This is a genomic window from Streptomyces sp. NPDC048603 (assembly GCF_043199475.1).
GTDB lineage: Bacteria > Actinomycetota > Actinomycetes > Streptomycetales > Streptomycetaceae > Streptomyces.
This window is the reverse complement of the sequence record NZ_JBICVY010000004.1, coordinates 115,343-172,658: the sequence shown is the minus strand read 5'-3', so window position 1 is coordinate 172,658 and position 57,316 is coordinate 115,343. Positions and strand designations below refer to the sequence as shown.

Sequence of the window (57,316 nt, the reverse complement as noted above, 5' to 3'; positions counted from 1 at the left end):
CCCAGCCGGTCTCCACCACCCAGCGCCGTGCCTACGACCTGCTCTCCGAGGGCTTCGGCCCGGGCTCCAACGGTCCGCTGATGCTGGTCGTCGACGGCGACAAGGCCGCCGCCGACAAGGCGAGCGAGCAGGTCAAGGCGCTCAACCTGGCAGCGGCGGTGGTCCCGCCGATGCCGAACAAGGAGAAGGGTGCCGACACCTGGATCATCACGGTGGTCTCCAAGGACCGTCCGTCCTCGGTCGAGACCGAGGACCTGGTCCACAAGATCCGTGAGGTCACCGGCGACGAGGTGCTGGTCACCGGCCAGACCGCGATGAACATCGACTTCTCGCAGAAGATGAACGACGCGCTGCTGCCCTACCTGGCGCTCGTGGTCGGCCTCGCCTTCCTGCTGCTGATGGTGGTGTTCCGCTCCGTCCTGGTCCCGCTCAAGGCGGCCCTCGGCTTCCTGCTCTCGGTGGTCGCCGCCCTCGGCGCGGTCGTCGCGGTCTTCCAGTGGGGCTGGCTGGGCGGCGTCTTCGGGGTCGAGCAGCCCGGTCCGATCATGAGCATGATGCCGATCTTCATGGTGGGCGTGGTGTTCGGTCTGGCCATGGACTACGAGGTGTTCCTGGTCACCCGGATGCGCGAGGCGTACGTCCACGGCGAGCGCCCGGGCCAGGCCGTGGTCACCGGCTTCCAGCACGGCGCCCGGGTGGTCACCGCCGCTGCCGTGATCATGATCGCGGTGTTCTCCGGCTTCATCGGCTCCAGCGAGCAGATGGTCAAGATGATCGGCTTCTCGCTGGCCATCGCCGTCCTGTTCGACGCGTTCGTCGTCCGCATGGCGATCGTCCCGGCGGTGCTGGCGCTGCTCGGCCACCGTGCCTGGTGGCTGCCGAAGTGGCTGGACCGGGTGCTGCCCAACGTGGACGTGGAGGGCGAGGGGCTGCGCAAGCACCTGGCCGACCCCGCGGGTCACCCGGACCAGGACCCGGACCAGGACCGGAAGCTGGTCAACGCATGAAGGTGATCGACGCCTGAAGCCGATCAAGGCCTGAAGCCGATCAAGGCGGCCTGACCGTGCCGTGACGACGACCGGCCCCGCACCTCGCCCGAGGTGCGGGGCCGGTCCCGTTTTTCCCGTCCGGCCGTCCTGCGCCTAACGGGTGACGGGCTGGTACGTACGGCGCAGGAAGCGGCGCAGCGCGGCGATGTCGAACTGGACCACGGCCACTCCCTCGGGGGAGTGGAACTCCACGACCGCCTGCACCCGTCCGCACGGCCACACGCGCACGTCCCCGCTGCCCGAGGGGGCCTGCAGCCCGGCCTCCAGCAGTGCCCGCGGGAAGACCCACTCGTTCTCGGTGCCTTCCGGTGACAGGCCGGCGGGGAACACGATCCGGACGGCGAGCGGCTCGGCCGGCACGAACCGCAGGGCGACCGGAATGGGGCGGTAGAGCGGATCGTCGGTGATCACTCGGGCGCGCACTCGCTCTTCGACGGCGGTGGTGGTGGTCGCAGACATCGGCCGGCTCCTCGCGTCAGAAGCGGAACAAAGCAGTCCGTATTGCTCTCCAGCCTCGCACATTCCCACGGAAGCGCGCGGGCCGTTTTGTGATGGCCTCGCTATTGCCAATCGTTTGCAGCTACCTGCATCCTTGAACAGATAAAGAACGTGTGAAGAAGGAAGCGGACACACCATGCATGTACCCGACGGATTCATCGACGCACCCGTCTCGGTGGCCGCCGGGGTGGTGGCAGCCGGAGCCGTGGCCGTCAGCCTCCGCGGCGCCCGCCGGGAGCTGGACGAGCGCACCGCCCCGCTGGCCGGCCTGGTCGCCGCCTTCATCTTCGCCGTGCAGATGCTGAACTTCCCCGTCGCCGCGGGTACCAGCGGCCACCTGCTCGGCGGCGCGCTCGCAGCGATACTCGTCGGCCCGTACACCGGTGTGCTCTGCATGGCCGTCGTGCTGCTGATGCAGGGCGTCCTCTTCGCCGACGGCGGCCTGACAGCCCTCGGAGTGAACGTCTCCGTCATGGGCGTGGTCACCGTCCTCGTCGCCTACGGACTGTTCCGCGGCCTGCTGAAGGTGCTGCCGCGCAACCGCGGCTCGGTCACCGTCGCCTCCTTCACCGCCGCCCTGGTCTCCGTGCCGGCTTCGGCCGCCGCCTTCACCGGCATCTACGCCATCGGCGGCACCACGGACATCGCGGTCGGCAAGGTGCTGACCGCCATGGTCGGCGTCCACGTCCTCATCGGCATCGGCGAGGCCCTGATCACCGCCGCCACCGTCGGCGCCGTGATCGCCGTACGCCCCGACCTGGTCTTCGGCGCCCGCGGCCTGACCGCCCCGCTCAAGCTCCGGGTGGGCGGCGAACTCGTCGACGCACCCGCCGCCCCGGCCGCCGAGCCCGCCGCGGCGGCGCCCGCCCGCTCCGCCCGCAAGGTGTGGGCCACCGGCCTGGTCACCGCCCTCGTCCTGGCCGGCTTCGTCTCCTTCTACGCCTCCGCCAGCCCCGACGGCCTGGAGAAGGTCGCCGCCGACAAGGGCATCGACGCCAAGCTCAAGGAAGACGAGGAGAAGCCCGAGGGCGAGCGCGAGTACGAGCACGCCTCCGCGAACTCCCCGCTCGCCGACTACGGCGTGAAGGACGTCGAGAACACGCGCCTCTCCGGCGGCCTCGCGGGCGTCATCGGCGTCGGCACCACCATCGCCGTCGGCAGCGGCGTGTTCTGGGCCGTCCGCAGCCGCCGCTCCTCGGCCGCAGACCGGCCGGCGGCCGAGGCCGCCCAGCCGACGGCGGTCTGACATGGGCGCGGGCCACGCCCACCGGCTCTACCGGCACGGCCACTCACCGGTGCACGGACTGCCGCCGCACTGCAAGCTCGCCGCGACCTTCGCCTTCGTCCTGGTCGTCGTGTCCACACCGCGCGAGGCGGTGTGGGCCTTCGGCCTGTACGCCGCCCTGCTCGCCGGGGTCACGGCGGCAGCCCGGATCCCGGCGCTCTTCCTGCTGCGGCGACTGCTGATCGAGATCCCGTTCGTCGCCTTCGCGGTGCTCATGCCGTTCGTCGCCGAGGGCGAACGGGTCGAGGTCCTGGGCATGTCCCTGTCCGTCTCCGGACTGTGGGGCGCTTGGAACGTGCTCGCCAAGGGCACGCTGGGGGTGGCCGCCTCCGTGCTGCTCGCCTCCACCACCGAACTCCGCGAGCTGCTGCTCGGACTGCAGCGGCTGCGCCTGCCCCCGCTGCTGGTGCAGATCGCCTCCTTCATGATCCGGTACGGGGACGTCATCACGGACGAGCTCCGCCGGATGTCGATCGCCCGGCGCTCGCGCGGCTTCGAGGCCCGCGGCATCCGGCACTGGGGAGTGCTGGCCAAGACCGCCGGCGCCCTGTTCATCCGCTCCTACGAGCGCGGCGAGCGGGTGCACCTGGCCATGGTCAGCCGGGGCTACACCGGCTCGATGCCGGTGATCGACGAGGTGACCGCGAGCCGCACGCAGTGGGCGCACGCGGCGGTACTCCCGGCGGCGGCGCTCGCCGTCTGTGTGATGGGCTGGACGCTATGACTTCTGCTGCTGTTCCCCCGGTGCCCGCGGTTCCCGAGACGCCTCAGGCTCCTTCGCTCGACGTCTCCGGGCTCGCCTTCGCCTACCCCGACGGGCACCAGGCCCTGTTCGGGGTGGACCTCACGGTCGGCCGGGGCGAGCGGGTGGCCCTGCTCGGACCGAACGGCGCCGGCAAGACCACCCTCGTCCTGCACCTCAACGGCATCCTCGCCGGCGGCGTCGGCACCGTGACGGTGGCCGGACTGCCGGTGGAGAAGCGCAACCTCGCCGAGATCCGCCGCCGGGTCGGCATCGTCTTCCAGGACCCCGACGACCAGCTCTTCATGCCCACCGTGCGCGAGGACGTGGCCTTCGGCCCGGCCGCGGCCGGGCTGCGCGGCGCGGAGCTGGAGGAGCGGGTGCGGACCGCGCTGGAGCGGGTCGGCATGACCGCCTTCGCGGACCGGCCGCCGCACCACCTGTCCTTCGGACAGCGCCGGCGCGTGGCCGTCGCCACCGTGCTGGCCATGGAGCCGGAGATCCTGGTGCTGGACGAGCCCTCCTCCAACCTGGACCCGGCCTCGCGGCGGGAGCTCGCCGAGATCCTGCGCTCCCTGGACGTGACCGTGCTGATGGTCACCCACGACCTGCCGTACGCCCTGGAGCTGTGTCCGCGCTCGGTGATCCTCAGCGAGGGCGTCATCGCGGCGGACGGCGTCACCCAGGAACTGCTGTGCGACGAGGAACTGATGCGGGCGCACCGGCTGGAGCTGCCCTTCGGCTTCGACCCGCGTTCGGTTTCGGTGGCATAACGCGCGTTGCGGTGACATAACGAAGGCGCCGGGGCGGCATAGCCACGGATGCGTTGGCGTTGTAGCGGCCGTGGACATCCAGGGTGTGGTGGCGGAGGGCTTCGAGCCCGTCCGCGATGCGTTCGTACGGAACTTCGAGCTCCTGGGCGACCGGGGCGCGGCGGTCGCCGTGTACCGGGACGGGCGCAAGGTCGTCGACCTGTGGGCCGGTACGAAGGACGCGGATGCGGACGCGGACGGGGCCGGTGACGGGTCCGGCGGTGCCGAACCCTGGGCCGAGGACACCGCGGTGGTCGTGCGCTCCGGCACCAAGGGCGTCGCGGCGGCGGTCCCCCTCCTGCTGTACCAGCGCGGACTGCTGGACCTGGCCGCGCCGGTGGGCTCGTACTGGCCGGAGTTCAAGGCGGGCGGCAAGGAACGCACCCTGGTCCGCGACCTGCTGTCGCACCGTGCGGGCATACCCGCCCTGGACCGTCCGCTGACCCCCGGAGAGGCCGTGGACGGCCTCTCCGGAGCGCGGGCGGTCGCCGCGCAGCAGGCCTTCTGGGAGCCGGGCAGCGCCCACGGCTACCACGCGCAGACCTACAGCTGGCTGCTGTCCGAGCTGGTCCTCCGCGTCACCGGCCGCTCCATCGGCACCTGGCTGGCCGAGGAGATCGCCGAGCCGCTGGGGCTCGACTTCTGGATCGGCGTCCCCGAGGACGAGGCCCACCGGGTGGGCCGGGTGGCGCCGGTGGCCCCGCCCGAGCACGCCGGCTCGCTGCGCACCCGGCCGCGCCGGAACGTCGCCGAGGCGTACGCGGACCCGTCCTCGCTGACCCGGCGGGCCTTCGCGGCGATCGACCCGCTGCCCGACGAGAACGCCCCGGAGTGGCGCACCGCCGAGCTCCCGGCGTCGGCGGGCGTCGGCACGGCACGCGGCCTGGCCCGCTTCTACGCGGCGACGGTCGGGACCGTCGAGGACGGCGGGCGCGTCTTCACCCCGGCGGTGACCGCGCTGGCCGGCACGGAACTCTCCGCCGGCCCGGACAAGGTCCTGGTGGTCAACACCCGCTTCGGCCCCGGCTTCATGCTGCACGGGCCGGCGTCCCCGCTGCTCTCCCCGGCCTCCTTCGGCCACCCGGGCCGCGGCGGCTCCCTGGGCTTCGCCGACCCGGATTCCGGCATCGGCTTCGGCTACGTCACCAACGCCCTGGCCAAGTCCGTCACGGCGGACCCCCGGGCCCAGTCCCTGGTCCGCGCCCTCCGCACGTCGCTGGACGCACAGGCGTAGCCCCGCCGGAACGCCGGTCCGCCGGGGCGTGACCCGGCCCCTGGGCGGGGCCGGGGCGCCGCGACACGCTGCCGCATGCGGACGCCCTCACCGGGAGGCGCGCCCGTACCGCACGGCGGCGGCGAAGCCCGCGGGAGCCTCAGCCCGCGCGGAGGACCTGGGCGACCAGCGGTCCCGCCGCGTCGGCGCCGTGGCCGCCGCCCTCGACCATCGCCGCGGCGGCCACGTCGTCGCTGTAGCCGGTGAACCAGCTGTCCGGGCTGCCCGCGCCGTCGACCTCCGCCGACCCGGTCTTCGCCCCCTTGTCCCCGCCGACCCCGGCCATCACCTGCGCCGCGGTCCCGCCCGTCGCCGTCAGCCGCATCATGGAGACCAGCTGCTGCCGCACCGCCGGCTTCATCCGGCGCTCCGCGGTCGCCAGCGGCCGGCCGTCCAGGGCGGCCGACACGATCACCGGCTGCCGGAAGACACCCGTCTTCGCGGTGGCCGTGATCGACGCGATGTTCAGCGGGTTCATCTGGATCTCGCCCTGGCCGATGTACGCGGCGGCCGCCCCCGGGCCCGTGCTCTCCGGCACCGTCCCGTCCCGGGACGGGATGCCCGTCTTCCAGTTGTCCAGGCCGATCCCGAAGACCTCGCGGGCCTCGCGGGGCAGCGCCCCGTCGTCGTCCACCTCGTCGATCTGCCCGATGAAGGCCGTGTTGCAGGACTTGGCGAAGCTGGTCGCGAAGGTCGCGCCGTCCAGCGAGAAGCCCTTCAGGTTGCGGAACTCCCGGCCGTACCAGGTGGCCGTGGGCTTGCACGGGGCGACCTTGTCCGCCGCCACCAGGCCCTTGTCCAGCAGCATCTCCGCCGTCACGATCTTCATGGTGGAGCCCGGTGCCCGGGCCCCCTGCATGGCCGCGTTGAAGCCGTCCTTGCGGTTGTTGGCCACCGCCAGGATGTCACCGGTGCTCGGCTTGACCGCGACCACCGAGGACTCCGGGTGCTTCGCGACGGCCTGCTCCGCCGCCGCCTGCACCGTCGCGTCCAGCCGGGTCTCGATCTTTCCCGGCTTGCCCGGAGCCAGCGTGAGCAGCGTCCGCTTCGGCGCGTCCGCCAGGGCCGGTTCGATCCACAGCTCCGCGCCGGCGCTCCCGCCGGCCTTCTCGCCGTAGGTCTTGCGCAGCTGGTCCAGCACCGGCCGCAGCGACGGGAACTTCTCCGGGCTCAGCTCCTTGCCGTTCCGGTCGACCAGGGTGACCGGCGGTGCCGCCGGGGTGCCCGCCCGCAGTTTCTCGTCCTTCTGCAGCTGTGGGTGGAGCACCGACGGCTGCCAGTCCACCAGCGCCTTGCCGCTGGACGCCCCGCGCACCACCGTCAGCTTCGACTCGTACGAGAGGGGCTTGGTCGTCCCCTCGTACGTGACCTCCGCCTCGACCTTGAACGGCACCGTCGCCCCCGCCGGCGTCCCCGGGGTGATCACCGCCTTGGAGACGTACGCCCTGGCCTTGAAGTCGGCCACCGCCGGCTGCGCGGCCGCCGCGTTGTCCGTCAGGTCGGCGGCGGCCCGCTCGTCCCCGGCGGCCCAGGCGGCCAGGAAGTCCTTCGCCGTGTGCTCGACCTCCTTCGAGGTCGGCGGCCCGCTCCCGACCGCCGCGGTCCCGCTCCCGCCGCTCCCGCCGCTCTCCGTCTCCGACCCGACCAGCGCGTACACGCCGTATCCCGCCCCGCCGACCATCAGCAGGAATACCCCGCCGATGACGACCCCTTTCGCTGCCCCGTTCATGACAGTCCCCTCCCCAGGTGTCACAACTGCCTGAACATGTTCAATGAATCCGCTCCGGGTGTCCACCCGCACATCCGACTTGATCGGGCACAGGATGTCGGGTCCGGCGGGGCGCCCGCTGCCTAGCGTGGTGATCACGAAAGAGGAAGGGGACCGGAAGTGCTGGAGCGTCTCAACCAGACCCTGGAGTACACCGAGCGCCATCTCGACGAGCAGGTCGACGTGGCCGAGCTGGCGCGTATCGCGGCCACCTCGGAGTACCACCTGCGCCGGATGTTCTCCGCACTCGCGGGCATGCCGCTGTCGGAGTACGTACGGCGCCGCCGGCTCACCGTCGCGGGTGCCGAGGTGCTCGAAGGGCGTGAGTCGCTGTTGGAGATCGCGGTGCGCTACGGCTACGGCTCGGGCGAGTCGTTCGCCCGGGCGTTCCGCGCCATGCACGGGGTCGGGCCGGGCGAGGCCCGGCGCACCGGCGCCGCGCTCGTCTCCCAGCCCCGGCTGACCTTCCGCCTCACCGTCGAAGGGAGCAGCAGCATGCGCTATCGCATAGTGGACAGGCCGGACTTCAACGTCGTCGGCCTCAAGGCCCGGGTGCCACTGGTACACGCGGGGCCGAACCAGGCGATCATCGACTTCGTCCGCGGGATCGACCCGCAGGTCGTGGAGCACCTGGAGAAGCTGTCGGACCAGGAGCCGCAGGGCATCGTCGCGGTCTGCGACGATCTGGACCCGAGCCGCGCCGAAGGCACCGAACTGGACTACTACCACGGGGTGATCACCTCCGCGGCCGCCCCCGAGGGCACCGCGGTCCTTCCCGTCCCGGCCGGCGCCTGGGCGGTCTTCACCACCTCAGGACCGGCTCCGCAGGCCATCCAGGAGCTGTGGCGGGACGTGTTCACCGAGTGGTTCCCGTCCAACCCGTACCGCAGCCGCCCCGGCCCCGAGATCCTGCGCACCCGCCTGTCCCCGGACAAGACCGAAGCCGACGCCGAACTGTGGCTCCCGGTGGAGCGGGACCGGGGCTGAACGAGGCCCTGAGCCGGTGACCACCCCACCGGCGGGCACCGGAAGGCCCCGGCGTCGTCCGACGCCGGGGCCTTCCGCCCGCCCTGCTAGACCCAGGTGTCCAGCCACATGCGGTTGCGCCAGGACTCCATGGGGAGGGTCTCGCCGGTGTAGATCGGCCAGAAGTAGATGAAGTTCCAGATGATCAGCAGGACCAGGACGCCCGCCGTGATGGCGCCCAGGGCGCGGCGGCGTTCCGTCGAGCCGGCCGGGCCCAGGAGGGCGCCGATCATCATCGCCACCGCCAGGCACAGGTACGGGACGAACACCACCGCGTAGAAGAAGAAGATGGTGCGCTCCTGGTAGTTGAACCAGGGCAGGTAGCCCGCGGCCACGCCGCAGGCGATGGCGCCGGCCCGCCAGTCGCGGCGGAACACCCACCGCCACAGCACGTACAGCAGGGCGAAGCAGGCCGTCCACCACAGCAGCGGGGTGCCCAGGGCCAGTACCTCGCGGGCGCACTTGGCCGTCTCGGTGGCCGGGCAGCCGTCGGTGCCGGGGGAGGGGGACTCGTAGAAGTACGAGACCGGGCGGCCCAGGACCAGCCAGCTCCACGGGTTCGACTCGTAGGTGTGGCCCTCGGTCAGCCCGACGTGGAACTTGTAGACCTCGGTCTCGTAGTGCCACAGGCTGGTCAGCCAGTCCGGCAGCCAGGCCGGCCCGCCCTGCTCGGCCGACCAGTTGCGGAAGTAGCCGCCCTTCCCGTTGTCCGGGCTGAGGATCCAGCCGGTCCAGGAGAGCACGTAGACGAGGACCGCCACCGGGACGGTGGAGAGGAACGCGGGCAGGGCGTCCCGGCGCAGCATGGCGGCGTAGGGGGTGCCGGCGCCCGCGACCCGGCGGGAGGCCGCGTCCCAGAGCACCGTCAGCACGCCGAAGAAGGCGAGCACGACCAGGCCGTTCCACTTGGTGCCGAAGGCCAGGCCGAGGGAGACACCGGCGGCGATCCGCCACGGGCGCAGACCGAGCCGGGTGGTCTCCGCGATCAGGGCGTCCGGGCGGGTCCGGCCCTCCTCGTCCACCGGGAGCGCCGCCGCCAGGCGGGCCCGCGCCCGGTCCCGGTCGATCAGCAGGCAGCCGAAGGCGGCCAGCACGAAGAACATCAGCACCAGGTCGAGCAGCGCCGTCCGGCTCATCACCAGGTGCAGGCCGTCCACCGCGAGCAGCGCGCCGGCCAGGCAGCCCAGGAAGGTGGAGCGGAACAGCCGCCGCCCGATCCGGCACAGCATCAGCACCGACAGGGTGCCGAGCACCGCCGTCATGAACCGCCAGCCGAACGGGGTGAAGCCGAACATCCACTCGCCCAGGCCGATCACCCACTTGCCTACCGGCGGGTGCACGACGTAGCCGGGGTCCAGCGGGAGCGCGATCCCGTCCGGATTGGCGATGACCGACTTGTCCACGTCCTTGGGCCAGCTCGCCTCGTAGCCCTGGCGGATGGTCGCCCACGCGTCCTTGGCGTAGTACGTCTCGTCGAATATCACCGCCTTGGGGCTGCCCAGGTGCCAGAAGCGCAGCACTCCCGCGACCAGCGCGACGAGCAGCGGACCGGCCCAGGCCAGCACCCGGCTCACCGCCCCGCCGGCGTCGGCCGGCACGCCGAGGGCCGCCCATAGCTGGCCGGACGGGCGGGCGTACGGCGGCACCAGGCGCGCGCGGACGTCGTCCCGCGGGGGCGGGGCGGGCGCATGGAGCTCGACGGGCGTCGGGGGCGCGGTACTGGTGGTCACCGGGTCATCGTAGGGAACGGATCTGTGCGCCCCCCAGCACCGGGCAGCCCGGGGGTGCGGACTTGAGAGGATGGAGCGGTGACAGACACGCAGCCCGCGCACACCTCCCAGCCCGGCCGGCCCGGCGTCCTCGTCCTGGCCGGCACCCCGATCGGGGACCTCGCCGACGCGCCGCCCCGGCTCGCCGCCGAACTCGAGCAGGCCGACGTCATCGCCGCCGAGGACACCCGGAGGCTGCGCCGGCTCACCCAGGGGCTCGGCGTGTACACCACCGGCCGGGTGCTCTCGTACTTCGAGGGCAACGAGTCCGCCCGTACCCCCGAGCTCGTCGAGGCGCTGCTCGGCGGCGCACGGGTGCTGCTGGTGACGGACGCGGGCATGCCGTCCGTGTCCGACCCCGGCTACCGGCTGGTCGCCGCGGCCGTGGAGAAGGACATCAAGGTCACCGCCGTGCCCGGGCCGTCCGCCGTGCTGACCGCGCTGGCGCTGTCCGGCCTCCCGGTGGACCGCTTCTGCTTCGAGGGCTTCCTGCCCCGCAAGGCCGGCGAGCGGCTGGGCCGGCTCCGCGAGGTCGCGGCCGAGCGGCGCACCCTCGTGTACTTCGAGGCCCCGCACCGGCTCGACGACACCCTGGCCGCCATGGCCGAGGTCTTCGGCACCGACCGGCGGGCCGCCGTCTGCCGCGAACTGACCAAGACCTACGAGGAGGTCAAGCGCGGCGGGCTGGGCGAACTGGCGGAGTGGGCGGCCGAGGGCGTGCGCGGCGAGATCACGATCGTGGTGGAGGGCGCCGCCGAGGCCGCGCCGGGCGATGTGGACGCCGAGGAGCTGGTGCGCCGGGTGCGGGTGCGCGAGGAGGCGGGGGAGCGGCGGAAGGAGGCCATCGCGGCGGTCGCGGCGGAGGCGGGCCTTCCCAAGCGGGAAGTATTCGATGCCGTCGTCGCGGCAAAGAACGCGGCACAAAAGGTGCCGTAGGTCGGTAAAGGGCTAATCTGAAAAGCAAAGATTAGGCCGCGCACCGGGTGTTCCGGGCATGAGTCGCCCAAAGACGGTCCAACAGTCGACATGGCCTGATGCGCTCTTGCCCGAAGTGGCGTCCACTGGCAGTGGACACCACCGCTCAAGAGGAGCCGGCATGAGTGAGATCGCTGACACCCCGGTCGCCGCCCCCAACCCCCGGCCGGCGCCCCCCGCCGGCGTGCAGATCGTGCACGAGGCGTACTCCTTCGCCTGCATGCGCTGCGGGTACGGCTGGGAGCAGGGCTACGAGATCGAGCACCACACCGACATCAACGGCCGGCCCTTCATCGTCTACACGGCGGACGGGCAGCGGGTGCCGTCACCGCTGTCCAACCCGACCTGCCACAACTGCGGCGGCCACGTGGTGCGGATCATGCGGTCCGGCCAGGTCGACACCGTGCTCGGCACGATCGACCGGCTCTACCACCACCGGATAGCCCCCGGGATCGCCGGGCCGGTGCCCGCCGGGGCGAATGTCCCGCGGCCGGCGCGGGCGCCGAAGAAGCGCCCGGCCCACGACTCACCGGGACCGGTGGCGGTCGACCCCGCGGAGGAGGAGCCGAGGCGCGGGACGCTCGCCCGCCTGCTGGCACTGTTCCGCCGGTCATAAGATCGGCGTATGAGCCCCAAGGACTCCAAGGACGAGATGCCGCCGCTGCCCGAGCCGCTCCGGGTGGCGGTGGCCGACTCGCACACCCATCTGGACATGCAGCGCGGCACGGTCGAGGAGGCCCTGGAGAAGGCCGCCTCCGTCGGCGTGACCACCGTCGTCCAGGTGGGCTGTGACGTGAAGGGCTCCCGGTGGGCGGCCGAGACCGCCGCGGCGTACGCCAACGTCCACGCCGCGGTCGCGCTCCACCCGAACGAGGCGCCCAGGATCGTGCTCGGCGATCCCGACGGATGGTCCCGCCAGGGAGCCCGGCCGGGCGGCGGGGACGCCGCCCTCGACGACGCCCTCGCCGAGATCGAGGCCCTCGCCGCGCTGCCGCACGTCAACGCCGTCGGCGAGACCGGACTCGACTACTTCCGCACCGGCCCCGAGGGCATGGCCGCGCAGGAGCGTTCCTTCCGGGCGCACATCGAGATCGCCAAGCGGCAGGGCAAGGCCCTGGTCATCCACGACCGCGAGGCGCACGCCGACGTCCTGCGGATCCTGCGGGATGAGGGCGCGCCCGAGCGCACCGTCTTCCACTGCTACTCCGGGGACGCCGACATGGCCCGCGCATGCGCCGCCGCCGGCTACTACATGTCCTTCGCCGGGACCGTCACCTTCAAGAACGCCCAGCCGCTCCGCGACGCCCTGGCCGTGGCCCCGTCGGAGCTGGTCCTCGTCGAGACCGACGCCCCGTACCTCACCCCGGCGCCGTACCGCGGGCGGCCCAACGCGCCGTACCTCATTCCGCTCACCGTGCGCGCGATGGCCGCGGTGCGCGGCATCGACGAGGACGCGATGTGCGCGGCCCTCGCCGCGAACACGGCTCGCGCGTTCGGCTATTAATCCCTGCGCACGCTGTGTAGCGGGTCGACTTTCCTCCGTAACCGCCGCTCCGCTAGTCTCCCCTGCCCGAACCAGGCCGGGCCGGACCAGTGGAGCGAGCGTCGTGAGCGATACCCAGCCGTACGCGGGCGGCGCGTACGCGCCCCCGGAGGCGCACCCCTTCCCCGGACCCGGCCCGTATCCGGACCCGGGCGCGGTCCCCGATCGGTACGCGGGGCCCGGCGCGGTCCCGGATCCGTACGCGGGGCCCGGCGCGGTCCCGGATCCGTACGCGGGCCAGGCCCCGGATCCGTACGAGGGCCGGGCCCCGGAGCCGTACGGGGGCCAGGCCCCGGATCCGTACGGGGACGCGTACGCGGACCCGTACGCCGGCTCCGCCGCTCCCTACGCGCAGGCCCCGGCCGATCCGTACGCCCCGTACGGCGGCCATCCGTACGGCGAGCCCTACGACGGCCCCGGCGCGTACGGCACGGCGCCCCACGGCGCCCCCGGGTACCCCGCGGCGGACCACCACGACGGCGGTCCCCGGCCGGGCGGCCCGGCCGGCGGGCCTACGGCCGGCCTCCCGGGCGGCCTCGACACCCTCGACACGCTCGGCGCGCTGGATTCCCTCGCTCCGGCCGTTCCCGCCGCTCCGGACGGGACGGGCGCGCCCGACGGCACCGACGGCACCGACGCCACCGGAGGGGGCGGCGGGAGCAGCGGCACCGGGGACGCCGGCGTCCCGGGCCCGCGCTCCGGCCGCCGCCGCAAGACCGCGGACGCCCCGCCGGGACGCCGCGCCCGCGCCCGCGGCCGGGCCGCAGCCCCGGAAGCGGCACCAGCCCCGGCCCCGGCCCCGGCATCCGCGCCGACCGTCCCCGCACCGACCCCCGCCCCCGGCGCGGACCCCGCCCCCCGCGCGGACCCGGCACCGGCCGGCGGCCGGTCCGCCGCCCGGGCCCGGCGCGGCCCCGCCGGAACCGACGGCCTGCGCAAACTCGTCCCGCAGGCCCTGGTCGTCGCCGTGCTGGCCGGCGGCACCTCCGCCTTCGTCGCCGCCGACAAGTCCGTCCGCCTCACCGTCGACGGCGTCCCCCGCACCCTCCACACCTTCGCCGACGACGTCGACGAACTCCTCCGCCGGGAAGGCGTCGGCCTCGGCGAGCACGACCTCGTCGCCCCCGCCCGCACCGCCGCCCTCGACGACGGCGACGAGATCGTCGTCCGCTACGGCCGCCCGCTGCGCCTCACCCTCGACGGCGAGCACCGCCAGGTGTGGACCACCGCCGACACCGTCGAGGCCGCGCTCCGCCAGCTCGGCGTACGCGTGGAGGGCGCCCATCTCTCCGCGCCCCGCACCGCCCCCGTGCCCCGCGGCGGCCTCGCCCTGAACGTCCGCACCGAACGCAGCGTCACCTTCATGGCGGACGGCCGCGAACGCACCATCCGCACCAACGCCGCCACCGTCCGGGAAGCCCTCGACCAGGCCGGCATCGGCCTCGGCGGCCAGGACACCACCTCCGTGCCCCCCGACTCCTTCCCCCGCGACGGCCAGACCGTCACCGTGCTGCGCATCACCGGCACCCGGGAGGTCCGCGACGAGCCGATCCCGTTCGGCACCAAGCGGGTCAAGGACCCCGGCCTGTTCGCCGGGACCGAGGTCGTCGAACGGGCCGGCCGGCCCGGCGCCCGCCGGGTCACCTACGCCCTCCGCACCGTCAACGGGGTCCGGCAGAAGCCCCGGAAGATCGCCGAGGAGACCGTGCGCGAGCCGGTCACCGCCCTGGTGAAGGTCGGCACGCGCCCGCTGCCCAGCTCCGTCGACGGGGCCGACGGACTCAACTGGGGCGCCCTGGCCCACTGCGAGTCCGGCGGGCGGCCCGGCGCCACCGACCCGTCCGGCACGTACGGCGGGCTCTACCAGTTCGACGAACGCACCTGGCAGGGCCTCGGCGGCAGCGGCCGGCCCCAGGACGCGGACGCCGACGAGCAGACGTACCGGGCCAAGAAGCTCTACGTGCAGCGGGGGGCGAGTCCGTGGCCGCACTGCGGCCGTAGGCTTTACCGGTGAGCACCGCAGAGCCGACCGAGCAGCAGCCCGAGCCGCAAGGCACCCCCGACGCCCTCCTGGGCCCCGCCGACATCCGCGAACTGGCCGCGGTCCTCGGCGTACGCCCCACGAAGCAGAAGGGGCAGAACTTCGTCATCGACGCCAACACCGTCCGCCGGATCGTCCGCACCGCCGAGGTGCGGCCCGACGACGTGGTCGTCGAGGTCGGCCCGGGACTGGGCTCGCTGACGCTGGCCCTCCTGGAGGCCGCCGACCACGTCACCGCTGTGGAGATCGACGACATCCTGGCCGCGGCCCTGCCCGCCACCATCGAGGCGCGGATGCCGGCGAAGAAGGACCGCTTCGCGCTGGTCCACTCCGACGCGATGCACGTGCAGGAACTCCCCGGCCCGGCGCCGACCGCGCTGGTCGCGAACCTGCCCTACAACGTCGCCGTCCCGGTGCTCCTGCACATGCTCGACCGGTTCCCGACCATCGAGCGGACCCTGGTGATGGTCCAGGCCGAGGTCGCCGACCGGCTGGCCGCCCGCCCCGGCAACAAGGTGTACGGCGTGCCCTCGGTCAAGGCGAACTGGTACGCCGAGGTCAAGCGGGCCGGTGCGATCGGCCGGAACGTCTTCTGGCCGGCCCCGAACGTCGACTCCGGCCTGGTGTCCCTGGTCCGCCGCACCGAGCCGGTGAAGACCACCGCGACCAAGTCCGAGGTCTTCGCGGTGATCGACGCGGCGTTCGCGCAGCGCCGCAAGACCCTCCGCGCCGCGCTCGCCGGCTGGGCGGGCTCGGCCGTCGCCGCCGAGACCGCGCTGACCGGCGCCGGGATCTCCCCGCAGGCCCGCGGCGAATCCCTCACCGTGGAGGAGTTCGCGGCGATCGCGGAACACAAGCCGGCGGCGGAAAGGCCCGCACTGTGAGCACCACCGCACCCGGTCCCGTCACCGTACGGGTCCCCGCCAAGGTCAACGTGCAGCTCGCGGTGGGCGCCGCCCGCCCCGACGGCTTCCACGACCTCGCCAACGTCTTCCTCGCCGTCTCCCTCCACGACGAGGTCACCGCCACCCCGGCCGCCGAACTCCGGGTCACCTGCGAGGGCCCGGACGCCGACCAGGTCCCGCTGGACCGCACCAACCTGGCCGCCCGGGCCGCCGAACTCCTCGCCGCCCGGCACGGCCTGGAGCCCGCGGTCCACCTGCACATCGCCAAGAACATCCCGGTCGCCGGCGGCATGGCCGGCGGCAGCGCCGACGGTGCCGCAGCCCTGCTGGCCTGCGACACCCTGTGGGGCCTGAACAGCCCCCGCGAGGACCTCCTCGACATCTGCGCCGAACTCGGCAGCGACGTCCCCTTCAGCCTGGTCGGCAACGCCGCGCTCGGCACCGGGCGCGGCGAGCACCTCACCCCCGTCGCGGCCGGCACCTTCCACTGGGTGTTCGCCGTCGCCGAGGGTGGCCTGTCCACCCCGGCGGTGTTCCGCGAGTTCGACCGGCTCACCGCGGGCACCGAGGTCCCGGTCCCGCAGGCCGACCCGGCCCTGCTGGCCGCGCTGCGCTCCGGCCACCCCGACGCGCTGGCCCCCGTACTGGCCAACGACCTCCAGGCCGCCGCGCTGTCCCTGCGCCCGCAGCTGGCCGACACCCTGGAGGCCGGCCTCGGCGCGGGCGCCCTGGCCGCCCTGGTCTCCGGCTCCGGCCCGACCACGGCCTTCCTGGTCCAGGACCCGGAAGCCGCCCTCAAGGTGGCCGCCGCCCTGGAAGCCTCCGGCACCTGCCGCACCACCCGCACGGCCTCGTCCCCGTCCCCGGGAGCCACGGTCCTCCCGGCCTGAACCCGGCCCGGCGAGGGTCGGGCGAGGCTAGGCTGATGGCATCCGACGCGGACCCGGGAGGCAGTGCGATGACCGAGCATGCGGTGGCCGACACGCCGCTGATCCCCATGCCTGCGCTGACCCCGGCCGCCTTGCGGGCGGCCGTGGCTCAGATCGCTCCCGCTCACCTGCCCGCGTTCGTGGAGCACCTGGACCGGGCGGCTGAGCAGAGTGCCGAACAGAGCACCATCGCGCCACTGCGCGCCTTCCTGCAATGGTGGGGTGAATTCGTTGCAATCCAGCGCATCCCCACCCGTGCACGCCGAATGCATGAGCTGGAGACCATCGCCGGCACCGCCTCGGACCGCGACAAGCTGGACGCAGCCGTAGCGGAGATCCAGGAGATTCTGGCCGCCGCCCGCCGCGAGGCCGCCGCGTGAGCGATGCCTGGACGTGGCATTACAACCCGGACGCGGAACACGTCGTCGGCGACCTGCCTGCCGAAGTCGTCGCCGAGGTGCAACGGCTGGCCGAGCAGCTGGCCATCCTGGGCAGGGACGCCGCTGAGGTGGGCCGCGGCCCGGTGGAGGGAGGCGGCTTGCGCACCCTCGACATCTTCGGCGGCCGGGGCTTCCTGATGTTCCTCGCGCCGGAGCGTCTACGGGAAATCTCCGTCGTACGCGTGGTCTGGCTGGGCTGAAGGCGGGCGTACTCAGGCCACGGATGAGTACCTGCGCGCTGACGGCGGGGGCCTGGGCGGCGGGACCGTGTCCCCATGGGACACACCGCCGCCGAACTCGCCGCCGCCACGCCCGCCGGGCGGGACCGGTACGTCGACCTGCTCAGGGCCGGATCGCTGGGCACCGTCGTGCTGGGGCACTGGCTCATGGCCGCCGTCACCGCGGACGGCCGGATGGGAAACCTGCTCGCCGTGGTGCCCGGCCTGCAGCTGCTCACCTGGGCGCTGCAGGTCATGCCGGTGTTCTTCTTCGTAGGCGGGTTCTCGCACGCCCTGTCCTACCGGTCGCTGGCCCGGCGGCTGGACGGGCAGCCCGTCTACACCGCCTTCGTACGGGCCAGGCTGCAGCGGCTGCTGCGGCCGACCCTGGTGTTCGTCGCGGTGTGGACGGTCCTCGCCGCCGCCATACAGCTCGCCGGCGCCGGCGGCGGGCTGACCGGGGCCGCGCTGCGGATCGTCACCCAGCCGCTCTGGTTCATCGGGATCTACCTCGCCATGGTCGCCCTCACCCCGCCGCTGCTGCGCCTCCACGAACGCCACGGCTGGGCCGTCTTCGCCGCGCTCGCCGGCGCGGCCGCCGCCGTCGACCTGCTCAGGTTCGCGGCCGGGGTCCCCTACCTGGAGTTCCTCAACTTCGCCTTCGTCTGGCTGGCCGTCCACCAGCTGGGCTTCCTGCGCGCCGACGGCCGCATCACCCGCCCCGGCCTCCTCGCCGCGGCCGGACTCGCCGGCGCCGTGGTGCTGGTGGCCCGCGGACCGTACCCGCTGTCCATGGTCGGGATGCCCGGGGAGAAGGTCTCCAACATGGCCCCGCCCACCCTCGCCCTGCTCTGCCACGCCCTGTGGCTGGTCGGCGCGGTGGAGCTGCTGCGCGCCCCGGCCGCCCGGCTGCTCGCCCGGCCCCGGGCATGGCGCGCGGTCGTCGCCGCGAACGGCATCGCCATGACGGCCTTCCTCTGGCACCTCACCGCCATGCTCGGCGTGTACGCCGCCCAGCTCGCCCTCGGACTGCCGCTGCCCGCACCCGCCTCCCCCGCCTGGTGGGCCCAGCTGCCCGTACGCGTCCTGCTCGCCGGCCTCGGCACCGCCGCGCTGGTCGCCCTCTTCCGCCGGTTCGAGACCCCGGCCGCACCCCGCCCCGCGGCCCCCGGCCCCGGTCCGCTCGCCGCCCTCGGGATCACCCTGTGCCTGTTCGGCGTCCTCGGACTGTCCATGACCGGACTGGGCGGACTGCTGGAAGGCCACAGCGCCGTCCTCGTCGCCGTACCCGTCACCGCGCCCGTCGCCATCGCGATGGTGATCGGCGGATGGGTGCTGGTCGAGCGCTCCCGGCCCGGCGGGAGCGTTAGGCTGAGGGGCTGATCCATCCCTTTCCCTGGAGCGCGTCTGATGGCCGTCAATCTGGTCAATGTCGAGGCAGTCAGCAAGGTGTACGGCACCCGTACCCTGCTCGACGGCATCTCCCTCGGCGTGTCCGAGGGGGACAGGATCGGTGTCGTGGGCCGCAACGGCGACGGCAAGACCACCCTCATCCGGATGCTCGCCCGGCTGGAGGAACCCGACACCGGGCGGGTCACCCACACCGGCGGCGCCCGCATCGGCATCCTCACCCAGCACGACTCCCTCGACCCGGCCGCCACCATCCGGCACGAGATCATCGGCGACATGGCCGACCACGAGTGGGCCGGCAACGCCCGCATCCGCGACGTGCTGACCGGCCTGTTCGGCGGACTCGACCTGCCCGGCTTCAACCAGGGCCTGGACACCGTCATCGGCCCGCTGTCCGGCGGCGAGCGCCGCCGCATCGCGCTGGCCAAGCTGCTCATCGCCGAGCAGGACCTGCTCGTCCTCGACGAGCCCACCAACCACCTCGACGTCGAGGGCATCTCCTGGCTGGCCCAGCACCTCCAGGAGCGCCGCTCCGCCCTGGTCTGCGTCACCCACGACCGCTGGTTCCTCGACCAGGTCTGCACCCGGATGTGGGACGTCCAGCGCGGTGCCGTCCACGAGTACGAAGGCGGCTACAGCGACTACGTGTTCGCCCGCGCCGAGCGCGAGCGGATCGCCGCCACCGAAGAGGTCAAGCGGCAGAACCTGGTCCGCAAGGAGCTCGCCTGGCTGCGCCGCGGCGCCCCCGCCCGCACCTCCAAGCCGCGCTTCCGGATCGAGGCCGCGAACGCCCTCATCGCCGACGTGCCGCCGCCCCGCGACCGCAGCGAGCTGATGCGCTTCGCCAACGCCCGCCTCGGCAAGACCGTGTTCGACCTGGAGAACGTCTCCGTCCAGGCCGGGCCGAAGGTGCTGCTCAAGCACCTGACCTGGCAGCTCGGGCCGGGCGACCGGATCGGCCTGGTCGGCGTCAACGGCGCCGGCAAGACCTCCCTGCTGCGCGCCCTCGCCGCGGCCGCCCGCACCCAGGGCGAACAGCAGCCCGCGTCCGGTGTGATCTCCGTCGGCAAGACCGTCCGGCTGGCCTACCTCTCCCAGGAGGTCGGCGAACTCGACCCGTCCCTGCGCGTCCTGGAAGCCGTACAGCGGGTCCGGGACCGGGTCGACCTGGGCAAGGGCCGGGAGATGACGGCGGGCCAGCTGTGCGAGCAGTTCGGCTTCACCAACGAGAAGCAGTGGACGCCGGTCGGCGACCTCTCCGGCGGCGAGCGGCGCCGGCTGCAGATCCTGCGGCTGCTGATGGACGAGCCGAACGTGCTGTTCCTCGACGAGCCCACCAACGACCTGGACATCGAGACGCTGACCCAGCTGGAGGACCTCCTCGACGGCTGGCCCGGTACGATGATCGTCATCTCCCACGACCGGTTCTTCATCGAGCGGACCACCGACACCGTGATGGCGCTGCTGGGCGACGCCACCCTGCGCATGCTGCCCCGCGGCCTCGACGAGTACCTCGAGCGCCGGCAGAAGATGATCCAGGCCGCTGCCGCCGCCGGGGCGCCCGCCGCCGCGGCCGCCCCGGCCAAGGAGAAGCCGTCGGGGGACACCCGGGCCGCGAAGAAGGAGCTGCAGAAGATCGAGCGGCAGCTCAACAAGCTCGCCGACCGCGAGTCCAACCTGCACGCGCAGATCGCCGAGAACGCCACCGACTACGACAAGGTGGCCAAGCTCGACGCCGAGCTCCGGGAACTGCTCTCCGAGCGCGACGAGTTGGAGATGCGCTGGCTGGAGCTCGCCGAGGAGGCGTGAGTTCCGGGAGAGTCCGGCGGCATAACGGCGGCGTCACGGGCCGGTCCTACCTCGGGAACAGGGGATGTGACCGGCCCGTTGCCTGTCCTCGGTCAGTGGTAGAAAGGTTCATCCCCCCACTACCCAGACTCGCCGAAGGTATGCGCTGATGACGAACCCGCCGCCCGTTCCTGAGGGTTACGGGCACCTGCCCGGTCCGCCGCAGCACGGGTACGGCGCCCCTCAGCAGGGCTCCAACCCGTACGCGCAGGCCCAACAGCCCCCACAACCACAGCAACCTCCACAGCCACAGCAGCCCCCGCAGCAGCCGCCACAGCCGCAGCAGCCCCCGCAGTTCGGGCAGCCGCCGCAACAGCCGCCGGCCGGCTACGCCTTCCCGCCGCCGGTGCCGCCCGGCCCGCCGCAGACCCAGCCCGGCCGCGGCGGCCTCCCCGGCGGCCGCAAGGGCATCGTGCTGATCGCCGCCGCCGCGGCCGCCGTCATCGCGCTCGGCGCCGGCGGGTACGCCCTCCTGGCCGGCGGGGACGACGACCCCAAGACCCCGCAGGCCAACGGCAGCCCGACCCCGGGCGGCGGCGGGGTGGGCGACGCCCCGTCCCCGACCGCCTCCGTGGACGACGGAGACGGCAAGGGAGGCGGCGGCAGCGAGCAGACGGACCTCAACGCCGGCCGCAAGCCCGGCGAGGACAAGGTCCTCTGGCTGCGCAACAACGACATCGAACTTCCCGGCGGAGGCGCCGAGGCACCCGCCCAGTGGATCGTCGGGGACATCGTCGTCAAGGCCGTCGCCAAGTCCGTCACCGGCTATTCGGTCAACGACGGGAAGCAGCGCTGGACCGTTTCCTTCCCCGCCGAGGTCTGCGGGGCCACCGGGCAGACCACGGCCGACGGCAAGACCGTCGTCATGTTCCAGAACGGCAACTCCAGCACCGCCGACTGCAACCAGATGAAGCTCGTCGACCTGAAGGCGGGCAAGGAGGGCTGGACCAAGGAGCTCCCCAAGGAGGGCCTCTTCGACGGCGGCGGCAAGCCCAGCCTGGCCATCACCGGTGACACCCTCACCGTCAGCCGGCTCGGCGGGGCCAGCGCCTTCAAGGTCAGCACCGGCGACAAGCTGTTCGGCAAGCCGGAGAGCGGCTGCAGGCCGGGCAGCTACGCGGGTGGAGCGAAGCTGATCGCCATCGCCGACTGCGGCGACCAGAGCGAGGAGCTCCAGGGCGTCGACCCGGTCACCGGCAAGCCCAAGTGGGCGTTCAAGATGCCCAAGGGCTGGAGCGTCAACAAGGTCTACGGAACCGACCCGGTCGTGGCCGAGGCCACCAACAAGGCCGAGAAGAAGCGATCCATCATGGTGGTCGGTCCCGACGGCAAGCTGCGCACCCAGCTCACCGGCGAGGGCAGCTTCGCCGCCCGCTGCGGCCTCTCCATCTTCTCCGGACCGCAGAGCTGCACCGGAGTGGTCGTGGACGGCCCCGGCAACACCGTCTACCTGCCCACCGAAGGCGACTCCAACGAGATCGCCGCCTTCGACCTGACCAGCGGGAAGATCAAGTGGCGGGCGCCGGCCGGCCAGGGCCGCAGCGCCGTCCCGCTGAAGGCGGAGAACGGACAGCTGATCGCCTACCTGGAGCCCGACTACGACAAGGGCGGCGAAGTGCTGTCCTTCCCGGCCGGCGGCGGCAAGCCGACCACCCTGCTGCGCAACCCGTCGGGCGCGGCCACCGTCGAGAGCGGCTTCTTCGAGCCGCAGATCGACTGGGCGGGCGGCAGGCTGTTCATCTCGCAGTCCCGCCTGAGCGGCCGCGGCGACGGGCCCGAGAAATTCCTGATGGCCTTCGGCAAGTGAACGACGAGAGGCAGTAAACCGCTATGACCACCCCACCCCCACCGCCGCCGAACCAGCCCCCGCCGCCGCCCGGCCAGCCGCCCGCGGGCGGCTTCGGAGCCCCGCAGGACCCCCGTGCCGGCGGCTTCGGCGCGCCCCAGGACCCCCGCGCCGGAGGCTTCGGCGCACCCCCGCCGGTGCCCCCGCAGCAGCCCGCACAGCCGCCGGCGCCGCCGGCCGCACCGCCGGCCCAGCCCCCGGCCGCCCCCGCGGCACCGGCGCAGCCGCCGGCCGGACAGCCCGGACAGCCCGGCTACGGCTACCCGCAGCAGGGTTACGGCTATCCGCAGACGCCCCCGCCCGCCCAGGGCTACGGCTTCCCGCAGCAGCAGCCCGGCTACCAGCCCCAGCCCCCGCACCAGGCGCCCGACCCGTACCAGACCCAGCCGATGGGCAGCACCGCCCCGGCCGGCCCGGGCGGCAACGCCAAGCGCAACCAGCTGCTCATCATCGGCGCGGCCGTGGTCGCCATCGCCGTCATCCTGGCGGGCGGCTTCTGGCTGGTCTCCGACGACGGCGGCGACGACGACACCCCGGCGGCGACCGGCAGCCCGACCCCGGGCGGCGGCCAGAACAAGGGCGGCGGGACCGGGGGCGGCGGATCCGAGAAGCCGCAGGGAAACACCAATGCCAAGACCCTGATCAACGTCGAGCAGCCCACCGTCCCGCCGGACAAGGACGGCGGCCTCAACACCATCGGCACCTACGGCTCCTGGCTCACCGACTCGGTCTACGCCAAGTCGGACGTCGCCAAGGTCATCGGCTACAGCCTCGACAACGGCAGCCAGAAGTGGTCGGTCCCGCTGCCCGGCCACATCTGCGGCGCCAGCCGGCACGTCTCGGGCGACAAGACCGCGGTGCTCTTCCAGTACAAGCTGCCGACGGCCGAGGAGAAGTCCCCGGCCTGCAGCAACGTCGGGGTCATCGACCTGAACACCGGCAAGCTGGTGTGGTCCGCCGAGGCGAAGTCCGCCAACACCGGCGACCGCAAGGTGTCCTTCGCCGAGGTCACCATCAGCGGCCAGACCGTCGCGGCCGGCGGACTCTCCGGCGGCGGAGCCTGGAACCTCAACGACGGCAAGGTGCTCTGGGAGCCCAAGACCGACAACGAGGGCTGCTACGACCTGGGCTACGGCGGCGGCGAGGCCCTCGCCGTGATCCGCAGGTGCGGCCGGGTCGGCAGCCAGACCGTGCAGGCCCAGGTGCTCGACCCGACCACCGGCGCGCCCAAGTACTCGTACCGGATGTCCCAGGGCATCGAGAACGCCCAGATCCTCGCCACCAAGCCGCTGGTGGTCTCCGCCAACGTCAACTGGACGGCCAAGAACGCCACCGGCGTCAGTGACGTCTTCGTGATCGACGAGGCCGGTGGGCTGAAGAGCACCATCTCGCTGACCAGCGGCAACTACCAGCCGGAGTGCGGCGCCACCGAGGTGGAGGACTGCACGAAGTACGTCGTCGGAAACGGCCGGCTCTACCTGCCGACCATCGAGCACCAGGGCAGCGGCAGCTCCGGCAGTTCCCGCACGAACGAGATCCTGTCCTTCGACCTGAACACCGGTAAGCAGACCACCGACCGGGCCGACGCGGGTGAGCGCTACACCATGTTGCCGCTGCGCATGGACGGTTCGAACATCATCGCCTACAAGCGGCCCCCCTACGACAAGGGCGGACAGGTCGTCAGCATCGACAGCGCGACGATGAAGGAGACCGTGCTCATGGTCAACCCGGACGACAAGGAAACCCGCAGGGCGGAGACCGGGTTCGTCGCGGAGAGCGCCGAGTTCCGCTACGCCGACGGCCGCCTGTTCATCGCGGACGACCTCATCAGCAGCTCGAGTTCCATCGACAAGAAGTACCTCTTCGCCTCCTTCAGCGTGCACTGAATGCGGCCGAGCGGTCCCTCCGCGGGAGAGGCAGGGCCTATGCTGCCACTGAACATCTCAAGATCATTTGAGTTCGCATGCCCGGAGGAGTGAGCGTGAAAGCCCTGAAGAAGCACTGGAAGTCCGCGGGGGTCATGGCCGGTGCGGCGGCGACGGTGCTGATGGTCGCCGGACCGGCTTCGGCGACGGCCGTCGTCGGTGCCGAGGTTCCCGGTGCGCGCGGCGAGATGGCGGTGGACTGGGTCAGCAACAAGACCGCCAACCCGATCGACCTGAAGGTGACGGACACCGAGGCGGACGGCAGGGTGGCGAAGATGCGCGTCGTCGCATCGACCGGAAGCGGGCAGAAGGCGTATGCCTGGCGGACGGCGTCCGGTCAGTGGGCCAACACCAAGGCCGTGACGCACCTGACCGACAGCTCGACCATCTACTGGCTCCGGATCGAGGTCTGCCGGGTGTCCAACGCCGGCCCGGAGCAGTGCTCCCTGTCGGGGAAGATCTCGAACCCGTACGCGTAACCCGCGGGCCCGGGCAACCGGGTCGCCGGAACGAGCCCCCGGAAGGTCCGTCCTTCCGGGGGCTTCTGCGCGGTATCCCGGACGTGCCCTCGAACAAGCGTGTAGCTTCCCGGGACATGGGCGTACGGGTGATGGTGGTCGACGAGCACCGGCTGCTGGCCGAGGCGCTCGCCTCTGCGCTGAAACTGCGCGGGCACCGGGTGCTGGCCGCGGCCGCGCCGGCCGCCGGGGCCGCCGAGCTGGTGATCAGCCGCGCCCCCGAGGTGTGCCTGCTGGGCACCGCATCGCCCGCCGAGCCGGGGGTCTTTGAACCGGTGGTGCGGATCAAGCGGGAGCGCCCGCAGATCGCCGTGGTGGTCCTGGGCCCGGTGCCCAGCCCGCGCGGGATCGCCGCGGCGTTCGCGGCCGGTGCCTCCGGGTACGTGCGCCAGGACGAGCGCATCGAGGGCGTGGAGCGGGCCCTGGCCAAGGCCAGGGCCGGTGAGGTCGCCATCTCCCCGCAACTGCTCCAGGGGGCCTTCGCGGAGCTGCTGAACCCGGCCGCGCAGCCCGACGACGAGGGCAGCCGGCTGCTGCGGCTGCTGACCCCGCGCGAGGTGGAGGTGCTGGTGCGGGTCGCGGAGGGCGAGGACACCCGGCTGATCGCGGCCGGCATGGCCATCGCCCCGAGCACCGCCCGCACCCACGTGCAGCGGGTGCTGATGAAGCTGGGCGTGGGCTCCCGGCTGGAGGCTGCCGCGCTGGCCGCCCGTACCGGACTGCTGGACCGGGCCACCGGGCCGTCCGCCTGACCGGACCGGGGCGGGGCCGTCCCCTGTCGGGCCACCCCCTGTCGGGCCGTCCCCTGTCGGGCCGCCCCCGTTCCGGGCCGCTCCCGGGTCCCGGCCGCACCCGTTCCGGAGGCCCCGATTTCCGCGCGGGCCGCCGGATCGGGTAAGCCAGAGTCGGACAGGCCGCGCGACGAAGCGCGGCCGGCGACTGCGAGAGGTAGCGAACGAGTGAGCAAGTACCTGGTCACCGGCGGCGCCGGTTACGTGGGCAGCGTGGTCGCCGCCCACCTCCTGGAAGCCGGCCACGAGGTCACCGTCCTCGACAACCTCTCCACGGGCTTCCGCGAGGGCGTCCCGGCGGGCGCCGCCTTCGTCGAGGCGGACATCCGCGACGCCGGGCGCCACCTGGACCCCTCCTACGAGGCCGTGCTGCACTTCGCCGCCTTCTCCCAGGTCGGCGAGTCCGTGGTGAACCCGGGCAAGTACTGGGAGAACAACGTCGGCGGCACCATGGCGCTGCTCGCCGCGATGCGCGGAGCGGGAGTGCGGAAGCTGGTGTTCTCCTCCACCGCGGCCACCTACGGCGAGCCGGCCGCCACGCCGATCACCGAGTCCATGCCGACCGCGCCGACCAACCCGTACGGCGCGTCCAAGCTGGCCGTGGACCACATGATCACCGGCGAGTGCGCGGCGCACGGCCTGGCCGCCGTATCGCTGCGCTACTTCAACGTGGCGGGCGCCTACGGGGAGTACGGCGAGCGGCACGACCCGGAGAGCCACCTCATCCCGCTGGTGCTGCAGGTGGCGCTGGGGCGGCGCGCGGCGATCTCGGTGTTCGGCGACGACTACCCGACCCCGGACGGCACCTGCATCCGCGACTACATCCACGTCGCCGACCTCGCCGAGGCCCACCTGGCGGCGCTGGACGGCGCGCGCGACGGCGAACACCTGATCTGCAACCTGGGCAACGGCAACGGCTTCTCGGTGCGCGAGGTCATCGAGACCGTCCGCAAGGTCACCGGCCACGAGATCCCCGAGGTGATCGCCGAGCGCCGGGCCGGGGACCCGGCCGTCCTGGTCGCCTCGGCACGCGCGGCGCACGAGAAGCTCGGGTGGACCCCGCGCCGTGCGGACCTCGCCGGGATCGTCTCGGACGCCTGGGAGTTCGCGCGGCGCCGCGAGACCGGGCAGAACTGACGCGCCGGACTGGGCAGAACTGAAGCGCCGGGCCGGGCAGGAGTGAAGTGCCGGGGCCGGGCGGAACCATCGCGCCGGGCCCGGCCGCGGCAGCCCGCAGGGCGGCGCCGCGGTGCCCGGCTGAGCGGGACCGAGCACCTCTGAGCAGGGCCGGAGCCGGACGCTCCGGGGTTCGCGCCGGATCGGAACCGGGGGAGTGCGCGGGCGTGTGCGCGCTGGGACCGCACCATGTGCGCGGGCGCTCGGCGCGTACACGCTGCGTGAAATGCCCCTCACGCAACTGCCCGTGGCACGCGCCGGGCGGGAATCCCCCTGCCGAGCCGTTCAGATGGGCGATTTCCGGCCACCGGCAGGCCCGTTCGGGGCACGCCTCGCCGGAAAACAGCTCGGAAAACTTCTGCTATTCGGCCAACCATCGGCCGCCCACCGTCCTACGCTGAAGCGTGACACCGGTGGGGGCCGGTGTTGATTCAGGGGTCGAGACACGTCGGGTACGACGTCCGGTCCGGGGTAATGCAGTGAAGACGTGGCGGCGGCCGCGGCGACTGTGGACCACCGGGTCCCGGGCGTCGTACCCGCCGTCGTCCGTTCCGCGACCCGTGGGGGTGGCTGTGGTTCGTATCAGGGTTCTCGTGGTGGACGATCACCGTATCTTCGCCGAGTCGCTCGCCGCCGCGCTCGCGGCCGAGCCCGACGTGGAGGTCTCGGCGGCGGGCAGCGGTCCCGCCGCGCTGCGCTGCCTCGACCGCGCCGCGGCCGAGGGCCGCCGCTTCGACGTGCTGCTGGTCGACGCCGACCTCGGCGCCTCCGCGCCCGCGGTGCCGGCCCAGCGCGAGCCGGGACCGGCGCAGCCGGCGGCCGCACCGGCGTCCCACTCCGCCCAGGCGGGCGGCACCGGGGACGGCATCGCCCTGGTCGCGGGCGTCCGGTCCGCGCACCCGGCGGTCCGTACGGTCGTGCTGGCCGAGCGGGACGAGCCCCGCCGGGCGGCACTCGCGTTGCAGGCCGGGGCCTCCGGCTGGGTCGCCAAGGACTGCTCGCTGTCCCGGCTGCTCGCGGTGATCCGCGGAGTGCTCCGGGAGGAGACGCACCTGCCGCCCGCACTGCTCACCGGGGTGCTGCGGGAGCTGACGGCGGCCCGCAAGCACCGCACCGACAGCGAGCGGCTGGTGGAGTCGCTGACCCCGCGCGAGCACGAGGTGCTCCGCTGCATGGTGGCCGGGCTGGGCCGGAAGGACGTGGCCGCGCGGCTGTTCCTCTCCCCGCACACCGTCCGCACCCATATGCAGAACGTGCTCGGCAAGCTGGGCGTGCACTCCACGCTGGCCGCGGTGGCCTTGGCCCGCCGGGCCGGTGTACGGCCCGCCGACCTGGGACCGGGACTAGCCGGGAATGTTGTCGAACGGAGCGGTCAGCCGGCGTAGCAGCGCGGCCAGGTCCGCGCGCTGGCCCCGGGAGAGCCGGGCCAGGATCGCCCGCTCCTGGGCGAGCAGCCCGGCGAGCGCCTGGTCGGCGGCCTCGCGCCCGTCGGGCGTCAGCCGCACCAGTACCCCCCGGCGGTCGCTGGGGTCGGGCAGCCGCTCGACCAGGCCCTTCTTGGCGAGCCGGTCGATCCGGTTCGTCATGGTCCCGGAGGTGACCAGGGTCTGGGTCAGCAACTGGCCGGGAGAGAGCTGGTAGGGCGCGCCCGCGCGGCGCAGCGACGTCAGGACGTCGAACTCCCACGGCTCCAGATTGTGCTCCGAGAAGGCGAGCCTGCGGGCCCGGTCGAGGTGGCGCGCGAGCCGGGACACGCGGCTGAGCACTTCGAGCGGCTCCACGTCGAGGTCAGGGCGCTCCCGCCGCCATGCCGCGACCAGTCGGTCGACCTCGTCCTCCATGCGGATCATTGTAAGGGGTCTGTCGATATGAAGTCTCTTGACGTCAAGATATATTTTCCGCCACCCTGGGCATGGAGGGGGCCGGACCCGACTTCCGGTTCCATCCGCCCTGCCAGTAGGGAGGCTCGAACATGCATTCCGACATCGCGCCAGGCCCGTGCCCCACGGCCACCGTCGACTCCGAGGCTGCCTCGCCCTCCACGCCCAACCCACCCACCTGGGACCCCCAGCAATACCTACGCCATGCGAGCCATCGCACCCGCCCGTTCCTCGATCTCCTCGCGCGGATACCGGAACTGCCCACCCGGCCCGCGCGCATCGCCGACCTCGGCTGCGGCCCCGGCAACGTCACCGCCCTGCTCGCCGAGCGCTGGCCCGAGGCCCGCATCACCGGCTACGACCTCTCCCCGGAGATGCTCCACCGGGCCCGCCAGGAACACTCCGGACCCACCCCGGGCGGCGGCAGCCTCGACTTCCGGCCCGCCGACCTCGCCACCTGGATGCCCGAAGAACAGTACGACCTGATCGTCTCCAACGCCGCCCTGCAATGGGTCCCCGGCCACGCGGGCTCCTTCGCCGCCTGGATCAACGCGCTCCGCCCCGGAGGCACCTTCGCCTTCCAGATCCCCGGCAACTTCACCGCCCCCAGCCACTCCCTGCTCGCCGCGCTCTGCGACCACCCGCGCTGGCAGTCCCGGCTCGGCGGCCAGGGCGCCCACTACGTCCACCTCCTCGAACCCTCCGAGTACCTGGCCCGGTTCACCGAGCTCGGCTGCGCGGCCGACATCTGGGAGACCACGTACCACCAGCTGCTGTCGGGACCCGACCCCGTCCTCGACTGGGTCAAGGGCACCGCGCTCCGGCCCGTGCTGACCGCCCTCGGCGACGACCGCCAGGCCGCCGAGGACTTCCTGCTCGAATACCGGGACCTGCTGCGCGGGGCCTATCCCCCCGGTCCCCGGGGCACCGTGTTCCCGTTCCGCCGCATCTTCGCCATCGCCCGCAAGGAGGCATGACCGTGCTCACCGCAGTCGACCACGTCCAGCTCGCCGCACCGCCCGGCTCGGAGGACCTCCTCCGCGGGTACTACGTGCACGTCCTGGGCATGACCGAAGTCCCCAAACCTCCCGTACTGGCGGCCCGCGGCGGCTGCTGGTTCGCCGCCGGACCGGTGCAGCTGCACCTGGGCGTGGAGGAGGACTTCCGGCCCGCCCGCAAAGCCCACCCGGGCCTGCGCGTGTCGGGCATCGAGCGGTACGCGCGGCAGCTGGAGGAACGCGGCGCCAAGGTGGTCTGGGACGGCAACCTTCCGGGCCACCGCCGCTTCTACTCCGAGGACCCGGTGGGCAACCGCCTGGAGTTCCTGGAGCCGGCGGGCGCGGAAGGCGCGGAAGGCGCGGAAGGCACGGAAGGGTGAGCCGCACCCGGTTATGACGCGGCGGCGCCCCGCCACCGGGAGGTCCGGTGACGGGGCGCCGCCATGTGCCGTGCTGGTGCTGCTCGTGCGTCAGTTGAACTGGGTGTAGGTGTTCCAGCCCTGGGCGAGCCACTGGCGGCCGGCGAAGGCGCTGGTGCCACCCCAGCCCTGGGAGCGGTAGAGCCACATGGTGCCGCCGGAGTCGCGGGCGATCAGGTCGGCGCGGCCGTCACCGTTGAGGTCGCCGGGGACGGCGATGCCGGTGTAGCCGTTCCAGCCGCCGCTGTACCACTCGCGGGCGCCGAACGGGGCCGAGGCGTTGCCGGTGCCCTTGTAGACGTACAGGTGGCCGTCGTGGGAGGCGGCCACGATGTCCGGGCGGCCGTCGCCGTTGATGTCGCCGCCGCCGACGATCGTCTTGTAGCTGTTCCAGCCCGGGCCGACCTTGACCGGGCTGCCGAACCAGGTGCCGGTGCCGTTGCCGGAGCGCAGCCACAGGTTGCCCCAGGTGTCACGGCTCAGCAGGTCGCCCCTGCCGTCGCCGTTGAGGTCACCGGGGCCGACCACCAGGTTGGTGTTCGAGAAGTCACCGCTGACGTTGGCGCCCTTGTTGCGGTTGTGGAGGGTGGTGCCGTTCCAGATCAGACGGTGTGTCCAGTTGATCTTGTCCAGGCCCGCGGCGTTGACCAGCGTGCCGCCCTCCCACTTCACCGGCCAGTCGAGAGGCTTGTCGTAGAAGCGGCCGTTGGTCTTGTTGACGTGCTCCCAGATCTCGTTCGTGCCGTCGATCCCGCTCACGCTGTGCTTGCCGTAGACCGGGGTGACGCCGGAGTTCACGAGGATCTCCTCGGCCTGCCAGCCGCTGCCGTTCTTCTCCCGGGCGGAGAACTTGCCGTTGCCCAGCGAGGCGTAGAAGTACAGGTCACCGCCCGGCAGGACGCCGAAGAGGTCGGCCTTGCCGTCGCCGGTCCAGTCGTCAGCGGCGACGATCTTGTTGTAGGTGTTCCAGCCGCCGCCGACCCAGGTGCGGGCCTTGAACGGCGCGGAGGTGCTGCCGGTGCCCTTGTAGTAGTACAGGTTGCCGTTGAGGTCCTTGGCGAGGAGGTCGGCGTAGCCGTCCGCGTCCACGTCGTTGGCGCCCACGATCTGGTCGTAGATGCCCCAGCCGCCGCCGACCTTGACCCGGCCGGCGAAGGGCTCGCCGGTGGCCGCGCCGGTGGCGCGGTACAGGTAGAGGTCACCGGACGGGGTGCGGGCGAGCAGGTCGCCGCGGCCGTCGCCGGTGAGGTCGCCGGCGGCGATCAGCTTGTTGTAGATCTGCCAGCCCGTGCCGGTCCAGGTCGCTGCCTGGGTGCCGGTGTTGTACGCCTGGTGCATGGCCAGACGGCCGTCCCCGTGCCACAGCAGGAGCTCGGGGCCCCAGCCGCCGCGGATGTTGCCGACCGCGACGACGTCCCGCGGGGTCTCGGTGGCCTCGTTGGTGACCTTGAACGGGGTGACGCTGTTCGTCGAGGACTGCAGCGAGTTGTAGTACGCGAAGTGGTTGCGGAACAGGAAGTCGGACCAGCCGTCCCCGTCCAGGTCCAGACGCGGCTTCGCCCGCTTGAAGGCGAAGGTGCTCTTGGCCGGGCCGGACGCGGAACCACCCGGCTTCACCGTCAGCTGCGGCGTCGGGGCGGAGGCCGACGGCTTCGGCTTGGCGGGCTCGCCGGCGGCGACGGCCGGGCCCGCCGACAGCAGGGTGCCCGCGGCGAGCGCGAGGGCGGTGCAGGCCGCGATGCGGCCCATGCGCTGGGAGCGCGAAGAAGACAAGGGTTCCCCCTGGATCAGGTGAAACCGGGTGGATGCCGACACGCATGGCGGCGCACATGCAGGAGGCGCGCGGAATCGAGCATTCCCCCCCGGGAAAGTGATCGAAGACTATCCGCGCGGCCGGAGAGGCAGAAGAGGTTTTCCGTACAACCTTTCGGCCGCAGGCACGTCGTCAGCGCCTCGTCGGTACGTCGGCACGTCGGTGCGTCGTCGGCCGGAAATGCGGGGGCGCCCCGTCACCGGGAGGTCCGGTGACGGGGCGCCGCCATGTGCCGTGCTGTCCGGCGTCGGCTCAGTTGAACTGGGCGAACGCCTTCCAGCCCTTGTCGAGGTGGGTACGGCCGGCGAAGGCGCCGGTGCCACCGTTGCCGGTGCCGCGGTAGAGCCACATGTCGCCGTTGTAGTCGCGGGCGACGAGGTCGGCGCGGCCGTCGCCGGTCAGGTCACCGGCCACGGCGATGCCGCTGTAGCCGTTCCAGCCGCCGCTGTACCACTCGCGGGCGCCGAACGGGGCCGAGGCGTTGCCGGTGCCCTTGTAGAGGTACAGGTGCCCGTCGTGCGACTGGGCCACGAGGTCGGCGCGGCCGTCGCCGTTGATGTCGCCGCCGCCGGCCAGGGTCTTGTACGCGTTCCAGCCCGGGCCGACCAGGACCGGCTTGCCGAACCAGCCGCCGGTTCCGTTGCCGGGGTTCAGCAGCAGGTTGCCCCAGGTGTCACGGCTCAGCAGGTCGCCCTTGCCGTCGCCGTTCAGGTCGCCGGGGCCGACCACCAGGTTGGTGTTCGGGAGGGTGCCGACGCTGTTCCCGGTGACGGAGTTGAACAGGGCGGATCCGGTCCAGGAGAGCTTGGTCGCCTGGTTCGACCTGTCCAGGCCGGTGGCGTTCACCAGGGTGCGGCCGGAGTTCCAGGGGAAGTCGTAGGCCACGGGCGGGGAGAAGAACAGGCCGTCGGCCCGGTTGACGTACTCCCGGACCTCGTTCGCCCCGGTGACGGCGGTCACGCTGTGCTTGCCAAAGACCGGCGTCACACCCGAGTTGACGATGGCATCGTCGATCGTCCATCCGCCGCCGAGCTTCTGCCGGGCGCCGAACTTGCCACCGCCCAGGGACGCGTAGCCGTACAGCTCGCCGTTGTGCTGGACACCGTAGATGTCGGCCTTGCCGTCACCGGACTGGTCGTCCATGGCGACGATCTTGTTGTAGATGTTCCAGCCGCCGCCGACCTTGACGCGGCCCTTGAACGGGGCGGTGGTGGAGCCGGTGCCCTTGTAGTACCAGAGGTTGCCGCCGAGGTCCTTCGCGAGGAGGTCGGCGATACCGTCGGCGTCGAGGTCGTTGGCGCCGATGACCTGGTCGTAGGCGCCCCAGCCGCCGCCGACCTTGACCCGGCCGCCGAAGGGGTTGCCGGTGGCCGAGCCGGTGGCGCGGTAGAGGTAGAGGTCGCCGGAGGGCGTGCGGGCGAGCAGGTCGCCACGGCCGTCCTTGGTGAGGTCGCCGGCGGCGATCAGCTTGTTGTAGATCTGCCAGCCCGTGCCGGTCCAGGTCGCGGCCTGGGTACCGGTGCCGTACGCCTGGTGCATGGCCAGACGGCCGTCCGCGTGCCACAGCAGGAGCTCGGTGCCCCAGCCGCCGCGGATGTTGCCGAGCGCGATCATGTCCCGGGAGATCTCGGTCGACTCACCCGAGACCTTGTAGTCGCTGACCTGGTCCGTCTTGGTCTGCAGAGCCCCGGTCGCCCCGAAGTGGTTCCGGAACATGAAGTCGGACAGGCCGTCCCCGTCCAGGTCCAGACGCGGCTTCGCCTTCTTGAAGGCGAAGGTGCTCTTGCCCGGAGCACCGGAGCCGGCGAGACCGGCCGCCGTACGGTCCTGCTTCGAGGCAGCGGCGGCGGCAGCGGACGCCTTGGGCGCGGCCGGCTCGCCGGCGGCGAAGGCCGGGCCCGCCGACAGCAGGGTGCCCGCCGCGAGAGCGAAGGCGGTGCAGGCCGCGATGCGGCCCGGGCGCTGGGAGCGCGATGAAGACAAAGGTTTCCCCCTGGATCAGGCGAAACCGGGCGGGCGTCGACACGCAGGGCGCGGCCTCGGACAGGCGCGCGGCAATCGAGAATTCCCCCCGGAAAGTAATCGAAGGCTATCCAGGGGGCAGCTGAGGCAGAAGGGGTTACCCGTACAACCTTTCGGCGCCCCGCGCGTCAGATCCCGCACCACCCCCGGGCCGTGCGCGGCGGCCACCCCGCCCGGCCCCGCCCGCGCTCAGTTCTTCCGGTGCCCCACCAGCCGCGGCTTCGCCTCCAGCCCGTCCAGCCCGTGCCAGGCCAGATTCACCAGATGCGCCGCCACCTCCGCCTTCTTCGGACGGCGGGTCTCCAGCCACCACTGCCCCGTCAGCGCCACCATGCCCACCAGCGCCTGCGCGTACAACGGCGCCAGCTTCGGATCAAAGCCCCGCGCCTTGAACTCCAGCCCCAGGATGTCCTCGACCTGCGTCGCGATGTCGCTGATCAGCGAAGCGAACGTACCCGTCGACTGCGCCACCGGCGAGTCCCGGACCAGGATCCGGAACCCGTCCGTATAGCTCTCGATGTAGTCCAGCAGCGCGAACGCGGCCTGTTCCAGCAGCTCCCGCGGATGCCCGGCGGTCAGCGCCCCCGTCACGCCCTCCAGCAGCTGCCGCATCTCCCGGTCCACCACGACCGCGTACAGGCCTTCCTTGCCGCCGAAGTGCTCGTACACCACCGGCTTGGACACCCCGGCCTTCGCCGCGATCTCCTCCACCGAGGTGCCCTCGAAGCCCTTCTCCGCGAACAGCGCACGACCGATGTCCAGCAGCTGCTGACGACGCTCCGCGCCCGTCATCCGGACCCGGCGCCCACGCCTGGGTTTGTCACTGCTGGAAGTGCTGCCGTCGATCGCCACATCCCCCATCATGCCGCGTTCGCCGTGTTTCCCCTGCGCCGGGAGTCGATCCGGGATCCCGACGGCCAGCGCACGTCACTCGCCCACCCCAGCACCTCGAACCACCGGATCAGCCGCGCACTCGAATCCACCTGCCCCCGCAGCACCCCGTGCCGCGCCGACGTCGGATCCGCATGGTGCAGGTTGTGCCAGGACTCGCCACACGACAGCACCGCCAGCCACCACACGTTCCCCGACCGGTCCCGCGACCGGAACGGCCGCCTGCCCACCGCATGACAGATCGAATTGATCGACCAGGTCACATGGTGCAGCAGCGCCACGCGCACCAGCGAACCCCAGAAGAACGCCGTGAACGCACCCCACCAGGACATCGTCACCAGACCGCCCACCAGCGGCGGCACCGCCAGCGACAGCACCGTCCAGAACACGAAGTCACGACTGATCCGGCGGATCACCGGATCCTTGATCAGATCGGGCGCGTACTTCTGCTGATCGGTCTGCTCCTCGTCGAACAGCCACCCGATGTGCGCCCACCACAACCCCTTCAGCAGCGCGGGCACCGACTCCCCGAACCGCCACGGCGAATGCGGATCACCCTCCGCGTCCGAGAACCTGTGGTGCTTCCGGTGATCCGCCACCCACCGCACCAGCGGCCCCTCCACCGCCATCGACCCGGCGACCGCCAGCGCGATCCGCAACGGCCGCCCCGCCTTGAACGACCCGTGCGTGAAGTAACGGTGGAAACCGACCGTGATCCCGTGACAGGTCAGGAAGTACATCGACACCATCAGGCCCACATCCAGCCAGCTCACCCCCCAGCCCCAGGCCAGCGGCACCGCCGCGGACAACGCCACGAACGGCACCGTGATGAACAGGAGCAACGCGATCTGCTCCACCGAGCGCTTCGTCTCCCCGCCGCGGGTCGCGGACAGCTGCGGCCCGCCGGCCGCCTCCGGAGCGTCATCGATCAGATCCGGCAGATCAGGGCTGAGGGTCATGGGAGTCCCTGAGGGGTGAGAGGTGAGGGGTCCGCAGGCACCCAGGTTACGGCTGCGTAACCTACGGCAACGTAAGTATGGCAGCGCGCGGCCCCCCGGCAAGACCACCGACGCCGCGTCCGCTACACGGACAGCCTGCCGGTCCATCCGACCGGTCCACCTATCCTTGGTCCGTCGGACAGCGCGGTCCGCCCCAGTAGCGACGCTCGAAACACTGCAAGGAGCCGCACCTGTGAGCAGTGCTGACCAGCCCACCCCCAACGCAGAGCTGCGCGCGGACATCCGCCGCCTCGGCGATCTCCTCGGCGAGACCCTCGTCCGCCAGGAAGGCCAGGAACTCCTCGACCTCGTCGAACAAGTGCGCGCCCTCACGCGCACCGACGGCGAAGCCGCCGCCGACCTCCTCGGCAACACCGACCTGGAGACCGCCGCCAAGCTCGTACGGGCCTTCTCCACCTACTTCCACCTCGCCAACGTCACCGAACAGGTACACCGCGGCAAGGAACTCCGCGCGCACCGCGCCGCAGAAGGCGGCCTCCTCGCCCGCACCGCGGACATGCTCAAGGACGCCGACCCCGACCACCTCCGCGAGACGGTCAAGAACCTCAACGTCCGCCCCGTCTTCACCGCCCACCCCACCGAGGCAGCCCGGCGCAGCGTGCTGGGCAAGCTGCGCCGCATCGCCACCCTCCTGGAAGAGCCCGTCGCCGGCACCGGCGACCGCCGCCGCCACGACCTCCGGCTCGCCGAGCACATCGACCTCATCTGGCAGACCGACGAACTCCGCGTCGTCCGGCCCGAACCCGCCGACGAGGCCCGCAACGCCATCTACTACCTCGACGAGCTCCACGCCGGCGCCGTCGGCGACGTCCTCGAAGACCTCGCCGCCGAACTCCAGCGCGTGGGCGTCGAACTCCCCACCGGCACCCGCCCCCTCACCTTCGGCACCTGGATCGGCGGCGACCGCGACGGCAACCCCAACGTCACCCCCGAGGTGACCCGCGAGGTGCTGATCCTCCAGCACGAACACGGCATCCGCGACGCCCTCGAACTCATCGACTTCCTGCGCTCGCTGCTGTCGAACTCCATCCGCTACACCGGAGCCACCGAGGAACTCCTCGCCTCCCTCCAGGCCGACCTCGAACGCCTCCCCGAGATCAGCCCCCGCTACAAGCGCCTCAACGCCGAAGAGCCCTACCGCCTCAAGGTCACCTGCATCCGGGAGAAGCTCCTCAACACCCGCCGCCGCCTCGCCCAGGGCACCGCCCACGAAGAAGGCCGCGACTACCTCGGCACCGCCGAACTCCTCACCGACCTCACCATCGTCCAGACCTCCCTGCGCGAACACCGCGGCGGCCTCCTGGCAGACGGCCGGATGGACCGCACCATCCGCACCCTCGCCGCCTTCGGCCTCCAGCTCGCCACCATGGACGTACGCGAACACGCCGACGCCCACCACCACGCCCTCGGCCAGCTCTTCGACCGGCTCGGCGAGGAATCCTGGCGCTACGCCGACATGCCCCGCGACTACCGGCAGAAGCTCCTCGCCAAGGAACTCCGCTCCCGCCGCCCCCTCGCCCCCACCCCGGCACCCCTCGACGCCGCAGGCGCCAAGACCCTCGGCGTGTTCTCCGCCGTCAAGGACGCCTTCGAGAAGTTCGGCCCCGAAGTCATCGAGTCCTACATCATCTCGATGTGCCAGGGCGCCGACGACGTCTTCGCCGCCGCCGTCCTCGCCCGCGAAGCAGGCCTCTTCGACCTCCACGCCGGCTGGGCCAAGATCGGCATCGTGCCGCTCCTCGAAACCACCGACGAGCTCCGCGCCGCCGACGTCATCCTCGACGACATGCTCGCCGACCCCTCCTACCGCCGCCTGGTCTCCCTCCGAGGCGACGTCCAGGAGGTCATGCTCGGCTACTCCGACTCCTCCAAGTTCGGCGGCATCACCACCAGCCAGTGGGAGATCCACCGCGCCCAGCGCCGCCTCCGCGACGTCGCCCACCGCTACGGAGTACGCCTCCGCCTCTTCCACGGCCGCGGCGGCACCGTCGGCCGCGGCGGCGGCCCCTCCCACGACGCGATCCTCGCCCAGCCCTGGGGCACCCTCGAAGGCGAGATCAAGGTCACCGAACAGGGCGAGGTCATCTCCGACAAGTACCTCGTGCCCTCCCTGGCCCGCGAGAACCTCGAACTCACCGTGGCCGCCACCCTCCAGGCATCCGCCCTGCACACCGCACCCCGCCAGTCCCCCGACGCCCTCACCCGCTGGGACGCCGCCATGGACGTCGTCTCCGACGCCGCCCACGACGCCTACCGGCGCCTCGTCGAGGACCCCGACCTCCCCGCCTACTTCTTCGCCTCCACCCCCGTCGACCAGCTCGCCGACCTCCACCTCGGCTCCCGGCCCTCCCGCCGCCCCGACTCCGGCGCCGGCCTCGACGGCCTCCGCGCCATCCCCTGGGTGTTCGGCTGGACCCAGTCCCGGCAGATCGTCCCCGGCTGGTACGGCGTCGGCTCCGGCCTCAAGGCACTCCGCGAAGCCGGCCAGGAAGACGTCCTCGGCGAGATGGGCCAGAACTGGCACTTCTTCCGCAACTTCCTCTCCAACGTCGAAATGACGCTGGCCAAGACCGACCTGCGGATCGCCCGCCACTACGTCGACACCCTCGTCCCCGACGAGCTCAAGCACGTCTTCGACCTCATCCAGGCCGAACACGAGCTCACCGTCGCCGAGGTCCTCCGCATCACCGGCGGCGAGAAGCTCCTCGACTCCAACAAGGTCCTCCAGCAGACCTTCGCCGTCCGCGACGCCTACCTGGACCCCATCTCCTACCTCCAGGTCTCCCTCCTCGCCCGCCAGCGCGCGGCCGCAGCAGCCGGCGAACCCGCCGACCCGCTCCTCGGCCGCGCCCTGCTCCTCACCGTCAACGGCGTCGCCGCCGGCCTCCGCAACACCGGCTGACCCCACCCGCACGGCACACGGCAAAGGCCCCCGCACCGGAACACCGGTGCGGGGGCCTTCCCCGTGCCCACACGCGAAAACTCAGGAGTTGTACGCCGACTGCGCCCGCTCCAGACCCTCCAGCACCAGACACTCCACCGCGTCCGCCGACCGGTCCACGAACCAGTCCAGCTCCTTGCGCTCGGTGGAGGAAAAATCCTTCAGCACGAAATCCGCGACCTGCATCCGGCCCGGCGGACGGCCGATCCCGCACCGCACCCGGTGGTACTCCGCACCCATCGACTTCGTCATCGACTTCAGACCGTTGTGGCCGTTGTCCCCACCGCCCAGCTTCAGCCGCAGCGTCGCGTAATCGATGTCCAGCTCGTCGTGCACCGCGACGATCCGCTCCACCGGAACCTTGTAGAAGTCACGCAGCGCCGTCACCGGACCGCCCGACAGGTTCATGAACGACATCGGCTTCGCCAGCACCACCCGACGGTTCGCCGGCCCCGGAGGACCCATCCGGCCCTCCACCACCTGCGCCCGACCCGCCTTGTGCGCCTTGAACTTGCCGCCCATGCGCTCCGCCAGCAGGTCCACCACCATGAACCCGATGTTGTGGCGGTTGCCCGCGTACTCGCCACCGGGATTGCCCAAGCCCACGACCAGCCAGGGAGTCGTTGCGTCCGCCACGCCATCCGCCATCAGAAAAAACTCCTCGAACAAGGGACGACCGCCGTCCCGCTCCAGTGGAGCAGGACGGCGGTCGGTTGCACAAACAGCGAGCCGGGAGGATCAGGCCTCCGCGGACTCCTCGCCCTCGGCGGCCTCGGCGGCCGGCTCCTCGGCCTGCGCGGCCAGAACCTGCAGCACGACGGCCTCGGCCTCGGTCACCAGGGTGACACCGGCGGGCAGCTTGACGTCGGACGCCAGCACCGAAGCACCGGCCTCCAGGCCCTCCACCGACACGGTGACGGACTCGGGCAGGTGGGTGGCCTCGGCCTCGACCGAAAGGGTGTTCAGGACGTGCTCCAGCAGGTTGCCACCCGCAGCCAGCTCACCCTCGGTGACGACCGGAACCTCGACCGTGACCTTCTCGCCCTTGCGGACGGCCAGGAAGTCCACGTGGTCGATCGTGCGCTTGATCGGGTCCTTCTGGACGGCCTTGGGGATGACCAGCTCGGTGCCGTCGCCCGCGATGTCCAGGGAGATCAGGACGTTCGGGGTCTTCAGCGCCATGAACAGGCCGTGGCCCTCGACGGAGACGTGCTTCGGGTCCTGGCCGTGACCGTAGATGACGGCGGGGATCTGCGCGTTGCGACGGACCTCGCGGGCACCGCCCTTGCCGAAACGGGTGCGGAGCTCAGCGGAAAGCTTGACCTCGGACATGTTCACTCCTCGTGGGGTGACGAAAACGGACAGGGTCACCCGGCCACCAAACGGCCTGCTACGAAGAGCGCGTCGATAACGGAGCGCCACACAGAAGTGCGGCCTCCCTCGCCGAGCAACTTCACGAGTCTACCCGGCGCGGAGGCCGCACCTCAAAACGATCTAGCAGAACGTTTCCTCAAAGAGGAGAACGACTACTGCTGCTCCTCGAACAGCGAGGTCACCGAACCGTCCTCGAAGACCTCACGCACCGCACGCGCGATCATCGGAGCGATCGACAGCACCGTGATCTTGTCCAGCTCCAGATCCGACGGGTCCGGCAGCGTGTTCGTGAACACGAACTCGCTCACCTTCGAGTTCTTCAGACGGTCAGCCGCAGGGCCCGACAGGATGCCGTGCGTCGCCGTCACGATCACGTCCTCCGCGCCGTGCGCGAACAGCGCCTCGGCGGCGGCGCAGATCGTGCCACCCGTGTCGATCATGTCATCGACCAGCACACACACCCGGCCCTTGACCTCACCGACGACCTCGTGCACCGTCACCTGGTTCGCGACGTCCTTGTCACGCCGCTTGTGCACGATCGCCAGCGGCGCGTCCAGACGGTCACACCAGCGGTCCGCCACACGCACACGGCCCGCGTCCGGAGACACCACCGTCAGCTTCGAACGGTCCACCTTCGTGCCCACGTAGTCCGCCAGCACGTTCAGCGCCGACAGGTGATCGACCGGACCGTCGAAGAAGCCCTGGATCTGGTCCGTGTGCAGGTCCACCGTCAGGATCCGGTCCGCACCCGCCGTCTTCAGCAGATCCGCCACCAGACGCGCCGAGATCGGCTCACGGCCCTTGTGCTTCTTGTCCTGCCGCGCGTACCCGTACGACGGGACGATCACCGTGATGGAGCGGGCCGACGCACGCTTCAGCGCGTCGATCATGATCAGCTGCTCCATGACCCACTTGTTGATCGGAGCCGTGTGGCTCTGGATCACGAAGCAGTCAGCGCCACGGGCCGACTCCTCGAAACGAACGTAGATCTCACCGTTCGCGAAGTCGAAAGCCTTGGTCGGCACGAGGTCCACGCCCAGCTGGTGCGCAACCTCCTCGGCCAGCTCGGGGTGGGCGCGGCCGGAGAACAGCATCAGCTTCTTCTCGCCGGTCGTCTTGATCCCGGTCACAGCACAGTCTCCTCAGACGTGTTGAAAAGCACTCGCCCCCATGTGCGTCCGTCCCGCACACGGTGAGCCAGCCGAATTGCGTGCACGTACCACGGTACGCCGTCCCAGGCGTACCTGTTTCCGGTCAGTTGTCGGCCGAGTCCGAATCGCCCGCCGACTGAGCCGCCTGCGCAGCCGCACTTCCCGGACGCTTACGAGCCACCCAGCCCTCGATATTCCGCTGCTGGCCACGGGCCACGGCCAGCGCACCGGGCGGCACATCCTTCGTGATCACGGAGCCGGCGGCGGTGTACGCACCGTCCCCGATCGTGACGGGAGCCACAAACATGTTGTCCGAACCCGTCTTGCAATGTGAGCCAACGGTCGTGTGGTGCTTGTGCTCACCGTCGTAATTCACGAACACGCTCGCCGCGCCGATGTTCGTGTACTCACCGATCGTCGCGTCACCGACATAGGAGAGGTGCGGCACCTTCGTGCCCTCGCCGATCGTCGCGTTCTTCATCTCCACATACGTGCCGGCCTTGGCCTTCGTCCCCAGCACCGTGCCCGGACGCAGGTACGCGAACGGACCCACGCTCGCCGAATCCCCGACCACCGCACCGTCCGCGACCGTGTTGTCCACCCGCGCGCCCACACCCACCCGGGTGTCCTTCAGCCGCGTGTTCGGACCCACCTCGGCCCGCTCGCCCACGTGGGTGGCACCCAGCAGCTGCGTACCCGGGTGCACCACCGCGTCCTGGCCGAAAGTGACCGTCACGTCAACGAACGTGCTGCCCGGGTCGACCACCGTCACGCCCGCCAGCATGGCCTGCTCCAGCAGCCGCGCGTTCAGCAGCGCACGCGCCTCGGCCAGCTGCACCCGGTTGTTGATCCCGAGGATCTGGCGGTGGTCCGCGCCCACGGACGCACCCACCCGGTGCCCGGCCTCGCGCAGGATGCCCAGCACATCGGTGAGGTACTCCTCGCCCTGGCTGTTGTCCGTACGGACCTTCTTCAGCGCGTCGGCCAGCAGGGCGCCGTCGAACGCGAAGACCCCGGAGTTGATCTCCTTGATGGCCCGCTGGGCGTCGGTGGCGTCCTTGTGTTCGACGATCGCCTTCACGGCACCGGACTCGGAGTCGCGCACGATCCGGCCGTAGCCGGTGGAGTCCGGCACCTCGGCGGTCAGCACGGTGACGGCGTTGCCGTCGGCCTCGTGCGTGGCGGCGAGCTGCCGCAGGGTCTCGCCGGTCAGCAGCGGGGTGTCGCCGCAGACCACGATCACGGTCCCGTCGACACTGCCGCCGAGCTCCTCCAGGGCCATGCGGACGGCGTGCCCGGTGCCGTTCTGCTCGTACTGCACGGCGGTGCGGACCTCGGCGTCGATGCCGGCGAGGTGCTCCTGCACCTGCTCGCGGGCGTGCCCCACGACCACGACGAGGTGGGTGGGGTCCAGCTCGCGGGAGGCGGCGACGACGTGACCGACGAGCGACCGCCCGGAGATCTCGTGCAGGACCTTGGGAGTGGCCGACTTCATGCGGGTGCCCTCACCCGCTGCGAGTACGACGACGGCTGCCGGGCGGTTGGCGCTCACGGGTGTGCCCTTCGGCTTCGGGGGTGGACGCACGAAGGATACCGGGGCGTTAAGCGGCGTAAACGAGCGCGGGCCCCGACTGTTAAGTCAGGGCCCGTTGATGTGGTGCGCGGACTGGCTCCCGGAGAAGGATTCGAACCCTCATTCAATGGACCAAAACCATTTGTCCTGCCCTTAGACGATCCGGGATGGATCGCGCGCTATGTCCGATTCGGGTGATCGGCTTCGCGTGCAGCCCCTACTATGCCGCACCACCACCCTTCAATGCGACGGTAGAGATGAGCGCTTTGCCGTACGCGCACCACCAGGCATCCGCGGTACCCCTCGCCCGTGTTCTTCCGTACCGTCCTCGGGTTGTGGCGTTTCAGTGTCGTCTTGAACAGCTGCTCGACGTCGATTCCGATGAGGTCGGCCCAATACCGCTCTGCTGCACCAACGTGGGCGCTCTCGTGGATCATCACGCTGAAGCACAGCGAGTCGGGATCCACCTCCAGTAGGCGCAGCCAAGCGAGGAATGTCGCCACCATCCCCGGATCACTGTTGACGAATTGGACCTTCTCCCGTCGGTCGTACGGCTTGTCCTTGCCGCCCTCGGCCCAGTAGAGACCGACGCCGACCAGGAAGAGCTCCCGCGCAGACATCGCGCCGATCTCCTGGCGGGCGCCTTGTTTCGTTGCCTGCCGCTCGACGTCGCGCACGGCGAGTTCGTGCTCCCAGCGCCTTCGGCCGGCAAGTCTGGCCTGCTCGGCCGGTGTGCGGCGCTCGGGCTTGGGCAGGTCCCGCACCCAGAGGGAGATCGAGCTCTTCGAGCAGCCCAGCTCGACCTGGATCTCGTCGTAGGTCATGCCCTTGAGTCGGAGCTCGCGGGCGCGCTCGCGGAGGTCGTCCTTGGCGCGCGGGCGCTTCGTCCACTCGGGAGGTGGCTCTCCTTCGAGCAGGCGATTGAGGATGTCGTTGTTGTCCACGTGCAGGCGGTCGCGGATCTGGCGGCGGCTGAGGCCCTCGCGGCGGAGGGTCACGGCCTGGGTGCGCAGGCCTTCGAAGTCGGCGTATTTGCTCATGCCGCCAGGATCGTCCGGAATGTGGGATTCAGGTCTCGGTCCGTGGCTGGTTCAGTCGTCCGTGCGATTACCCCGGGGTTTGCCGGAATTCCGTTCGCGTGTGTGCAGGGGGTCTTCCGTAGGCTGGTCGGCATGACCAATACGGGGGAACGAGAAGGTGGAGAGGGGCGGGCGGGGCCCCTTTGGTGGGGGCGGCGGGGGCAGGCCGTCCTGGATGTGGGGCTGGGGGTGCTGTCCGCCGTCGAGTGCGGGTTCGAGGGGGTTCTGTTCGCGCGGGAGACGCATCTGCCGGCCGTGGTGGGGGTGCTGTTCGGGGTCGCGGTGGGGGCCACGCTCACGGTGCGCCGGCGGTGGCCGATCACCGTGGTGCTGGTGTCGCTGGCGACCTCGCCGGCGGCGATCGGGTTCCTGCTCGGGGTGGTGTCCCTCTACACGCTGGCCGCGAGCGAGGTGCCGCGGCGGATCACCGGGCTGCTGTCGGGGCTCTCGCTGCTCGCGACCTTCGCGGTGATGTACGTACGGACCGTGGGCGACGTGGAGGCGAGCGGCGCCTTCGTGGTGATGCTGTCCGCGTTCATAGCCGTGGCCCTGACCGCGCCGCCGGTGCTCTACGGCCTGTACCAGGGTGCGCGGCGGCGGCTCATGGAGAGTTTGCAGGAGCGTGCGGATTCGCTGGAGCGGGAGCTGGGGCTGCTCGCGGAGCGGGCCGAGGAGCGGGCGGAGTGGGCGCGCCGGGAGGAGCGGACGCGGATCGCCCGGGAGATGCACGACGTGGTGGCGCACCGGGTGTCGTTGATGGTGGTGCATGCGGCGGCGGTGCAGGCGGTGGCGTCGCGGGATCCGGAGAAGGCGGCGAAGAACGCGGCGCTGGTGGGGGACATGGGGCGGCAGGCGCTGACCGAGCTGCGGGAGATGCTCGGGGTGCTGCGGGCCGTGGAGAAGGTGGAGGAGCCGGTGGCGGTTGCGGCTGCTGCGGCTGCTGCGGGTGTGGCGGGTCTGGCCGGGGGGCCGGTGGTGGCGCTGGCGTCCGCTGTGGAGGAGGGGCCGACGATCGGGGAGCTGGAGGCCTTGGTCGGGCAGTCGCGGGCGGCCGGGATGGTGGTGGAGCTGGTGGTGCACGGGGAGGGTGCGGGGTATGCGGCCGTGGTGGAGCAGACGGCGTACCGGGTGGTGCAGGAGGCGTTGACCAATTGCCACAAGCATGCGCCGGGTGCGGAGGTCGTCGTGCGGCTGGCTCACCGGGGAGATGAGGTGGCGATGCAGGTGGAGAACGGTCCGGGGGACCGGGAGGCGGCGGGTGCCGGGTTGCCGAGCGGTGGCAACGGGCTCGTGGGGATGCGGGAGCGGGTGCTGGCGCTGGGCGGGGTGTTCGTGTCGGGGCCGACGGATGCCGGGGGTTTCCGGGTGTCGGCGGTGTTGCCCGGGGGTGTGGTGGCGGGCTGAGGGGCGGCGGGCCGGTGTCGGCCCGTGTCCGTTGCGGTCGGGCTGGGGCGGGCCCGGGTGGGGTCCGGGCTGCCGGGGTGGTCGGGCCGTGGTCAGGCCGGTGCTCGGGCCGTGGTCAGGCTGTGGTGAGGCGGGTGGGCTGGAGGCCGGTGAGGAGCACGGTGAGGGCTTCGTCGATGCTTCCGCCGAGGTACCAGTCGCCGGTGTGGTCGATGGAGTAGACGCGGCCGTCGGCGTCGAGGGCGAGGTGGGAGGCGCCGTCGGCTTCGACGCCGAGGGGGCAGAGCTGGGTGGAGAGGGCGCGTCCGAGGTCGGCGAAGGTGCGGGCGAGGTGGAGCCCGGTGAGGGGGTCGAGGCGGACCGGGGTGGGCGCTATCTGCCGGCCGGGTCCGGGGGCGGTGATGGTGAGGCCGCCGAATTCGGCCCAGGCTTCGACGGCCGCGGGGAAGACGGTGTGGCGGTGGCCGGCCGGGGTGGTGTGGTCGCGGAGGGCGTCGGCCCAGTATTCGGCTTGCTTGATGTCCCAGCGGCCGGGTTGCCAGCCGGCGGTGCGCAGGGCGGAGTCCACCGTCGCGGGGAAGCGGGTGGCGGAGGACCGGTCGTATGAGGCGGAGGCGGCAGAGGTGGCGGTCATCGCTTCTCGGGCTGGGTGAGGTCGACGGGGCGGACGCCGAAGTGGGCGAGGAGGGCGTCGCAGGAGCGGCAGGGCGGGGCGTAGCTGCCGTGGAGGGGGTCGCCGTCCTCGCGGATGCGGCGGGCGGTGATGCGGGCGTTCTTGAGGGAGCGGCGGGCTTCGCTGGGGGTGAGGGGTTTGCGGGAGGCGCGTTTGCTGCGGGCGCCTTCGACGTTGGTGAGGTGGCGGGAGAGGAGGATGGCTTCGGGGCAGCGGCCGGTGAAGCGTTCCCGCTGGCCGCTGGTGAGGGTGTCGAGGAAGTCCTGGACGAGTGGGTGGAGGGTGGGTGGCCGGTCGCCCTTGCCGGCGGTGCCGGTGAGGGTTTCGCCGCGGACGGAGAGGGCTGCGGCCACGGTGGGGAGGATGCCGTCGCGGCGGAACCGGAGGGCGGGTGTGGCGTTGCCGTCGGTGCTGCTCCAGCGGAGTCGGGGGTCGCCGGAGGTGGCCGTGGGGCCGTCTGACGGTCCGTTCCGTGTTGCCGTGTTGTGCATGTCGAGTTTTTCCTCCCGTGGCGGCGGTGGTGTCCGCCGTCGCGTACGCCGCCGTGCCGAGGGGACAGCCTGCCAAATGTCCTCATGGGTGTGGAAGCGGGGTCGAATATTCGTATCAATTCGGGTGTTCCGGGGCGCGTGGCAGGGGTGGGGGTCGGGGGAGGCGAGGGCTCTTGCGGGACCGCATAGGCTGTGGTGAACCAGCCAGATCCAGCAGGGGGCTACCGCCATGACGACAGGTCGGCTCGGGCAGCAGGCCGCGCCACCCAACGCCGCGTACGCCGGGCAGGTCGTGCACTTCCCGGACCCGGTCCGGGCTGCCCGGCATGCTCAGGGTGTCCGGATGGACGGCAACGGGCATCCCGACTTCGCGCCGTACGCGCGTGCGGCGGTGGAGATCGCCGAGCCGCCGGAGGGTTTCGGTGTCGATGAGCTGCGGCTGACGGACTACGTGTCGGCGAACGCGGCGATGCGGGCGGCGGGGCACGAGCTGTGGGACACGGTGGGTCCGGTGGCGACTCCGCACGGGTGGACCTGGCATCACGTGTCGGGGACGCGGCGGCTGGAGCTGGTTCCGGTGGAGGTGAAGGCGCTGCTGCGGCATCACGCGGGTCTGGCGACGGCTCCGGTGGATCACGAGAAGCGTGGGACGCGGCCGTTGCAGGAGGTGCGCCCGGTGCACATGGGGCTGCCGAAGTCGGTGGTGTCGGTGTCGGAGCAGCAGGTGCAGGGGGTCGAGGAGGACCTGGGGTACCGGTTGCCGGAGGCGTACCGGTCTTTCCTGAAGGCGGCGGGCGGTTGTGCGCCGGTGGGTGTGGGTCTGGACGTGGACCTGGGGCTGCTGGTGGACCAGCCGTTCTTCACGGTGCGTGAGGAGGCGGCGGTCAATGACCTCGTCTACGTCAACAAGTGTCTGCGGGACCATCTGACGAAGGACTACCTGTGTGTGGGCTTCGCGCAGGGTGGTCTGATCGCGGTGAAGGTCAGGGGTGAGGGTGCCCCGGTCGGGTCGGTGTGGTTCTCGCCGTACGACGACGCGCGTGACCGGGACGGTTGGTCCGTCCAGGAGCGGGTGGAGCGGCTGCTGCTGCCGTTGGGCGTGGATTTCGACTCCTTCCTGGAGCGACTGGCCGGTAATCCGGCGGAGTTGGAGACGGTGGCCGGTCTGATGGTGGACGGCGGATTCGCACGCTCGGTTCCCGTGGCGGGGCCGGGTGGTCCGGTGTCGGCTTCGTCGGTGGAGGGGTGAGTCGGGTCGTGGTGACGTTCGCGCAGGCGCAGGAGCGCGCCGAGGAGTGGATCAACGGGGATGTGCCCGCGTACCAGCACCGGGAGGTGCGGGTGCGGGAGTTCGGCCTGGGTTTCGTGGTGTGGGCGGAGGACCGTCCGGCGGGTCCGGTGTCGGGGGGTGGCCGGCAGCGGCTGGTCATCGCGCGGGACAGCGGTGAGGTGACGTTGTGGCCGGGCTTGCCGGTGGGTGAGGTGATCCGCCGGTACGAGGAGGAGTACGGGGCTGCCGCGCATGCGGGGGCCGGGCAGGAGGCGTCGGTGCCGCCGCCGCGGATCGATTCCGAGCAGACGTCGTTCATGCTGAGTCCGCCGGAGTGGCTGCGGGAGGCAGCGGCGGCGGCCACCGGTCAGGATTCGGGTCCGGGGTCGGGTCAGGGTTCGGAATCGGGGTCGGGGTCGGCGTCGGGTTCGGGTTCGGGTTCGGGGTCGGCTTCCGGTTCGGCCGGGGTGCCGGGTGCCGGTGGTTCGGGTGCGGGTTCGGGTGCGGGTGTGCCGGGTTCCGGTCTTCCGGCCGGTACGCCGGCCGGTGGTGTGCCGTCTGCGGTGCCCGCGGCGGAGTCCGCGGGGGCGGGTCCGGAGCCGCTGGCCGGCGCCGGTGTGCCGTCGGGGGCGACCCCGTGGGCCGGGATCGATGTGAACCCCGGGGCGGACGACGCGTCCGTGCCGTTGCCGGCGACGGTGTTCGCGCCGCCGCTGTCCGGGTCGGACCTGGAGGACGTGGGTCCGGCGTCCGGGGTGGAGCCGGAGGCGAGGACGGCGCTGATTCCCGGGGGCAGCCAGCTGCCGCGTACGGCGGTGGCGCCGGTCATCGACCTCATCGGGTCCGCGCCCGGTGGCGCGCCGGCGCCCGCGCCCGGTCCCCGGCCCGCGCCCGGTGCGGCGGACATCGCCGACGAGCCGACCGGCAAGGCGGAGGCGCCGCGGCGGCCCGCTCCGGCACCGGCCGGTGGTGGTCTCGACCATGCCGCGACGATGCTGGCCCATCCGGGTGGTCCGGGTGCGCCGCAGCCGCCGGGTCCGCCCGGTCCTCCGCCGGCTCCCGGTGCGGGGCAGCCGCCCGCGCCTCCCGGTCCGCCCGGTGCGCCCGGTGGTGGTCTCGATCATGCCGCGACGATGCTGGCCCATCCGGGTGGTCCGGGTGCGCCCCAGCCGCCGGGTCCGCCGGGTCCGCCCGGACCTCCCCCCGCGCCCGGTGCTCCCGGTGCGCCCGGTGGCGGTCTCGACCACGCCGCGACCATGCTGGCGGGTCCGCCTGTCGGCGGCCGGCCGGCACCTCCCGGCCCTCCGCCGGGTCAGGTCGCGCCTCCCGGCCCCGTACCGCCCGGTCCGGCCGGGCCCGGTCCGATGGGTCCCGGCCCGGTCGGGCAGCCCGGTGTGCCCACGGTCGGTCCCGGCTACCAGGCCGTGCTGCGCTACCGTGCGCCCGATGGCTCCGAGCAGCAGATCATCCGCCGCTCGGCGCCCGGTACGCCGCATCCGGAGTGGCAGATCCTGCATGAGCTGCGTGCCATGAACGTGCCGCCGCAGCAGGTGCTGGAGCTGCACACCGAGCTGGAGTCCTGTGAGCTGCCCGGTGGTTACTGCGCGCGGATGATCCGGGAGACCTGGCCGCAGGTGCGGATCACCAGTGTGGCCCCGTACGGTCAGGACCATGCCGGCCGACAGGCGGGCATGCGGCATCTGCTCACTCATCAGGGTGAGCTGCACCAGGTGGCCGACGGTCCGGCGCGGCCGGCTCCGGTACGGGCGCCGCTGCCGCAGGTCCCGCTGCAGCCGGCCATTCCGATGGAGGCGATCGGGCAGGAGCTGGCGGGTGCGTTCGGCCCGCAGGGCGTGTTCCGGTTCGACCAGCGGGCGGTGTCCCGTCAGGGCGTGCCCGAGATCGTGGCGCACACCCTGATGGTGGCCGGTCTGCCGGTGGACTTCGGGCCGTTCTTCTGGGCGCAGGCGGTGCCGGGGCAGCCGGTGCCGACGCTGGCGGAGCTGGCCGCGCAGCGGCAGGTGCAGCCGGCTTCGGACGCGGGTTCGTACCTGGTGGTGGGCAGTGACTTCGGCAAGGCCCTGTGTGTGCAGTACGGGACGGCGCACATCGTGGCGGTGCCGGTGGAGGGCGGGCCCGGTGGGGCTCCGGTGCCGCCGCAGTTCGTGAACTCGAGCCTGCCGCAGTTCGTCCGTTCGGTCGCGATGCTGGGTCACATGTGGCGGCTGCGACAGCATCTGACGCCGGAACAGGCGGGCCGGTGGACCGTCGATTTCCAGGCGAATCTGGCGGGCCTGGACAGTGCAGCGCTGGCCTCGCCGGAGAGCTGGTGGTCGGTGCTGCTGGAGCAGATGTGGGACGGGCTGCTGTGACGGATCGCTGATCCGCAGCCGTGCGGCGCCCGTGCGGTACCGCTGCGGTACCGGTGTGGTGCCGGTGTGGTGTTCGTCCGGATGGCCGGGCCGGGACCCCGAACTCGGGGTCCCGGCCCGGCCATTCCGGCTTCCGGCCGCAAATGGCGCATCCTTGTCGGGAATCCCCGCGAGAGAGGCGCTTCCAGGATGAGTGCACCCATGTCACCTCAACCGCACGGCTTCACGACCATCCGGGGCCGCGGGTATCGCGCGGATCAGGTCGACCGATATCTCGCCCGGTTGTCCGGTAGCCGGGACGAGGCGTGGGAGCGGGTGGCCCGGCTGACCGTGCTCGCCCGGCAGATGGAGGCGGAGGCGGAGCGGCTGCGTGAGGCGGTGTCCCGGCTGGAGCCCCAGACGTACGGCGATCTGAGCGAGCGGGCCCGGCGGATCCTGGCCCTGGCCGAGGAGGAGGCGGAGGTCCTGCGGGTGGAGGCGCGGGTGGACGCGCAGGGTGCCTTCGCGGCGGCCGAGACGCACGCGGAGCGGGCTGCGGAGCTGGCCCGGTCGGATGCGGAGGCGGTGCGGGAGCAGACGGAGGTGCGTGCCCGGCAGGGGTTGCTGCGGGCCCGTCAGGAGGCGGACGCGCTGCGGTCGGAGGCGCGGGACGAGGCCCTGGCGTGGCGGGCGGAGGCGCAGGGCGCGCTGGAGGAGGTGCGCCGGCGGGCGGATGCGCTGCTGGAGGGCCAGGAGGCGCAGCAGCGGGAGCGCCGGGATGCGGCGGAGCGGGAGTGGGCGGGGCTGGACGAGGAGCTCCAGGCCCGGCTCGCCGAGGCGGAGGCGCATGCGGAGGCCCGGCTGGCGGAGGCGAGGCGGGCGTACGCGGAGTCGGAGGAGGCGGCCCGGCACGGGCAGGAGGACGCGGAGGCCCGTGGTGCGGAGCTGATCGCGGAGGCGCGGGTGCGGGAGGAGCGTGTGGGACGGGAGACGGAGCGGGTGCTGCGGGAGCACGCGGAGGCCCAGGAGGAGATGCGCGCCCATATGAACCACGTGCGTTCCAGCCTGGCGGCGCTGACCGGCCGTCCGGCTCCGGCCGAGGGTCTGTAGGACTTCCCGGGACTCCTCGGCCGGTGGGGCCCCGTGTCCGGCGGGACATCCCCTGGCGCCGGCTCAGAGGGCTTTGGCGAGGAAGGCTCCGATCAGCGGGGTGATCTCCGGGAGGTGGGTCTCCAGGGCGAAGTGGCCGGCGTCCTCGAAGAGGTGGAGTTCGGCGTCGGGGAGGTCGCGCAGGTACGCCTTGGCTCCCGCCGCGGTGAAGAAGGGGTCGCCGGTGCCCCAGAGGACCAGGGCCGGCGGCCGGTGTTCGCGCAGCCATGCCTGCCAGGCCGGGTAGAGGGCGACGTTGGACCGGTAGTCGAAGGCCAGGTCGGTCTGGGCGTCGGCGCGGCCGGGCAGGTCGAGGAAGTACTGGTCGAGGGCGGGGGCGGCGGGGTCGAGGCGGGCGGGGTCGGCGACCCCGGCCTCGTACTGGAAGCGGGTGCTTTCGAGGGTGAACAGGCCGCGTACGGCGTCCTCGTCGCCGGGGACCTCGCGGCGGCGGGCGATGAGCTCGCGGGCGCCGTCGGACAGGCCGTCCTCGTAGGCGTTGCCGTTCTGCACGATCAGGCCGGTGATCCGGTCGGGCCGGCGGGCGGCGAGGCGCAGGCCGACGGGGGCGCCGAAGTCGAAGACGTAGAGGGCGTACCGGTCGAGGCCGAGGGCGTCGGTGAACGCCTCGGTGATGTCGGCGAGCCGGTCGAAGGTGTAGGTGAAGCCGGCGGGGGCCTCGGTGTGGCCGAAGCCGGGGTAGTCGGGGGCGATGAGGCGGTACCGGTCGCCGAAGGCGTCCATCAGCCGGCGGAACTGGTGGGAGCCGCTGGGGAAGCCGTGCAGGAGGAGCAGGACGGGGGCGTCGGCGGGGCCGGCCTCGCGGTAGAAGACGCGGACTCCGTCGGCCTCGACGGTGGCGTGGCGGTGCCGGACGGGAAAGGTCTCGCTCATCACATGCCTCCTGTGGCTTCGATGGCATTAGCTTTGCCGATCATGGCTAACGGGTCAAGGGCTTCCAGTAGCATTAGTGGGGTGACTGTGAACGAGACCGCGACGGCTGCCGGAACGCCGGCGGTGGCCTTCCCGCTCCTCGGCGAACCGCTCGCCCTGGACCTGCTCAACACCCGGCCCGCGGCAGCCGGAGACCTGATCGCCGGCCCGGCCGGCCTGGCGGCCTGGCTGCGCGAACAGAGCGGCCGGCTGACGGCGGTCGCCGAGGTGGGGGCGGCCGAGCTGGCCGCCGTACACGCCGTACGGGAGGCCGCGGACGGCGCGCTGTGCGCGGCGGTACGGGGGGAGCGGCCGCCGGCGGGGGCGCTGGACGCGCTGAACGCGGCACTGGCCGCGGCGCCCGTGCACCGGGAGCTGGCCTGGACGGAGGTCGGGCTCACGGCGGAGCCGGCCCGCGCGGGCACGCCGGCGGAACGGCTGGGGGCGGAGCTGGCGGAGGCGGTGGCGGAGCTGCTCACCGACCCCAGGGTCACCTCGGTCCGCGCCTGCGAGGCGGCGGACTGCGTCCTGCTCTTCCTGCCCGCCCACCCGCGCCGCCGCTGGTGCGTGGCCTCGGCCTGCGGCAACCGTGCCCGGGTGGCGCGCTACTACGCGCGGCACAAGGGGGATCAGGCGCAGACGACGACCGGGACGCGGGCGGAGAAGCGGTCCGGGACCACGTCGCAGACCACGGCGTAGGCAGACCACGGCGTAGGCGGGCCGCGGTGTGGGAGCGGACCGGCGGGGCGGCCCCGGGCTACTGGTTCGGGGCGGGCCGCTGAGGGGTGTTGTCCGGGGCCGGGCGCTGCGGGCCTACGGCGGGAGAGGCCGGGGACACGGTCCCGGAGGTGGCCGGGGCCGCGGCCGGTGTGAACGCGTACGGGTCGCTGCGCAGTCCCGTGGTGGTGACGATGACGGCCTGCGGGCCGGTGAGGGTGCCCGGCACGTCCACGACGAGCCGGCCGCCCTCCAGCCGGGCCGGGACCCCGGTCTCGTTGAACGTGACCACGGACGCGTCCTGGAAGCCGCCGCCGGACACGGTGACCGGGCCGCCCGGGGTCTCCTGGCGGACGTCCGTGATCACCGGGTTGGCGCGGCCGGCCATCTTGTTCAGGAGGTACGCGCCGGCCGGCGCGCCCGTCAGCGCCCAGATCTGCTCGGGGAGCCGGGGGAGGCCGCCGCCGACGTCGGCGAGGAAGAAGACGACCACGTAGGCCATGGTCACCAGGCTGAGCGCGACGTACTGCAGGTCGACCAGGTCGGTGCGCCCGCTGTCGTTCGCGATCAGGTCGCGGACGGGGCGGGCGGCGGGGGCGCCCGCCCCGGCGGCGGGCGCGGGGCCCGGCTTCGCCAGCGACCCCTGCTGGACGCGCATCCCGACGACCGCCTTGGCCGCGATCAGCGCCGCGTACGGGCCGCCGAGCAGCGGCAGGTAGACGGTGGTGAGGGCGGAGAAGGGGCCGTCGGGGTCGCGGTGGAACCAGGCGATGCCCTCGCCGGAGAACATGCCGTAGCCGAGGCTGACCAGCAGGAGCCAGACCAGGAGGACGGTCCAGGCGAGGGCCAGCGTGGTCGAGGTCGACAACCGTCCGTCCCGGCCGGTGATGAACGCCGGGTTCTTGCGGAGGCGCAGGGCCACCGGGCCGGCGAGCGCGGCGAGCGTCAGCAGTGCGAAGAAGGCGGAAAGCAATTCGGGTCCCCCGGGTGGCGTGTCGGCGCGGCGGACCTGCGCTCCGCCCCCGCCCAACGGTGTACCGGTTGGCCGGGTCCATGACAAGCAAGCCACGCCCTGCGGGCCGCACTACGGAAGCTCCGCTGCGCGAGCCCTTCCCCACCCCGTCCTCCCCCGGACGGAGTCCGGGGGAGGACGGGGTGGGGAAGAAGGAGGGCTCGGCCCCGAGCGGAGCCAGCGCGGTCAGGGGCGGTCGTCCGCCGGCAGGACCGGGAAGCGGCGGGGCGCCACCAGGACCAGGATCAGGAAGGCCGCCAGCGCGGCGGCCGCGGCGCCCAGGTAGACGTGGTCCACCGCGTTGGTGACCGCGGCCCGGAGGTACGCCGAGGCGGCCGCCGTGAGGGAGTCGGGGTGTTCCAGGGCCCGGGAGACCTCGTCGAGGTGCGCCGGGAGCCCCGGGACCGGCGCGTCGGCCAGCCGCGCCGCGATCGTCGCGTTGGCGATCGCCCCGAACAGCGCGGCCCCGACGCTCTGGCCGACCTGCCGGCAGAACAGCACCGACGCGGTGGTCTGCCCCCGCTCCGCCCAGCCCACCGTCGACTGCACCCCCACCACCAGCGGCAGCTGGAACAGGCCCAGCGCGGCGCCGAGCGCCAGCATCAGCAGGGCCGGCTGCCAGGGCCGGGCGGGATGCGGGAGGAGCGGGAACGCGGCGAGGCAGAGGAAGCCCACCCCGACGCCGAGCGCGGCGGTGTTGCGGAAGCCGATCCGCCGGTAGACGTGCTGGCTGAACGCGGCCGATATCGGCCAGCTCAGCGTCATCGCGGACATCACGAAGCCGGCGCCGACCGGGTCCAGGCCGAGCGCGGACTGCGCGTACGTGGGCAGGAACACCATCGGGGCGACCATCAGCAGGCCCAGCATGGCCATGGCCAGATTGACCGCGGCGATGGTCCGGCGGCGCCACACCCAGCCCGGCAGGATCGGTTCCGCCGCGCGCCGTTCGACGTGGACGACGACCACGGCGAGGACCGCACCCGCGCCGAGCAGGCCGAGGGAGGGCGCGGACAGCCAGGGCCAGGCCACCCCGCCCTGGACCAGCGCGAACAGCACCAGCCCGCCGCAGGCGAAGACGGCGAGCGCGCCCGGCCAGTCGATCCGCGCGATGGCGCTCCGCCCGCCGGCGGCCGTACCTGCCGCCGTACGTGCGGCAGCGCGGGCAGGCTCCCGCAGGTGACGGGCGGTCAGCCAGAGGGCCAGGGCTCCCACGGGCAGGTTGAGCAGGAAGATCCAGCGCCAGTCGGCGTACGAGGCGAGCAGGCCGCCGAACGCCGGCCCGGCGATGGAGGAGGTGGCCCACACGGTGGACATCCGGGCCTGGATCCTCGGCCGCTCCTCGAGCGGGTACAGGTCGGCGGCCAGGGTCTGCACGGTTCCCTGGATGGCTCCGCCGCCGAGCCCCTGCAGGACGCGGAAGGCGATCAGCGCGGCCATGTTCCAGGCGGCGGCGCAGCACAGCGAGCCGAAGAGGAACAGGCTCATCCCGGCCAGCAGGACGGGCTTGCGGCCGAAGGTGTCCGAAAGCTTGCCGTAGACGGGGAGGGTGACGGTGACGGCGAGCAGATAGCCGGCGAACAGCCAGGAGAAGACGGAGAAGCCGCCGAGGTCGCCGACGATCTGCGGGACGGCGGTGGCGACGATGGTCCCCTCGAGGGCGACGAGGGCCATCGCCAGCATGAGTGCGGCCACCACGGCCCGCCGCGGCCGCCCGGCCGCCGGGGCCTTGGCCGGGACCCCGGCCGCGTCCTCCGCCGCACCGTGCGCGGCCCCGGCGTTCTCGCCCGTCCCCACCGTGATCCTTTCACTGTGCACGCAACTTCGCGGAACACCTTCTCACCCGCCCCCGGTGCGGCGGTATCCCCCAGGCCTCCTCCCCCGCAGGGGGGAGGACCCCTAGGGGTAGGTCCTCACATGGGGCCAGGGGTCTTTCGTCCCGGCGGAGGACGAGGAATCGGCCGGATCCTTCTTAACTGTTTCCTACAGGCGGGGACCGGGGGGTGGGGTTAACCCCCGGAGGGATACGGCGATCCGCACCAGCGCGCCGGCCACCCCCCTCGGCACAGACTCAACGGGTGCGACGGAGCGCCGCCCGGCGCCGCCCGCGCCGGACGAACGACGAACGACCGAAGAACGACGAACGAGGAGAATGACCGTGACAACGGCTGTGACCGACACCAGGCACGGGGGTACTGGAGGGCGTACGGCCGTCGCGGCACGAGCGCGGCAGGTCGTCAAGGCGTACGGGGCGGGCGAGACCCGCGTGGTCGCGCTGGACCATGTCGACGTGGACATCCACCGCGGGCAGTTCACCGCGATCATGGGCCCGTCCGGCTCCGGCAAGTCCACCCTGATGCACTGCCTGGCGGGCCTGGACACGGTGAGCGGTGGCCAGATCTACCTGGACGACACCGAGATCACCGGCCTGAAGGACAAGAAGCTCACCCAGCTCCGCCGTGACCGGATCGGCTTCATCTTCCAGGCGTTCAACCTGCTTCCCACGCTCAACGCGCTGGAGAACATCACGCTGCCGATGGACATCGCCGGCCGCAAGCCCGACGCGGCCTGGCTGAACCGGGTCGTGGAGACCGTCGGTCTGGCCGGCCGGCTCAAGCACCGTCCCACCCAGCTCTCCGGCGGCCAGCAGCAGCGCGTGGCGGTGGCCCGCGCCCTGGCGGCCCGTCCCGAGATCATCTTCGGTGACGAGCCGACCGGCAACCTGGACTCCCGGGCGGGCGCCGAGGTCCTCGGCTTCCTCCGCCGGTCCGTCGACGAGCTCGGCCAGACCATCGTGATGGTCACCCACGACCCGGTGGCCGCCTCCTACGCCGACCGCGTCCTCTACCTCGCCGACGGCCGGATCGTGGACGAGATGTTCAACCCGACCGCCGACCAGGTGCTGGACCGGATGAAGGACTTCGACGCGCGCGGGCGGACGTCGTGACCGTGCTGAAGACCTCGATGCGCAACTTCGTCGCGCACAAGGGCCGGATGGCGCTGTCCGCCATCGCCGTGCTCCTCTCCGTCGCCTTCGTCTGCGGCACCCTGGTGTTCACGGACACCATGAACACGACGTTCGACAAGCTGTTCGCGACCACCGCGGCCGATGTCACCGTCAGCCCCAAGACCGCGGAGGACATGGAGAACCCGCAGCGCGGCCGACCCGAAACGCTCCCCGCGGACGCCGTCCAGAGGGTTTCGAAGGCGCAGGGCGTGCAGTCCGCCGAGGGCAGTGTCATCTCGCTGTCCGTCACCGTGGTCGACACCAAGAACAAGAACCTCGGCTCGACCACCGGCGCGCCCACCATCGCCGTCAACTGGAGCGACAACGAGCTCAAGTCGATGAAGGTCGCCTCCGGCCACGAACCG

50 protein-coding genes and 1 tRNA gene (2 of these 51 cut by a window edge) are annotated in these 57,316 nt (G+C 72.2%); 32 read left to right on the top strand and 19 right to left on the bottom strand.

Going from position 1 to position 57,316, the window contains the following annotated elements; translation table 11 throughout:
• Window positions 1-1,007, top strand: partial view of an MMPL family transporter gene (locus ACGFQ9_RS10575; protein WP_393573267.1) — the final stretch only. 1,204 nt of this gene lie to the left of the window's left edge; the window shows 1,007 of its 2,211 coding nt (coding positions 1,205-2,211); its start codon lies beyond the left edge, outside the window; it ends in the stop codon at window positions 1,005-1,007.
• Window positions 1,008-1,142: 135 nt separating this feature from the next.
• Here the strand turns inward: ACGFQ9_RS10575 and ACGFQ9_RS10570 are convergent, their stop codons facing one another.
• On the bottom strand, window positions 1,143-1,508 hold the full coding sequence (locus ACGFQ9_RS10570) for an SsgA family sporulation/cell division regulator (RefSeq protein ID WP_393573265.1): 366 nt from the start codon (window positions 1,506-1,508) through the stop codon (window positions 1,143-1,145).
• 175 nt (window positions 1,509-1,683) lie between these two features.
• Here ACGFQ9_RS10570 and ACGFQ9_RS10565 point away from each other — a divergent pair, with 175 nt between their 5' ends.
• From ACGFQ9_RS10565 to ACGFQ9_RS10550, 4 genes are all read left to right on the top strand, one after another.
• On the top strand, window positions 1,684-2,793 hold the full coding sequence (locus ACGFQ9_RS10565) for an energy-coupling factor ABC transporter permease (protein ID WP_393573263.1): 1,110 nt from the start codon (window positions 1,684-1,686) through the stop codon (window positions 2,791-2,793).
• A 1-nt stretch (window position 2,794) separates the two neighbouring features.
• A complete protein-coding gene (gene cbiQ, locus ACGFQ9_RS10560; protein WP_393573262.1) occupies window positions 2,795-3,556 on the top strand; it encodes a cobalt ECF transporter T component CbiQ in 762 nt (253 codons plus the stop codon).
• Window positions 3,553-4,347, top strand: a complete 795-nt coding sequence (locus ACGFQ9_RS10555) for an energy-coupling factor ABC transporter ATP-binding protein (protein WP_393573260.1) — start codon at window positions 3,553-3,555, stop codon at window positions 4,345-4,347. The genes cbiQ and ACGFQ9_RS10555 overlap by 4 nt, the downstream gene beginning before the upstream one ends.
• A 70-nt stretch (window positions 4,348-4,417) precedes the next feature.
• Window positions 4,418-5,620, top strand: coding sequence for a serine hydrolase domain-containing protein (locus tag ACGFQ9_RS10550; protein WP_393573259.1), 1,203 nt, complete (start codon window positions 4,418-4,420; stop codon window positions 5,618-5,620).
• A gap of 139 nt (window positions 5,621-5,759) precedes the next feature.
• Here the strand turns inward: ACGFQ9_RS10550 and ACGFQ9_RS10545 are convergent, their stop codons facing one another.
• Window positions 5,760-7,388: a penicillin-binding transpeptidase domain-containing protein gene (locus ACGFQ9_RS10545; RefSeq protein WP_393573258.1), complete on the bottom strand. Its 1,629-nt coding sequence runs from the start codon at window positions 7,386-7,388 to the stop codon at window positions 5,760-5,762.
• Between the two features lie 159 nt (window positions 7,389-7,547).
• Between ACGFQ9_RS10545 and ACGFQ9_RS10540 the strand changes: the two genes are divergently transcribed.
• Window positions 7,548-8,414, top strand: a complete 867-nt coding sequence (locus ACGFQ9_RS10540) for a GyrI-like domain-containing protein (RefSeq protein ID WP_393573257.1) — start codon at window positions 7,548-7,550, stop codon at window positions 8,412-8,414.
• An 86-nt stretch (window positions 8,415-8,500) separates the two neighbouring features.
• On the opposite strand, the gene ACGFQ9_RS10535 is transcribed toward ACGFQ9_RS10540, so the two are convergent.
• A complete protein-coding gene (locus ACGFQ9_RS10535; RefSeq protein ID WP_393573256.1) occupies window positions 8,501-10,183 on the bottom strand; it encodes a dolichyl-phosphate-mannose--protein mannosyltransferase in 1,683 nt (560 codons plus the stop codon).
• A 78-nt stretch (window positions 10,184-10,261) separates the two neighbouring features.
• On the opposite strand from ACGFQ9_RS10535, the gene rsmI reads away from it, so the two are divergent.
• From rsmI to ACGFQ9_RS10455, 16 genes are all read left to right on the top strand, one after another.
• Complete coding sequence (rsmI, locus tag ACGFQ9_RS10530) at window positions 10,262-11,158, top strand: 16S rRNA (cytidine(1402)-2'-O)-methyltransferase (protein WP_393573254.1); 897 nt, start codon at window positions 10,262-10,264, stop codon at window positions 11,156-11,158.
• A gap of 160 nt (window positions 11,159-11,318) precedes the next feature.
• Window positions 11,319-11,813 (top strand): hypothetical protein, encoded by a 495-nt coding sequence (locus tag ACGFQ9_RS10525; RefSeq protein ID WP_393573252.1) that lies wholly within the window; start codon window positions 11,319-11,321, stop codon window positions 11,811-11,813.
• Between the two features lie 9 nt (window positions 11,814-11,822).
• Entirely contained in the window at window positions 11,823-12,701 is an 879-nt protein-coding gene (locus ACGFQ9_RS10520) for a TatD family hydrolase (protein ID WP_393573250.1), read from the top strand.
• 601 nt (window positions 12,702-13,302) lie between these two features.
• On the top strand, window positions 13,303-14,754 hold the full coding sequence (locus ACGFQ9_RS10515; protein WP_393573761.1) for a ubiquitin-like domain-containing protein: 1,452 nt from the start codon (window positions 13,303-13,305) through the stop codon (window positions 14,752-14,754).
• Entirely contained in the window at window positions 14,751-15,665 is a 915-nt protein-coding gene (gene rsmA / locus ACGFQ9_RS10510; protein WP_393573248.1) for a 16S rRNA (adenine(1518)-N(6)/adenine(1519)-N(6))-dimethyltransferase RsmA, read from the top strand. Before ACGFQ9_RS10515 ends, rsmA begins: the two co-directional genes overlap by 4 nt.
• On the top strand, window positions 15,662-16,576 hold the full coding sequence (locus tag ACGFQ9_RS10505; RefSeq protein WP_393573246.1) for a 4-(cytidine 5'-diphospho)-2-C-methyl-D-erythritol kinase: 915 nt from the start codon (window positions 15,662-15,664) through the stop codon (window positions 16,574-16,576). The genes rsmA and ACGFQ9_RS10505 overlap by 4 nt, the downstream gene beginning before the upstream one ends.
• Before the next feature lie 68 nt (window positions 16,577-16,644).
• Entirely contained in the window at window positions 16,645-16,995 is a 351-nt protein-coding gene (locus ACGFQ9_RS10500) for a DUF6247 family protein (RefSeq protein WP_393573244.1), read from the top strand.
• Entirely contained in the window at window positions 16,992-17,255 is a 264-nt protein-coding gene (locus ACGFQ9_RS10495) for a hypothetical protein (RefSeq protein ID WP_393573243.1), read from the top strand. The genes ACGFQ9_RS10500 and ACGFQ9_RS10495 overlap by 4 nt, the downstream gene beginning before the upstream one ends.
• A 75-nt stretch (window positions 17,256-17,330) precedes the next feature.
• Window positions 17,331-18,656 (top strand): acyltransferase, encoded by a 1,326-nt coding sequence (locus tag ACGFQ9_RS10490; protein WP_393573241.1) that lies wholly within the window; start codon window positions 17,331-17,333, stop codon window positions 18,654-18,656.
• Between the two features lie 27 nt (window positions 18,657-18,683).
• Entirely contained in the window at window positions 18,684-20,492 is a 1,809-nt protein-coding gene (locus tag ACGFQ9_RS10485; RefSeq protein ID WP_393573239.1) for an ABC-F family ATP-binding cassette domain-containing protein, read from the top strand.
• Between the two features lie 148 nt (window positions 20,493-20,640).
• Window positions 20,641-22,338, top strand: coding sequence for a PQQ-binding-like beta-propeller repeat protein (locus tag ACGFQ9_RS10480; protein WP_393573237.1), 1,698 nt, complete (start codon window positions 20,641-20,643; stop codon window positions 22,336-22,338).
• Between the two features lie 23 nt (window positions 22,339-22,361).
• Window positions 22,362-24,263 (top strand): PQQ-binding-like beta-propeller repeat protein, encoded by a 1,902-nt coding sequence (locus ACGFQ9_RS10475; protein WP_393573235.1) that lies wholly within the window; start codon window positions 22,362-22,364, stop codon window positions 24,261-24,263.
• A gap of 95 nt (window positions 24,264-24,358) precedes the next feature.
• A complete protein-coding gene (locus ACGFQ9_RS10470) occupies window positions 24,359-24,781 on the top strand; it encodes a hypothetical protein (RefSeq protein WP_393573233.1) in 423 nt (140 codons plus the stop codon).
• Between the two features lie 116 nt (window positions 24,782-24,897).
• On the top strand, window positions 24,898-25,572 hold the full coding sequence (locus ACGFQ9_RS10465) for a response regulator transcription factor (RefSeq protein WP_393573232.1): 675 nt from the start codon (window positions 24,898-24,900) through the stop codon (window positions 25,570-25,572).
• A 207-nt stretch (window positions 25,573-25,779) separates the two neighbouring features.
• Window positions 25,780-26,748, top strand: coding sequence for a UDP-glucose 4-epimerase GalE (gene galE, locus ACGFQ9_RS10460; protein ID WP_393573230.1), 969 nt, complete (start codon window positions 25,780-25,782; stop codon window positions 26,746-26,748).
• Between the two features lie 611 nt (window positions 26,749-27,359).
• Complete coding sequence (locus tag ACGFQ9_RS10455) at window positions 27,360-28,172, top strand: LuxR C-terminal-related transcriptional regulator (RefSeq protein ID WP_393573228.1); 813 nt, start codon at window positions 27,360-27,362, stop codon at window positions 28,170-28,172.
• Here ACGFQ9_RS10455 and ACGFQ9_RS10450 read toward each other — a convergent pair.
• A complete protein-coding gene (locus ACGFQ9_RS10450; RefSeq protein ID WP_393573226.1) occupies window positions 28,131-28,628 on the bottom strand; it encodes a MarR family winged helix-turn-helix transcriptional regulator in 498 nt (165 codons plus the stop codon). The two genes, ACGFQ9_RS10455 and ACGFQ9_RS10450, sit on opposite strands and share 42 nt — an antisense overlap.
• 131 nt (window positions 28,629-28,759) lie before the next feature.
• On the opposite strand from ACGFQ9_RS10450, the gene ACGFQ9_RS10445 reads away from it, so the two are divergent.
• Together ACGFQ9_RS10445 and ACGFQ9_RS10440 are read left to right on the top strand one after the other, a co-directional pair.
• Entirely contained in the window at window positions 28,760-29,644 is an 885-nt protein-coding gene (locus ACGFQ9_RS10445; protein WP_393573224.1) for a trans-aconitate 2-methyltransferase, read from the top strand.
• Window positions 29,641-30,045, top strand: coding sequence for a VOC family protein (locus ACGFQ9_RS10440; protein WP_393573222.1), 405 nt, complete (start codon window positions 29,641-29,643; stop codon window positions 30,043-30,045). The genes ACGFQ9_RS10445 and ACGFQ9_RS10440 overlap by 4 nt, the downstream gene beginning before the upstream one ends.
• Window positions 30,046-30,135: 90 nt before the next feature.
• Here ACGFQ9_RS10440 and ACGFQ9_RS10435 read toward each other — a convergent pair whose 3' ends face one another.
• From ACGFQ9_RS10435 to ACGFQ9_RS10420, 4 genes are all read right to left on the bottom strand, one after another.
• Window positions 30,136-31,857 (bottom strand): FG-GAP repeat domain-containing protein, encoded by a 1,722-nt coding sequence (locus ACGFQ9_RS10435; protein ID WP_393573220.1) that lies wholly within the window; start codon window positions 31,855-31,857, stop codon window positions 30,136-30,138.
• A 292-nt stretch (window positions 31,858-32,149) separates the two neighbouring features.
• Window positions 32,150-33,880: an FG-GAP repeat domain-containing protein gene (locus ACGFQ9_RS10430; RefSeq protein ID WP_393573218.1), complete on the bottom strand. Its 1,731-nt coding sequence runs from the start codon at window positions 33,878-33,880 to the stop codon at window positions 32,150-32,152.
• 228 nt (window positions 33,881-34,108) lie between these two features.
• Window positions 34,109-34,783: a TetR family transcriptional regulator gene (locus tag ACGFQ9_RS10425; RefSeq protein ID WP_393573216.1), complete on the bottom strand. Its 675-nt coding sequence runs from the start codon at window positions 34,781-34,783 to the stop codon at window positions 34,109-34,111.
• On the bottom strand, window positions 34,780-35,769 hold the full coding sequence (locus tag ACGFQ9_RS10420; RefSeq protein WP_393573214.1) for an acyl-CoA desaturase: 990 nt from the start codon (window positions 35,767-35,769) through the stop codon (window positions 34,780-34,782). The genes ACGFQ9_RS10425 and ACGFQ9_RS10420 overlap by 4 nt, the downstream gene beginning before the upstream one ends.
• A 232-nt stretch (window positions 35,770-36,001) precedes the next feature.
• On the opposite strand from ACGFQ9_RS10420, the gene ppc reads away from it, so the two are divergent.
• A complete protein-coding gene (gene ppc / locus ACGFQ9_RS10415; RefSeq protein ID WP_393573212.1) occupies window positions 36,002-38,731 on the top strand; it encodes a phosphoenolpyruvate carboxylase in 2,730 nt (909 codons plus the stop codon).
• Window positions 38,732-38,812: 81 nt separating this feature from the next.
• Here ppc and pth read toward each other — a convergent pair whose 3' ends face one another.
• The 6 genes from pth to ACGFQ9_RS10385 form a co-directional block, all read right to left on the bottom strand.
• Window positions 38,813-39,418, bottom strand: a complete 606-nt coding sequence (gene pth / locus ACGFQ9_RS10410) for an aminoacyl-tRNA hydrolase (protein WP_393573210.1) — start codon at window positions 39,416-39,418, stop codon at window positions 38,813-38,815.
• A 90-nt stretch (window positions 39,419-39,508) separates the two neighbouring features.
• Window positions 39,509-40,102 carry a 50S ribosomal protein L25/general stress protein Ctc gene (locus ACGFQ9_RS10405; protein ID WP_393573208.1) on the bottom strand — a complete coding sequence of 198 codons (594 nt, stop codon included), beginning with the start codon at window positions 40,100-40,102 and terminating at the stop codon, window positions 39,509-39,511.
• A gap of 194 nt (window positions 40,103-40,296) precedes the next feature.
• Window positions 40,297-41,274 (bottom strand): ribose-phosphate diphosphokinase, encoded by a 978-nt coding sequence (locus tag ACGFQ9_RS10400; protein ID WP_393573206.1) that lies wholly within the window; start codon window positions 41,272-41,274, stop codon window positions 40,297-40,299.
• A 124-nt stretch (window positions 41,275-41,398) separates the two neighbouring features.
• Complete coding sequence (gene glmU, locus ACGFQ9_RS10395; protein ID WP_393573204.1) at window positions 41,399-42,847, bottom strand: bifunctional UDP-N-acetylglucosamine diphosphorylase/glucosamine-1-phosphate N-acetyltransferase GlmU; 1,449 nt, start codon at window positions 42,845-42,847, stop codon at window positions 41,399-41,401.
• Between the two features lie 115 nt (window positions 42,848-42,962).
• A tRNA-Gln gene (locus ACGFQ9_RS10390) sits at window positions 42,963-43,036 on the bottom strand.
• 11 nt (window positions 43,037-43,047) lie between these two features.
• Window positions 43,048-43,908 carry a hypothetical protein gene (locus ACGFQ9_RS10385; RefSeq protein ID WP_393573203.1) on the bottom strand — a complete coding sequence of 287 codons (861 nt, stop codon included), beginning with the start codon at window positions 43,906-43,908 and terminating at the stop codon, window positions 43,048-43,050.
• A gap of 132 nt (window positions 43,909-44,040) precedes the next feature.
• On the opposite strand from ACGFQ9_RS10385, the gene ACGFQ9_RS10380 reads away from it, so the two are divergent.
• On the top strand, window positions 44,041-45,351 hold the full coding sequence (locus ACGFQ9_RS10380) for a sensor histidine kinase (RefSeq protein ID WP_393573201.1): 1,311 nt from the start codon (window positions 44,041-44,043) through the stop codon (window positions 45,349-45,351).
• A 115-nt stretch (window positions 45,352-45,466) separates the two neighbouring features.
• On the opposite strand, the gene ACGFQ9_RS10375 is transcribed toward ACGFQ9_RS10380, so the two are convergent.
• Window positions 45,467-45,985, bottom strand: a complete 519-nt coding sequence (locus ACGFQ9_RS10375) for an SUKH-3 domain-containing protein (protein WP_393573199.1) — start codon at window positions 45,983-45,985, stop codon at window positions 45,467-45,469.
• A complete protein-coding gene (locus ACGFQ9_RS10370; protein ID WP_393573197.1) occupies window positions 45,982-46,515 on the bottom strand; it encodes a YwqJ-related putative deaminase in 534 nt (177 codons plus the stop codon). Before ACGFQ9_RS10370 ends, ACGFQ9_RS10375 begins: the two co-directional genes overlap by 4 nt.
• A gap of 229 nt (window positions 46,516-46,744) precedes the next feature.
• Between ACGFQ9_RS10370 and ACGFQ9_RS10365 the strand changes: the two genes are divergently transcribed.
• From ACGFQ9_RS10365 to ACGFQ9_RS10355, 3 genes are all read left to right on the top strand, one after another.
• Window positions 46,745-47,764, top strand: a complete 1,020-nt coding sequence (locus ACGFQ9_RS10365) for an SMI1/KNR4 family protein (protein WP_393573195.1) — start codon at window positions 46,745-46,747, stop codon at window positions 47,762-47,764.
• Window positions 47,765-47,772: 8 nt separating this feature from the next.
• Window positions 47,773-50,157, top strand: a complete 2,385-nt coding sequence (locus ACGFQ9_RS10360; protein ID WP_393573194.1) for an SUKH-4 family immunity protein — start codon at window positions 47,773-47,775, stop codon at window positions 50,155-50,157.
• A 282-nt stretch (window positions 50,158-50,439) separates the two neighbouring features.
• Complete coding sequence (locus ACGFQ9_RS10355) at window positions 50,440-51,246, top strand: cellulose-binding protein (RefSeq protein ID WP_393573192.1); 807 nt, start codon at window positions 50,440-50,442, stop codon at window positions 51,244-51,246.
• A 63-nt stretch (window positions 51,247-51,309) separates the two neighbouring features.
• Here the strand turns inward: ACGFQ9_RS10355 and ACGFQ9_RS10350 are convergent, their stop codons facing one another.
• The gene (locus ACGFQ9_RS10350) at window positions 51,310-52,179 is read right to left on the bottom strand and encodes an alpha/beta fold hydrolase (RefSeq protein ID WP_393573190.1); all 870 of its coding nucleotides are present in this window, start codon (window positions 52,177-52,179) and stop codon (window positions 51,310-51,312) included.
• 81 nt (window positions 52,180-52,260) lie between these two features.
• On the opposite strand from ACGFQ9_RS10350, the gene ACGFQ9_RS10345 reads away from it, so the two are divergent.
• A complete protein-coding gene (locus tag ACGFQ9_RS10345) occupies window positions 52,261-52,917 on the top strand; it encodes a CGNR zinc finger domain-containing protein (RefSeq protein WP_393573188.1) in 657 nt (218 codons plus the stop codon).
• Between the two features lie 58 nt (window positions 52,918-52,975).
• Here the strand turns inward: ACGFQ9_RS10345 and ACGFQ9_RS10340 are convergent, their stop codons facing one another.
• Together ACGFQ9_RS10340 and ACGFQ9_RS10335 are read right to left on the bottom strand one after the other, a co-directional pair.
• Window positions 52,976-53,908, bottom strand: coding sequence for a hypothetical protein (locus ACGFQ9_RS10340; protein WP_393573186.1), 933 nt, complete (start codon window positions 53,906-53,908; stop codon window positions 52,976-52,978).
• Window positions 53,909-54,133: 225 nt separating this feature from the next.
• The gene (locus ACGFQ9_RS10335) at window positions 54,134-55,762 is read right to left on the bottom strand and encodes an MFS transporter (RefSeq protein WP_393573184.1); all 1,629 of its coding nucleotides are present in this window, start codon (window positions 55,760-55,762) and stop codon (window positions 54,134-54,136) included.
• 334 nt (window positions 55,763-56,096) lie between these two features.
• Here ACGFQ9_RS10335 and ACGFQ9_RS10330 point away from each other — a divergent pair, with 334 nt between their 5' ends.
• Both ACGFQ9_RS10330 and ACGFQ9_RS10325 read left to right on the top strand, forming a co-directional pair.
• The gene (locus ACGFQ9_RS10330; RefSeq protein ID WP_393573182.1) at window positions 56,097-56,891 is read left to right on the top strand and encodes an ABC transporter ATP-binding protein; all 795 of its coding nucleotides are present in this window, start codon (window positions 56,097-56,099) and stop codon (window positions 56,889-56,891) included.
• Window positions 56,888-57,316 carry the 5' end (the start) of an ABC transporter permease gene (locus tag ACGFQ9_RS10325; protein WP_393573180.1) on the top strand. 2,145 nt of this gene lie beyond the right edge of the window, so only the first 429 of its 2,574 coding nucleotides appear in the window; its start codon is at window positions 56,888-56,890; the stop codon falls past the right edge of the window. Before ACGFQ9_RS10330 ends, ACGFQ9_RS10325 begins: the two co-directional genes overlap by 4 nt.

Bases quoted from the DNA above. Each gene is read 5' to 3' on its own strand.
- ACGFQ9_RS10570 (WP_393573265.1), bottom strand. From the start codon at position 1,508: ATGTCTGCGACCACCACCACCGCCGTCGAAGAGCGAGTGCGCGCCCGA.
- ACGFQ9_RS10565 (WP_393573263.1), top strand. From the start codon at position 1,684: ATGCATGTACCCGACGGATTCATCGACGCACCCGTCTCGGTGGCCGCC.
- cbiQ (WP_393573262.1), top strand. From the start codon at position 2,795: ATGGGCGCGGGCCACGCCCACCGGCTCTACCGGCACGGCCACTCACCG.
- ACGFQ9_RS10555 (WP_393573260.1), top strand. From the start codon at position 3,553: ATGACTTCTGCTGCTGTTCCCCCGGTGCCCGCGGTTCCCGAGACGCCT.
- ACGFQ9_RS10545 (WP_393573258.1), bottom strand. From the start codon at position 7,388: ATGAACGGGGCAGCGAAAGGGGTCGTCATCGGCGGGGTATTCCTGCTG.
- ACGFQ9_RS10525 (WP_393573252.1), top strand. From the start codon at position 11,319: ATGAGTGAGATCGCTGACACCCCGGTCGCCGCCCCCAACCCCCGGCCG.
- ACGFQ9_RS10520 (WP_393573250.1), top strand. From the start codon at position 11,823: ATGAGCCCCAAGGACTCCAAGGACGAGATGCCGCCGCTGCCCGAGCCG.
- ACGFQ9_RS10500 (WP_393573244.1), top strand. From the start codon at position 16,645: ATGACCGAGCATGCGGTGGCCGACACGCCGCTGATCCCCATGCCTGCG.
- ACGFQ9_RS10490 (WP_393573241.1), top strand. From the start codon at position 17,331: ATGGGACACACCGCCGCCGAACTCGCCGCCGCCACGCCCGCCGGGCGG.
- ACGFQ9_RS10485 (WP_393573239.1), top strand. From the start codon at position 18,684: ATGGCCGTCAATCTGGTCAATGTCGAGGCAGTCAGCAAGGTGTACGGC.
- ACGFQ9_RS10480 (WP_393573237.1), top strand. From the start codon at position 20,641: ATGACGAACCCGCCGCCCGTTCCTGAGGGTTACGGGCACCTGCCCGGT.
- ACGFQ9_RS10475 (WP_393573235.1), top strand. From the start codon at position 22,362: ATGACCACCCCACCCCCACCGCCGCCGAACCAGCCCCCGCCGCCGCCC.
- ACGFQ9_RS10465 (WP_393573232.1), top strand. From the start codon at position 24,898: ATGGGCGTACGGGTGATGGTGGTCGACGAGCACCGGCTGCTGGCCGAG.
- ACGFQ9_RS10450 (WP_393573226.1), bottom strand. From the start codon at position 28,628: ATGGAGGACGAGGTCGACCGACTGGTCGCGGCATGGCGGCGGGAGCGC.
- ACGFQ9_RS10445 (WP_393573224.1), top strand. From the start codon at position 28,760: ATGCATTCCGACATCGCGCCAGGCCCGTGCCCCACGGCCACCGTCGAC.
- ACGFQ9_RS10440 (WP_393573222.1), top strand. From the start codon at position 29,641: ATGACCGTGCTCACCGCAGTCGACCACGTCCAGCTCGCCGCACCGCCC.
- ACGFQ9_RS10425 (WP_393573216.1), bottom strand. From the start codon at position 34,783: ATGATGGGGGATGTGGCGATCGACGGCAGCACTTCCAGCAGTGACAAA.
- ACGFQ9_RS10420 (WP_393573214.1), bottom strand. From the start codon at position 35,769: ATGACCCTCAGCCCTGATCTGCCGGATCTGATCGATGACGCTCCGGAG.
- pth (WP_393573210.1), bottom strand. From the start codon at position 39,418: ATGGCGGATGGCGTGGCGGACGCAACGACTCCCTGGCTGGTCGTGGGC.
- ACGFQ9_RS10405 (WP_393573208.1), bottom strand. From the start codon at position 40,102: ATGTCCGAGGTCAAGCTTTCCGCTGAGCTCCGCACCCGTTTCGGCAAG.
- ACGFQ9_RS10385 (WP_393573203.1), bottom strand. From the start codon at position 43,908: ATGAGCAAATACGCCGACTTCGAAGGCCTGCGCACCCAGGCCGTGACC.
- ACGFQ9_RS10380 (WP_393573201.1), top strand. From the start codon at position 44,041: ATGACCAATACGGGGGAACGAGAAGGTGGAGAGGGGCGGGCGGGGCCC.
- ACGFQ9_RS10375 (WP_393573199.1), bottom strand. From the start codon at position 45,985: ATGACCGCCACCTCTGCCGCCTCCGCCTCATACGACCGGTCCTCCGCC.
- ACGFQ9_RS10370 (WP_393573197.1), bottom strand. From the start codon at position 46,515: ATGCACAACACGGCAACACGGAACGGACCGTCAGACGGCCCCACGGCC.
- ACGFQ9_RS10365 (WP_393573195.1), top strand. From the start codon at position 46,745: ATGACGACAGGTCGGCTCGGGCAGCAGGCCGCGCCACCCAACGCCGCG.
- ACGFQ9_RS10350 (WP_393573190.1), bottom strand. From the start codon at position 52,179: ATGAGCGAGACCTTTCCCGTCCGGCACCGCCACGCCACCGTCGAGGCC.
- ACGFQ9_RS10330 (WP_393573182.1), top strand. From the start codon at position 56,097: ATGACCGTGACAACGGCTGTGACCGACACCAGGCACGGGGGTACTGGA.